This is a genomic window from Microcoleus sp. K1-B1 (assembly GCF_036704705.1).
Classification (GTDB): Bacteria; Cyanobacteriota; Cyanobacteriia; order Cyanobacteriales; family Microcoleaceae; genus Microcoleus.
Window position 1 is genome coordinate 1 of sequence record NZ_JAUBSH010000060.1, and the last position, 41562, is coordinate 41562.

Below are 41562 nucleotides of genomic sequence, written 5' to 3' on the forward strand. Positions count from 1 at the left end.
TTTTAAAGTCTTGTGGGGAGTAGGGGTTGGGCGTCCCGCCCGCCCTCAATCTACAATTTAAATGCGCGACAGCTTACTTTATTTCAAGCAATAGGATGGCTAAGCTAATCCGCATTTAAATTGCATAGTAAAATAAATCTTTCCCTTTGTGGGGAGTAGGGGTTGGGCAGGAAATCCCGCCCTCAACATACAAATTAAATGCACAACAGCTTATCTGCGATCGCACCTACCCTACAAATCAAAACTCTCTTCACCAATACTTCCGAGTTCCCCGCTACCCAGAAACTCTTCCTCCTCTACTTCCTCAATCCCAGAGTCGAAACTTTCTATCACAAACGGCAAACCAGCCGCCATCAAACCCCGTTGAATCAGTTCCGGCGTTTCCTCAAACAAAACAAATAGCGGATGAACAGCCTCAGCTTCATCGCTGTAAATATGTCTGTAGCGGTGTGGCATCACCCATTCGTAACCTTTATCCAGCCAAACCTGAGACTGCCGCCAGCGGCCAAGCAACTCAGAAAACTCTTCGCCCGGACGATGAATGAAAATCAAAATTTCCACTCCAATTTTAACTTTCCATTCAGGATCGCACATCAAAATCGCCAAATCGCAGGGCAAACAAACTGCCTGTCCGGGCGATATGCTAGTGCCACTGCTTCCCGCATACGAAACCCCGTCCCGCAAGCGCGCAATTGGCAAAGGAATTGTGATTAAACTCTCATGGGCGCGGCGGATACTCGGAATCATTTCCATGTAAACCCGATATTTTTTCAGCAGGGCGATCGCGGCAGAAGATTCGCTGTACTCTGCTAGTAAAGTCTCGTAATGTGATTGTTTAACAGACATTTTCAAACCAAAGAATAAGTAATTATTAATTGCTGCTAATTGCTAATCGATCGCTTCTCGTTACTAGGAATACCCCATTTGTGACAACTTAAGCTCAAGTTCCCCCCTTCGGAGAACTTGAGCTTGCCTCCAGGCCTTGCTGTGTAACGCGAACAGCGATTGAAGCATTTATGGCTATGGGCTACAAATGTCGGGAGAATGCTTACAGCCTTTTTATTTACAAGGTTTGAGCCATGTGCAGTCTCAAGATTAAGCCCGATACGATGCCTCTTTGTTATTTTATGCCGCTCGCCTGAACTTCATCTGAGCGAAAAAGGTAATCTTGTCTGTAAGGTGTGACTCTGACAGCAACAGGGGAAAACGACGTATTATAAATCCCGACCATATTCGCCATCGGAATGTACCAGTTCGCCTCAACTGAAGTGATCGCAGCCAGATTGCAATTCTTGCTCTCTCCCCTAGTCTATTCAAGAATCGAGCGTCTCTTCAGACCTTAGAGTCTCAATTTCCCAAGCTCAACAGCGCGATGCGGCAATCTTCATTGTCATAAAATTGATTATAAGTCAACATAAAACCTAAATTTTTACAAAAATCGGCTAATTTTAAAGACTTGTTAAAGCAATGAGGGGTTGTACCCCCCATAAGTTAGAGTCAGATCAGATATTATAGATGCACCCTGATGGCTTTCCCGTTCCACAAGAGCGGGATTTTTATTATTGGAAAGCCGGAGCGTTAAGTTTGACAATACCTGCTACAGATAAAATGACGTGGGGATGCCAAGATTAAAGATATAGCAGAGCTAAAGCTAAAACTAGGGCGCCGATCGATCAAACCTCACCCCTAACTCTGCGAAATAACCCAAAGGCGGTAGCATAGTTTGGGAAACGGCATCAACTGAAGATGAACTTAGCGCCAGCAACAGTCCTGCAACAGGGCAAATACAAAATTAACGCGACTTTAGGGATAGGAGGGTTCGGCATCACTTACCGAGCTATCCACACCCATTTAAACCAAACCGTCGTACTCAAAACCCTCAACGAAAGTCTGCGCCAACACCCAGAATCTGCCCAATTTCAGCAGCAGTTTATTGCCGAAGCCCAACGCCGATCGCGGTGTCAGCATCCCAACATAGTCAGGGTAATTGACTTTTTTGAAGAAGCCGGACAGTCTTTTATTGCAATGGACTACATTCCGGGTCAAACTCTCGCCCAAATAGTCGAAACCGATCAGCCGCTGCCAGAAGCCCAGGCCCTGCACTATATTCGGCAAATAGCCTCAGCCGTAAGTACAGTTCACGACAGCGGATTGCTGCACGGAGATATCAAGCCAGAAAATATTATCCGGCGAGCCGATTCTCACGTAGTAATGTTAATAGATTTCGGAATTCCCCGCGGCTTTACCGCCGGCACCAAACAAACCCACACCAACTTGCTCTCCCCCGGGTACGCGCCGATCGAACAATACCTCTATGACGGTAAATGTACACCGGCCACTGACATCTACGCGATCGCAGCCACCCTCTACTACTTACTCTCCGGCGTGGCGCCCGTAGCAGCACCCCTGCGCGATCGCATTCCCTTGACTGAGTTACGGCAATTTCAGCCCAACCTCAGCCCAGGAATCGAGCGAGCCATTCTTCAAGGACTCGAAATCGACCCCCACAACCGCCCTCAGACAGTCGAAAATTGGCTCACCATGCTGCAAGAAACAGAGCGAGTATCAGTAAAAAGAAAAGGCAAGCAAAGTCTAAGATTGCCCGCACCTCCCCCGCCGCAGTTGACTTTTGTGGCATTTGTCGTAACGGCTGCAATTGCAGGCTGGATGGGTTTTGACCTAGCATCGCACTACAACAGCACCAGTCTCAGTAATAGTCCCAAAATTGAATCCTTCCCATCTCTCGAAGATTTGCTCAAATCCCGCGATTTGTCAGGGCCGATGTTCGGGCAGCCATCTGTAGAAAGCAGCCCTCTCTACCCGATCGAACTCAACAAGCGTCCCAAACCCCCCTTAGACACCAGCAACATTCCCGAACAGATCGACGAGCCCTCAGAAACTAGCGCCGAACCTTCTGAGTCCCCAAGCCAGGAAACTCCCGCCCCAGAACCCGAAGCGGAACCTGAGTCATCGCCGACGCCCGAACCCGCAGAGGAGCCTTCTGAGTCCCCCATTCCAGAGCCTCAAACCGAAATCGAGCCATATCCCCAACCAGAAGCCGCACCGGTACCGGAAGTTGCGCCCCTGCCTGCAGAACCGCCCGCCGCACCCGCCCCGCCTGCCCCTGGGAGTGCTAGCGCTGAAACCCTGCCGCCGTCGGAATCCCCGTCGCCAGTAATAGCCTCGCCGATCGAGCGATCGCCTGAGCCTGCGATACCAAGCAGCAGTGGCAACAATTCAGAGAGTTCGATCGCACCTGATTCACCACCCCCTGTGGCAGAACCCACGATGCCTTTTCCCGAACCTGCGACAAATTAGTATGGTTTTTGTTGGTTCAAAGTGCGGACAAATACTTGTTTTATGAGTCAGCAAATATCCGCTCAGTAGTGGAGAAAATAAGGCCCTACCTAGCCAACGACTATCTTCCAAAAACTTCGGTCGAATCTGAAAATTCCAACAGTCGGCGTCTGAGTTTATCGAATATTTCCTATTCCCTCTGCAATCCAAATACCCCCAAAAAAATGCAGGACTGTTTTCTATTTTGATGTAAATTATGTTAGAATATGTGCGCGGCGCTGAGGTGGTGTGATGTCGCGTATTAATACTGCCAAGCTGCAAACATTTTGGTACAAAGCAACCCCAACCTCGAATTTGAGCCAGTGTCAGCGAGGCTTTTGGGCTGAGCTGTGGCGCGTTAGACTGTTCTAACTCTCAACAATCCCATCCCCGACAATGGGGTGCCAGTGTCAATTCCCCCAAACTTCCTTCCTTTGGGAGCAAGCATCATCGGGGACAAGCAAGTTATAATTTGTTGCGGAAGCGCACAGAGATTTTTTATGAGTAAACCCCCAGTTCATGCTTTTTTTGTAGGCAGAGCACTTGCCGAAGCACTGTACGAGCAATTAGAAAGCGCAGCAACCAACGCTTTCTCTGAACTCGGCAAATTTGACGCAGAACAAAGAGAACGCCTGCGGCAGTTCACAGATCGAGTTGTGGAACGGGCAAATAGAGCTTCGGAGGAGGCGATGCAGACCAGAACTGGCACTGCAAGCACCACCACCATTCAAGACATCCATCCCGCTGATTTGCAAGCGACTATTGACGAGCTGCGCGCCGAAGTGGCTCTGGTGCGATCGGAATTGCAGCGTTACCGCAGCAGTTTGCCCTAGCGCTCGATTCGACCACAACTATTATTTACTACGTGAGCGCATTGCTTTGCGCTCCTGCGCTCCTACTTCCAATCAAAGCAACAACATAAAATAAGCAAGTTGGGAACCCAAGTGTCTGCTCTCCTTGATGACTCTGTTAATCGCCACCGCTCCCCCAAGCACACTGGCGAAGCCGATGAGCCAAAAACTGCTAGTAAATCCTACAAAAGTAAAGCTTATCGCTGGAATCGCGAAAAATACTCCCGGCAGCGGCGCTTCTTCGACATTTGGGCCTTTGTCTTGCTCTGGCTGGCTTCGCTGTGGCTCGACAGCAAAAATTGGAGCTACTGGGGAGGCGTGACTGAAGAAAAGAAAGTTGCCAGACGGCGCTTTCAAGCTATCTGGGTTCGAGAAACACTCTTGGATTTGGGGCCCACTTTCATTAAAGTGGGGCAGTTATTTTCCACCCGCGCCGATTTGTTCCCTGCAGAGTTTGTCGAGGAACTTTCTAAGCTGCAAGATAAAGTCCCTGCTTTCAGCTACGAGCAGTTAGAGGTAATTGTCGAGCAAGATTTGGGCAAGACAGTTCAAGAACTCTACCGCAGCTTTGACCCGGTGCCCCTAGCTGCTGCCAGTCTGGGTCAGGTACACAAAGCTCAACTGCATTCGGGCCTGGAAGTGGTGGTCAAGGTACAGCGACCGGGACTGCGGAAGCTGTTCGAGATCGATTTGCAAATTCTTAAAGGAATTGCCCGCTACTTTCAAAACCATCCTAAGTGGGGCCGCGGCCGAGATTGGATGGGGATTTATGAGGAATGCTGTCGCATTCTGTGGCTGGAAATTGACTATCTCCATGAAGGCCGCAATGCTGATACTTTTCGCCGCAATTTTAGCAACTGTGACTGGGTGCGGGTGCCGAGGGTTTATTGGCGGTACGCGGCTCCGCGAGTGCTGACTTTGGAATACCTGCCGGGGATTAAAATCAGCCACTACGAAGCTTTGGAAGCGGCCGGTATCGATCGTAAATTAATCGCTCAGTTGGGGGCAAAAGCTTATTTGCGCCAGTTGCTCAACGACGGTTTTTTCCACGCTGACCCACACCCCGGCAACATCGCTGTTAGTGCTGACGGTTGTCTGATTTTCTATGATTTTGGCATGATGGGGCAAATCCAGTCGAACGTCCGCGAAGGACTGATGGAGACGCTCTACGGCATTGCTTCCAAGGATGGACAGCGGATTATGGATTCTCTGATCAATTTGGGAGCTTTGGTGCCTACGGGTGATATGAGTCCGGTGCGCCGCAGCATCCAGTATATGCTGGACAACTTCATGGACAAGCCTTTTGAAAATCAGTCTGTGAGCGCGATTACCGACGACCTTTACGATATTGCCTACAACCAACCTTTTCGCTTCCCAGCTACTTTTACTTTTGTAATGCGAGCTTTTTCCACCATCGAAGGGGTGGGCCGAGGTTTAGATCCCGAGTTCAACTTTATGGAGGTGGCACAACCTTTTGCCATGCAGCTTATGACTAATGGAAATGGCCATGATACAAGTAGCAGCATTTTTAACGAAATCGGCCGTCAGGCAGCTCAGGTGAGTTCGAGTGCTTTGGGTTTGCCCCGCCGGATTGAGGAGACTATTGACAAACTCGAACAGGGAGATTTGCGGATTCGCGTCCGTTCTGCCGAAACAGAGCGCTTGCTGCGCCGCATGAGCAGTGCTCAAATGGGCACGAATTATGCTTTGCTGATGAGTGCTTTTACTTTGTCGGCGACAATTTTGTTTGTTAGCAATCAAGTCTGGCCGGCGGTCGCTGTTGCCGTGCTGGCGGCGGGTGCAGGGTTTGCTATGCTGCGTTTGTTCAAGCGGATCGATCGTTTAGACAGGATGTCATAATTGTGCAATTTGCGATTTGAAATTTCAGGTTTGAGATTTCTCGCCAGCCAAAATTTGACATCGAATGTTAAGTTTTGGCTGGCTGACCACAGATTGCTGAAATTTACAACATTTAGGCCCTTTGAGGCTAAAAACCCGGTTGCTGCCTAGATTTCTCGCCAGCCAAACTTCTAATTTTGGGTAAAATCCAGTTTTTTTTTGCAGGTGCTGCTGAATTTACTGGATTTACCAAAATTTTAAGATGGGATTACCATCATACGATCTACAATATGAGGTCAAGGAAGTGCAATTTTTCCAAAACTCGCGATCGCGGGCTGCAGAATTTCAAGTTTGTTCGGGATTTAAGTTTTGGAATAAAAAATCGCACCCCATTAAATCAAGCTTTCAAGTTCGATGAGTCCAATCACCCAATCTATGAAACGCTCTTTCGCAGGTAAGACAGACACAGGGCTAGTTCGTTCCGTAAATCAGGATTCGTACTACATAGACTCTGACGGGCGATTTTTCATAGTGGCCGACGGAATGGGAGGACACGCCGGAGGTCAAGAAGCCAGCCGGATTGCGACTCAGGCGATTCAATCTTATTTGCTCGAACATTGGGAAGGGCCAGAGGATTCTCCGCTGTTGTTGGAAAAGGCTTTTTTAATTGCCAATCAAGCAATTTTGACGGATCAGCTCGACCACCCGGAGCGTGCTGATATGGGAACTACGGCTGTGGTTCTCATGTTTAGGGATGAGGGCCGACCCTGGTGCGCTAATATCGGGGACTCTCGCTTGTACCGACTGCACGGCTCTCGCTTGGAACAGATTACTGAAGACCAGACTTGGGTGGCTCAGGCTGTGAAAAGAAAGGCCCTAACTCCTGACCAAGCTCGCACTCATCCTTGGCGTCACGTTTTGTCCCAGTGTTTGGGCCGCGATGATTTGCGGGAGATAGATATTTTGCCGGTGGACGTGCAGCCTGGGGATCGCTTGCTGCTCTGCAGCGATGGCTTGACTGAAGAACTTTCCGATCCTTTGATAGCTTCGCCTCTGAAGTCGATTCGCGCCTGCGAGGGCGCTGCAAATGCTTTAATTCAAGCAGCTAAGGATAAAGGTGGACGCGATAATATTACTGTGGTGATCGTAACGATCGACCTCAAATAATATTCATAGCCCGATCGCACCCGACTATCTAAAATCGAAAAATCTAAAATCTAAAATCTAAAATTGAATGACCCGCGTTATCGGTTTGATCAGCGGCACGTCGGTGGATGGCATTGATGCTGCTTTGGTGGATGTGGTCGGTTCCCAAACAGACTTGCAAGTGCAATTGGTGGCCGGCAAGACTTTCCCTTATCCTGCTAATTTGCGATCGCAAATTCTCTCGGTTTGCAGTGGATCAGCTTTGTCAATGGCTGAACTAGCGGAATTAGATGATGCCATCGCCCAAGAATTTGCGACGGCGGCATTGACAATTCAAGCAGAATATGATAAAGCCGAATTAATCGGCTCTCACGGTCAAACCGTCTACCACCGACCTGCTGAGAAAGCCCAGAAAGACAGCGCCGGTGCATTAATGGGCTACAGCTTGCAACTCGGGCGGGGCGCGCTAATTGCGGAATTGACAGGAATTACTACTGTGAGTAACTTTCGATCGGCAGACATTGCTGCCGGGGGTCAAGGAGCACCCTTAGTGCCAATAGTTGATGCCTGCCTGCTGGCGGAACCCAACATCAGCCTCTGCATCCAAAATTTGGGCGGAATTGGCAATGTTACCTATCTTCCGGCCAGGGGAAAAGGGGGGAAAAATGACGAGTCTGAAATTTTCAGTCTTGGGGATGGCATATCGGGCTGGGATACAGGCCCAGCGAATTCCCTGTTAGATTTGGCAGTACAGCACTTCTCAGGCGGCACTAAGACGATCGATGAAGGTGGAGCTTGGGCGGCATCGGGCACTCCCTGTCAAGCTTTAGTCGAGGATTGGCTCGGCTCAGAGTTCTTCCGCCAAGCACCGCCGAAATCAACGGGGCGAGAGCTATTTGGTGTAGACTATTTTGACAGGTGTTTGGTCGAGGCCGAAGGTTACAACCTCAGTCCTGCTGACGTGCTGGCTACTCTGACAGAACTGACTGTTGCCTCGATCGTTCACAGTTACCAAACTTTTTTACCGGCTATGCCCGATCGAGTTTTACTATGCGGGGGCGGCAGCCACAATCTCTACTTAAAACGCCGATTGCAATCTCAATTGCATCCAGTGCAAGTGTTGACTACTTCTGAGGCAGGCTTAAATGTAGATTTTAAAGAGGCGATCGCTTTCGCGGTTTTAGCCGCATGGCGGGTTCGGGGCATTCCCGGCAATCTGCCTCAAGTTACTGGTGCCCGGACATCGGTACTTTTAGGAGAAATTAACTCTTGTTGGCACAGTTGGGCGTGATAGCATAGAGTCTGAGGGACAACGGCTGTGCGTTGTTGCACCAGCATTGTAGCCAGCAGGAAAAGCATAGGAACAGCACTGTGGCTCACACGTTTTTAATGGAATCTGGCCAATGGACGCTCGAAGGAAGCTGGATTGAGCGCAATGGCGTGCCAATTACGGTTAAGGGCAAAACTTTAGTGAGCTGGAACCGAACAGATTGGTTCAGTATGGTGACAAAGCTCGTATTTCCTGGAGGCGATCGCGAAGAGATTATTTTGCAGTACCGAGGACACCTCAACAGCGATGAACGGCAGTATACTTTTGTACTCCAACACAGTGAACTCGCCCGCGTCGAGGGGGAAGGTTGGATTGCTCCCCAGTCGATCGTCCAGCGTTACTGGGTATTGGGAGACGAACGCCAGCGGCGGACGGGTTTTGATACCCTTCACCGGGTTGATGACAACCGCTACTACCAATCTAGCGGCATCATGTCTGGTCATTACTTGACGAGTACAATGGAAGCAACTCTCGAACGTCAGGGGGAATAACTCTTTCTAGAGTCCACATTTGCCACTTCTAGGGTTTGATGTGAAAATTGAAGGTTTTGCTAGTCGGAGGTCGCGCTCAGATGTCCGACTAGCGCCATTGTTGTCAAACCTCATCCGCTGCAAATAAACAAAAATATATTGAATTGTTAAAAATTTTAAGTGGTTAAAAAATTAACACTTACTTATTATGAATAGTTGTGCAATTTTCGAGTTGAGGCGCGATAAATTATCTTTGCACTCTCCAGTGGTGTCGATCGACAAACTGCTGAGTTCGACTCCCCAATTCGAGTGAAATCCACAAAGAAACTGTCCAATTTTCCTCAAGTCTCGATACAGGTCTTCTAACTTCTGCCTTCGAGTGACGCCCCATCACCCCCAACTCCTTTCCGCCTGATGGAAGTGAGTAAGAGACGGAGGTCGCCGACTGCGACTCTTGGTTACTCAACACCTGGGTTAGGTTCTAAACCCCAGTGGTGTTTCAGAAAATGGCGGTACATGGTTTCTCGTAGCATCATTTGCTCGTAAAGCTTGACCAAAAACTCCTGAGCTTGTTCGCGGCTCATGTCACTTACCTGTGTTTTGAAGGAACACAGGCTAAATTGCTGTTCCAAAGACAATTCTGCTGGTTGGCTCATGACTTTGACTCCTCTGTAAGTAAAGGTGACTTAAAAGTGAACACCTGGATTAACCAGATTTGTATGTTGTTTCAGCGATCGACAGTTGGTTTCGGGATGCCCGATTGCCCATCTGGCTTTAGTCTATATTACAAAAGGTAACAATTATTTGACAAAATTACCATCTGCCATAAGAAATAGCTTACTTAGCGATAGAGATGGCGAGATGCCTGCAAAAGTTCCTTCCGCAGGCATATACAAGTGTATCTACTTGTCAAGAGAAAAAAGGCTCAGTACGAACCAAAAGAATTGAAGCCCTTTATACCAAATCCGGCGGAGATTCTCTCGGCGAGGAGGAGAAGGCGAGAGGAGAAGAGGGGGAGATGAGGAGAGGGGGAGAGCGGGAGAGGGGGAGATGGGGAGATGGGGAAAGGGGGAGATTGAAAGATGAGGAGATGAGGAGAGGGGGAGATGAGGAGAGGGGGAGATGAGGAAAGGGGGAGATGAGGAGAGCGGAAGAGCGGGAGAGCGGGAGATGAGGAGATTGGGAAAATTTCTATTTCTCTGTTCTCCCTTCTTCCTTCTCCCTTCTTCCGACTTCCATCGGACTGACATCCGTTACATCCGTTACATCTTGTACACTGCTCGTTGCCGAACCTTCTTCCTTCTGACTAATTCGAGGGCCCGCCATCCTGCGGTGGAGTGGCGATTCCGGGTCTGAAATTGGGAGCAGCGGGTGCAGGCGAAACAGGAGGAAGGCCCTGATTCGCCCCAAAGTTACTAGGCTGCTGTGGAGCGGGGAGAGGAGATTGAAACTGATTGGGATTGAACTGCTGCTGCCCGGGAGCGGGGAGAGGGGATTGAAACTGATTGGGGTTGAACTGTTGCTGCCCCGGAGGCACAGGAGACGGCAGGGGTTGACCGGAATTGCCGATCGCAGGTGCCGCAGGAATGCCAGAATTGGGAAGCGAGGTATTGGGCAATGGGGAGGGAGCCGAACTAGGAAGAGTTGCCAGGGCAACTCTATCGCCCCCTACCTCTCTCAATTTGTCTAAAACCTCGACAACTTTGGCATATCTCGCATTTTGAGGAGCGTACAGCACCATCAACCCCGCAGGGTTTTGGCTTTGGAAACTCTTTAAAACTCGATCGAGCTGTTGGTAATTAACAGGCAATTGGTCGATATAAGTTTGCCCGAAATCATCAATGCTGACAATCAGCATCTCTCGCATCTGCGTTTGTCCAGTCTTCGCTTTAGGCAAATCGACATTAATGGCTTGCTGGCGAGTCAGTTGCAAAGCCGCCAGGAGAAAAAACGTCAGAATGCAAAAGATCACGTCAATTAAAGGCACCAGTTCAATCCGAGCCTCTTCAGCAGGAGTATCTAGATTAATCTTCATCAGTTCTCAGGAGTTTTAATTATTAGAAGGTGAATCTTCAGCCGGATCGGAACCTTTCAATTTCGGCTCCCGATTCCGTTCTCCCGGTTCTTGAGAATTGAGAGAACGCCTGTTCAAACCATCGGAACCAAAAGAAGAATTGCTGTATTCTGCACCGGGTGCTCGACCCTTAGCATTAGCAGCAGGCCAGTATTGCCTGTAAAGCAATTCCAGTTCATTTCCCGCTTTGCGAAATATTTTTGCCTGGTTGAACAAAAAAGCTTGAAATATCCGATAAAACACCAAGGTAAAAATTGCTACTACCATCCCACTAGCAGTCGTGATCAGCGCCTCGCTAATCCCCAAAGTTACGCCAGTTGTTGCCGCCGTGCCGATGTCGCCCAGACGGATGGAACTGAGCGAGTTAATCAAGCCCAAAACAGTTCCCAGCAAGCCCAGCAAAGGCGCCAGGGCGATCGTAGCTTCTAAGATTTTGTCGCCGCGGCGCATCGAAGCCAACTCTTCATCGGCTGCTGCTTCCAGTGCGAGTCGAAATAAATCTGGTTCGGGATTGTAGAGCCGCAGAGGTGCAGAAAGAAATCGCCCGATCGGCTGTCGGTTAGCTTGTCTGGCAATCTCGTTAGCCGCCCCCCAATCGCTGCGAGCCGCTTCCAGAATGCGGTTCACTATCTGCTTTTCTTTGCTCAGGAGGCTGGCCCAAAACCACAAGCGCTCGATAATGGTACTCAAAGATAGAATCGATAACAGCAACAGGGGCCACATGGCGGGGCCGCCTTTTTGAAACAGTTCTTGAATATTCACAATATTTTTGCTCCTGCAGTACCCGCTAACTTTTGCTTCTGTTCTACTTTTTTTAACAAATCTAAGGCCATTTAATTTTAGCTATTAATGTACTCAGGACTTACCCACTCGCGACTAAAGAACGCCGGTTTTCCGAACGGGGCCTTGGGGTGCAACCAAGTATTTTCGTCGAGGAAACCCGGTTTCTGGGTAAGTCTTGGTACTGTTTTCTAGTGCCTACGGGCGATGGGCGGCGACTTCCTCACAATTCCTCTAAGTCTTGACACATATCTTGGAGTGACTGGTGTTGAAGGCGGCGGGAAGAGCGGCGATATTTTTTAGTTTGCAACTTCGGTTCGTAATGCTGCGTACCATCCGACTTGGTTTGCTGCTTCAAACTCGATTCGGCGCTGCTGGAGTTTTGCAGAGCTTGTTCGCGGACGATCGCCTCTTCGAGAAACTGCAAGTAATACTCGTAGCGCTCCCAAGAGCCCCGCACCACACAGTTAGGCTCGTCTCGGTGCGAACAGTCGCTAAACTGGCAGCTACCCAAAGCCAGCCTCTGGCGCGCTTCTGGGAAATATTCCGCTAACTCTGAGGGATCGCATTCGAGAGCCGGCTGATTAAAGCCCGGAGTATCGGCCAAAAGTCCGCCGCCGGGAAGTTCAAATAGTTCGACGTGGCGAGTCGTGTGGCGCCCGCGGCCGAGTTTGCCGGAAACAGCGTTCACTCGCAGATTCAGGGCCGGGATCAGTTGGTTGATTAAGCTGGACTTGCCAACCCCAGAAGGGCCACAAATTACCGTTATTTTTCCTTGCAGGTGGTCTAGAAGCAAGTTCGGCAACGGCCTATGTACGGGGTTTAACGAGTGTAACGGCTTCACCGAATTGGGGAATGGGGGGTCATCCTCAGAAATCAGTCGAGATGGCTCTCTTTTTTCCACTAAGTCATGGAAAGCTGGCTCCGAGGCAAAAATTTGATTTTGACCCTTAGCGGGGGTTTCCTGAACTCCTGCACCGCTGCGGACGCTAATAAACATTGGTTCGTAGCCCCAGCCTGAAAGCCGATCGCGCCACTGTTCTAACTCATCGGGCGTGACCAAATCGCATTTGTTCAGGCACAAACTCACCTCTAAACCTGTAGATTCGGCCTTGACTAAAAACCGAGTTAATGATGCGGGATCTAAGTCTGGTTCAGCAAGGGCAAAAACAAGGAGAATGCGATCGGCATTAGCTACAGGCGGGCGGTTGAGTTCTGTTTGGCGCGGGAAGACTTCAGAAATTGCACCCCGGCGGTCAGTCCAGTCCGGTTCGTCTACCACCACGCGATCGCCCACCATCACCTGTTGGCCAATTTTTTTCAGTCGAGTGCGACGAGTGCACAGGAGAATCGGAGAATCAGCAAGGGGAGCCTTTTTCCCGTCAATCGAGACTTCGGGATCTAACCTCACTTGGTAGAAGTTTGCCTGAACAGCAATTACAGTACCGACGATCGAGGGCGAATTCAGGCTCATCCTGCTTCCTTGTCTTCTGGGCGCTGCACTTTCATGGAAAAATAGCCCGACTCCGGCTGATCCGCGACAAATTGCGTTTCCAGAATCTGGTAGCCTTCCATTTTGAGACTATCGGGCACTTGTTCGATCGGCTCCCCAGCATCCAGCCACACCTCCAAAACAGCACCCGGTGCCATTTGCTCCAAGCGCAGTTTAGTGCGGACAAAATTCAGAGGACACGGAGTACCACGCAGATCGATTTTGGCATCTGGGGATTTGGGATTTTCAATTTTCGATGTTGAATTCATAATGTTTTTGGCAATCTCAAATCCTGAAAGCCTTAGTTTTTTAAACAAGTTGCCTGGAAACTGGAAAATCTCAAATTTTGTGTCCCATTGCACACAGACTATTATTCTTTCTGAAAAAAGTGAGCGCAATTGCGCTCACTTTTTTGAGCGCTGCTGAAACGCAATGCCCAGGAAGCGTCCCACCTGAGATTTTTGTGAGCAATTGCACACAATTTTTTGACAGATACTAAAACAAATTGCCGGGGAATCCTGAAATAGGAAAATTTGACACCCCTGGGTGTCAAAAATTGCTTATTTCTGAAACAAATTGCCCAGAAATCCTTCCAAGCCGCCTTTACCGGTACGATCGCCCTTCAGCTTAGCAAGCTGCATCAGCAATTCCCGTTCCTCAGCCGTCACCTTAGTTGGAATGTCAATAGACACCGTAATCAAATGATCGCCGCGACTTACTGGATTTCCCAACCGAGGCACCCCTTTTTTCTCCAAAGTCAAAACAGTATTTGCCTGAGTTCCGCTAGGAATCAACAATTCCGTCGGCCCGTCTACGGTTTCCACTTCCAACCGGCACCCTAAAATTGCTTGCAAATAACTAATCTTAACTTCCGAGCTAACGTTAGTGCCGTCCCGCTTAAATAGCGGGTCTTCATTCACCGCCAAGAACACGTAAAGATCCCCGGGCGGCCCGCCCAGTTTGCCGGCATCCCCTTCATTGGAAACGCGCAAGCGAGTACCGTTGTCAACCCCAGCCGGAATTGTGATTTTCAGCTTTTTCATCACTTCTTTCTGGCCCCGGCCGCCGCAAGTTTCGCACTTATCCTCAATCACTTGCCCGGTGCCGTTGCAAGTGGGGCAAACTGAAACTTGAGTAAAGCTGCCGAAAGGAGTGCGGGTAGCGCGTCGGACTTGACCACTGCCGGTACAAGTCGAGCAAGTTTGGGGTCTGGTTCCCGGTTTCGCGCCAGTCCCGGTGCAAGTTTCGCAGGTTTCTAAATGCTTGATGCGAAGTTCTTTTTCGCCACCAAACACTGCTTCCCGAAAATCCAGTCGCAAATCCAGGCGCAAATCGTCTCCGCGCACCGGCCCGCTGCGCCTGCGACCTTGCTGTTGTTGGCCGACACCTCCCTGAAAACCCTGAAAGAAGCTTTCAAAAATATCGGCAAAGCTGTCACCAAAGTCTTGGAACCCTGGTGCGCCTGCACCGCTGACTCCTGCTTCGCCGAAACGGTCGAAACGGGCGCGGGTTTCTGGTTCTGAGAGTACCTCGTAGGCGCGGTTAATTTCTTTAAACCGCTCCTCAGCACCGGATTCTTTGTTGACATCTGGATGGTACTTGCGAGCTAGGCGGCGGTAAGCACGCTTAATTTCTTCTTTGTCTGCGCTGCGAGAAACGCCTAATATTTCATAGTAATCACCGGCCATAGAGCTGCTTGCCTGGAGGTAAATAACAAAAAGTGTACGAAAAAGAAACGGGCGACCTTTCCTGAAATTACAGATTAAAAATCAAAAATTCTCATTGTTAATTTTTAACTTTTAATTTTTAGCTTTTCTGTTTTAAAGGAAAGGATTCATATCATCAACTTCTGGTTCGGGAACCTTCTGTTTTTGTTTTGACTGTGGACTTGGCTGTGGACTTGGCTGTGGACTTGGCTGTGGATTTGACTGTGGATTTGACTGTCGTTTTGACTGTCGCTCCGGCTTTGATTCCAGCTTTGGTTCCGGCTTTGGTTCCGGCTTTGGTTCTGGCTTTGGTTCCGGCTTTGGTTCCGGCTTTGGTTCCGGCGCCACCAGCAACTCTTCTTTCAGCAAAATGCTGTCGTCGTCAGCTTTAACCTCTTCTGGTTCTGATGATTCTACTTCTGACATCATCTCGCTTTCAACAACAGCTCCTGACGGGGCTACCCCGCTGCGGGCTTGGTCGTAGACTGCTGTCCCCAGCGAGTATAGCAGTTGCTTGAAAGATTCGATTGCGGGGGTGAGTTCCTCGATTGTGATGTCGGGGTTAGTCATCGCTGCCCGCAAGGCTGCTGCGGCTGTTTCCGCTTCGGCCTTGAGCTCGTCACTTAGCAGTTGCGCGTTGGTTTTTAAAGTTACACCACAATTATAGACGAGGGAGTCAGCTTGATTTTTGAGTTCGACGAGTAGAGCGCGCTTGATGTCCTCGTCGGCGTAAAGTTCGGCTTCTTGTCGCATCCGCTCGACTTCGGTTTCGCTCAATCCCCCTGTATTGGAAATTTGGATGCTTTGTTCTTTTCCGGTTCCCTTGTCTTCAGCAGCCACTTTGAGAATCCCGTTGGCATCGATTTCAAAGGTAACTTCGATTTGAGGTACGCCACGGGGGGCTGGGGGAATGCCTTTGAGCAGGAATTTGCCGAGACTTTTATTGTCTTTAACCAATGCTCGCTCGCCTTGGAGTACGTGAATTTCTACCGAGGTTTGCCCGTCTGCCGCCGTGCTGTACATTTGCGATCGGCTGGTGGGAATAGTTGTATTGCGCTCGATTACTTTGGTGAACACCCCGCCCAAGGTTTCGAGTCCCAGGGAGAGCGGCGTCACATCGAGCAGCAGCAAGTCTTTGACTTCTCCACCCAACACCCCGGCTTGAATTGCCGCGCCTACGGCTACAGCTTCGTCGGGATTGACGGATTTATCAGGAGAAACGCCCCCAAAATACTTACTAATTGCCTTTTGAACTGCCGGAATCCGGGTTGAGCCTCCCACTAAAATAATTCTGTCTATGTCTTTGGGGGTCAAACTTGCGTCTTTGAGGGCTTGAGTCACCGGATCGATCGTCGCTTGCACCAAATGAGCCACCAGTTTTTCAAACTGAGCTTTGGAGAGTTCCATTTCCAAATGCTTCGGCCCTTTCTCGTCAGAAGAGATGAAGGGCAAATTGATTGAGGTGGATTCCCGGTTGGAGAGTTCGATTTTTGCTTTTTCAGCAGCTTCTCGGAGGCGCTGCAAGGCCATTTTGTCTTGTGAGAGGTCACTGCCTTCTTGAGTGCGGAAAGCTTCTACCAGCCACTGTACAATGCAGTCGTCAAAGTCATCTCCTCCGAGATGGTTGTTACCGGAGGTAGCGTTGACTTCAAAAATTCCGTCTCCCAGTTGCAGGATCGAAACGTCGAAAGTACCGCCGCCCAGGTCAAAGACCAAGATTTTCTGTTCTATATTTTGCTTGTCCAGCCCGTAGGAAAGGGCTGCCGCTGTCGGTTCGTTGACGATCCGCAGGACTTCTAGACCCGCGATCGTACCGGCGTCTTTAGTAGCTTGCCGTTGGGCGTCTGTGAAGTAGGCTGGCACTGTAATCACGGCTTGGGTAACAGGTTGTCCCAAATAAGCTTCAGCATCTTGCTTGAGCTTTTGGAGTACCATTGCCGAGATTTCTTGGGGAGTGTGAACCTTGTTCCGAATTTGGACGTTAACGGTATCGTCTTTGCCTTTTATGCAGGTATAGGGAGTCCGCGCTCGTTCTTCTTCCGTGTCGTCCCACCGCCGTCCGATAAATCGTTTGATACTGTAGACAGTATTTACAGCATTAGTTACAGCTTGCCGCTTGGCTAGTTGACCTACTAAGCGATCGCCCGCCTTGCCGAATCCTACTATACTCGGAGTTGTGCGACCGCCCTCGGAATTGGCGATCACGACGGGTTTACCGCCCTCTAACACAGCTACGCAACTGTTAGTTGTGCCTAAGTCAATTCCAATAATTTTTCCCATAGCGCCTCATAAAACTTTGTGGGATGTTTGAAAACCTCCAACTACAGGTTGGGGGAGGAAAAACGACTCAGCTTGTTCAAACAAGCATCACCCGATCGGATTTGTAGGAAATAAACTTGATGTCCTCAAGCAATATCAACAAGCGGTAAAAACATTTTTCAGAGTTTTTGGAGAAACCGCTGACCTGCTTTTAGTCATCTTTTTTAATTAAGAAGTTGGTGAGTCTGCCACCTGGGAACCCCCGAACTCTATTCGGGGGTAAGTGACGTTGAGGAATGCAGTAGCTTGTATCCCGATTAACCTTCCGAACTATCGGGATTTTCATCTGAGGCTACCACAGATAGCCCAGCCGCTGCAACTTTCACTTTGGCGTGCCGCAATACGCGATCGCCCAGAATGTAGCCGCGTTCTAGTTCTTGGATAATTGTTCCTTCCTCGTGTTCGTCAGTAGGCTCGCTCAGCAGAGCTTCGTGGAGGTTGGGGTCAAACTGTTCACCTTCGGGGCGCATCGGAGAAACCCCGATTTGCTTGAGGCCGTCTACCATTTGCTTGTAAACGCTTTGGTAGCTTTTGTGAATGTTCATTTCGCCATCGGTTTGCGGCTTGATGTGCGATCGAGCGCGCTCGAAATTGTCAATTACCGGCAACAGGGGTTTGATCGTGAGACACCGTGCCTGTAAATCTAGCTCTTCTTTTTCCTTTTGGGTACGCCTGCGGAAGTTTTCAAAATCTGCTGCTAGGCGGAGATTTTGATTTTTCAGTTCTTCTAGTTGAGCTGATGCGGCTTGCAACTGAGTTTTTAAAGCCTCTTTTTCCTCGGTCACCTGCGCCAGTTCCTTCTTCCAAGGCTCCGCCCCGTCTGCAGTCGGGCTGTTGGTGGAACTGCCGGTGATGCTATCCCCGGATGCGTTTGCTGGGGTGCGATCGCCCTGAGCACTTTGATAAGCTCGAGCAAGTTCGAGTTCCCAATCCGCCGATTCGTTCGAGTTTCCTGATGCCGCCGGATTTTCGCTTGCCATTGGCGAACCCTCTGGGGTGGTTTCCCCAGTTGAGTTAGGATCTTGATCTTGCTGTTTTTCCTCGTCAATCATAAAAGCTGCGCGACAGAACCCTATCAATTCTAGCAGATACTGTTAACCCGGTAAATCTAGATGACTCGAATTTACTGTGTATGGCACAATGTGAAAAGAGGAAATCTCGCCATCTCTGGAGACATTGCTCAAAGCTTTCCATAAAATATTCAAAATCCAGTTTAGATATTTACGTATAATATGGCCGTAATGTTGCAAACAAAACGTTTGTTGGTTTCTCATTTTTAATTAACGCGATCGCATTTACAACAATTTATATAAATATATTTTGCGGTCAAGTATACTACAATAATTTCCAATTATGAGACTTTATGTTTCAATGTTTACTTAAAACTAGAGAAACTTAAAGTTATCATCGGTCACGCTGTTTTAGTCGCAAGCTGACACTGCCTTTTTTTACCATTTGCTGAGTTGGCCAAGTGGGGATAAAAAGGAATTTGTATTGAGGAACTAAGTAGTTAGCTTTGTGCTTGTGTAACTCAGATACTAGGTTGTTAATCTTGATGGGAATTGGGGCTGTGGTTTTTCAGATTCGATAACGCCGAAGTTTCTTGAAGTCTGGAATTTTTGCCAGTAAAATGATAGAGATTAGCGGGTATGGCGGCGATACTCATCTGTAGATTATATTGATATCTAATGGGCCTCTTTCCAACATTTCTGAACCGTCAAGCTTACATCACAAAGGTTCGGAAACCAGGATATAATCAAAGTAATATTTACTGACCCAAAACTAGAGTTGCTCAAAATTTGCCCAGGGGACTCATGCAGCCGACGATCGGGCAGTGACCGATCGCAGATAATTAATCAAAATATATTTCAAAAGGGCGATCGAGGCTTTCGTAAAAGCTATCATCACAGAACATAGCTCATCTTTAATTTAGTACAGCTAACCGCGCCACCACGGGCGCTGTAATTTGAGCAAACAATTTGGGAAAATAGAATTAGCCTGGGAGGGGGACAAACCCCGCCCCGCTTTTCTCTCCCGGTACGGGGAACCCCCAAGTGATGTGCCCTGACGCTATAACGAGAGTATCCCGCAAGTTAATCAGGTAAATAAGCAACTTAGCACTCAACGAACAAGATTTGATTGCAAGCACCCGCAAATCCCTCCAAGGTCTCGTCAATTTGTGGACGAAGCTTAGAGGGGACTGCGAGCTTAAACTTGAGAGATAGGGATTGAGCAAGAAAATGATAGCTGATCCATAAGCAAAGAATACGGGGGTTAAAACCCCGCGTTGGTTTTCCTCTCAGCACTTTTTGTGACTGAGTTTCCCACCTATTGAGTGTTTTTTATGACTAACACATCCCAGGGGTTTCGCTCCACATCGATAGTTGCTCTGAGCACTTTTACTCCTGCTCTCAACAAGATGATTCAGGCGGGTTACGTCAACGGCGACCAACTGAAGCAAGCTCAAATTGAAAGCCAGAAGTCGGGTAAGCGGTTGACGGAGGTATTAGAAGCACTTACCGGGCAACCGTTGCCCCCAGAATTGCTGCGGCTTTACAAGAAGCAGCAGATGTTTGAACGCAAGATAGTCTACGGCGTTGAAGCATTTGACCCGGAGATGAGCGAACTGTCTAATGAGCAACTGGGAGTTATGCTCGACGGGTTGAAGATTTCGATCGACATTTGTCACCAAGGTCGGTTTTTACCCGTAGCGAAGACTGAAACTGAGCCGGCGGCGGTTTTAGTGGCAATGGTAGATCCCGACAACCTCAACGCCATAGAAGATTTGCGGCGGATTTTACAGCCTCACGGCTTGGCTTTGCAGCGACGGGTGATTACGCCAGACGACTATCAGGACATTACTTCTGCTTATCAAGACGAACAAGTTAAGAGGGAAGCTAAAAAAGCTGAAATCGAAAAGCAGAGAAAGATGGATCTAGGGGAGGGAGATTTTGGCGAGCTCTCGCTAGAAGAGGAGAGTAGCGACCAAGAAGACCTCGCTAACACCTTGGACGATGCTGAGGCCGCTCCCGTAATTAAGGCCGTCAATATCATTTTGGCTAAAGCTTTGTCGGAAAAGGTGTCTGACATCCACGTAGAACCTCAAGAAGAGTTCATGCGGATTCGGATGCGGAAAGACGGGGTGCTGCAAGAGTATTTCCGGTTTCCCAAGCAGGTAGTCGCATCGATTACGGCTCGTTTCAAGATTATTGCCAACTTGGATATTGCCGAACGCCGACAAGCTCAAGACGGGCGCATCCGCCGGGTATTTGAGGGACGCACGGTGGATTTCCGGGTGAACAGCTTGCCTTCCCGGTACGGCGAAAAAATCGTGCTGCGGATTTTGGACAGTTCTAGCACTCAGTTGGGTTTGGGTTTGTTAATCTCCGACGAAGAAACTCTGGCTTTAGTGCGAGAGAGTGCTAGCCGTCCGTTCGGACTGATTTTGGTGACTGGGCCGACGGGTTCGGGCAAGTCAACTACTCTGTACTCAATTCTGGCGGAACGGAACGATCCGGGGGTTAATATCAGTACGGCGGAAGACCCGATCGAATATGCTTTGCCAGGAATTACCCAATGTCAAGTAATTCGGGAAAAAGACTTGACTTTTTCCAACATTCTGCGGGCATTTTTGCGGCAAGACCCTGACGTGATGCTGGTGGGAGAAACGCGGGACAAGGAAACGGCCAAAACAGCTCTGGAAGCTGCTTTGACGGGACACTTGGTGCTGACGACGCTGCACACTAACGACGCGGCGGGGGCAGTGGCGCGTTTGGCAGAAATGGGCGTAGAACCGTTCATGGTTTCGGCCGCCTTGTTGGGCGTGTTGGCTCAGCGTCTGATGCGGCGCGTTTGCGACAAATGCTGCATTCCTTACCAGCCTACTGCAGCAGAACTCGGCAAGTACGGTCTGTCGGCTTCTCAAGAAATTGATCTGACTGTTTACAAAGCCAACGTTGTACCCGTGGAGGAAAGGAAGGAACTCGCAGAACGCGAGGAACTTTGTCGGAAGTGCGGCGGCCTAGGCTACAAAGGACGGGTAGGGGTTTACGAGTTCCTGAAAAATACTGAGCGGCTTCAAACTCTGATCACTCAAGGAGCTCCCACAGAGCAAATTAAGGAAGCAGCAGTAGAAGAAGGGATGAAAACGCTGTTGGCTTACAGCTTGCAATTGGTGCGGGAAGGCGCGACTACTTTTGAAGAAGTCGAGCGTGTGACGTTTACAGATTCTGGGCTGGAGGCTGAAATGAAAGCCAAACGCAAGCAGGGACTTACCTGCAAGACTTGTCAGGCGGAATTGAAGCCGGAGATGCTGGATTGTCCGTACTGCTTGACGCCACGCTTTTTGGATTGATTCAGCAGTTAACTGTTGACTGTTAACTGAGCTAGATTGGTCAATAACTATCAATTTGATCGAGGAGAGGTATCTATGGGTCTGATGATTGAAGACGTACTGGAGTCCCTGGTAGAGCAAGGGGGTTCGGACATACACATCCAAGCGGGCGCGCCTATATTCTTCCGAGTCAGCGGGAAACTAACTCCTCAGACTCAATACGGCGACATTTTGTCTGCTGAGGAAGTGCAGATCCTAATTTTCCAAATGCTCAACAATATGCAGCGCAAGCAGTTGGAAATGGAGTGGGAACTCGACTGCGCTTACGGCGTTCGGGGATTGGCTCGGTTTCGCGTCAATGTCTACCGGGAGCGGGGTGCTTGGGCTGCTTGTATGCGGGCTCTGGCTTCTAAGATTCCTAACGCTGATGCTTTAGGCGTGCCGCAGATTTTGCGGGATCTGACGGAAAGACCCAGGGGTATGCTGTTGGTGACGGGACAAACGGGTTCCGGGAAAACTACTACGATGGCGGCGTTGTTGGATCTGGTCAACCGGACGCGGGCGGAACACATTCTAACAGTTGAAGATCCGATCGAATATGTGTTTCCTAATATCAAGAGTTTGTTTCACCAGCGCCAAAAGGGCGAAGATACTAAGAGCTTTGCTAATGCGCTGAAAGCTGCTTTGCGCGAAGATCCTGATGTAATTCTGGTGGGGGAAATGCGGGACTTGGAAACGATCGGTCTGGCAATTTCGGCGGCAGAAACGGGTCACATGGTTATGGGAACGCTGCACACTAATTCGGCTGCTGCAACGATCGATCGGATTTTGGACGTGTTCCCGCCCATTCAACAACCCCAAGTTCGCGCCCAGGTGTCTAACTCTTTGGTGGGAATTTGCAGCCAAAATTTGGTAATAAAAGTTGGGGGCGGCCGCTGCTGCGCTATGGAAATCATGGTAAATACTCCAGCTATGGCTAACTTGATCCGGGAGGGCAAAACTCCCATGATTTACTCCCAAATCCAAATGGGGGCAAAATTGGGTATGAGGACGATGGAAATGGCCCTCGCTGAACTTTACAAGAGCGGTAAAGTCACTTGGGAATCGGCAATGGCCAAGGCTTCTAAGGCTGACGAACTCGAACGCTTGATCGGCCCGGCACCGGTTGGTGGCGCCCCGGTAAAAGCTCATTAATTCCGTCAGCAGTCATTAGTTATTAGTTATTAGTTATTAGTTATTAGTTATTGGTTATTAGTAATAATCACCCAACGACTAATACCTAACAACTCTAGCAATCCTCGCATCATTGGTGAATTTCTTACTCTCTCCCCTTAGTAAGGGGAAGGAGTAAGAAAAATATGACTCCTGCAAGGATTGTTAGACGAACCAACAAGTAACAAGTAACAAATAACAAATAACAAATAACAACTAACAACTGACTACTGACTACTGACTACTTACTTTTAATAAATTTTCAGAGGTGAGCTGTGGCTACCAACGTTATCCGCGAAAAACCGAAAGGTGGCTTTGATTTCAGTAAGATTCAGGAGCAAATTGAATATAACCTTACCAGCCTTACTGTTAAGGATATGGCTATTTTTGCTCGTCAGTTTGCGGCTATGTTTAATGCAGGGGTGGCGATCGTTCGATGCCTTTCCGTGCTGCACGAGCAGTGTTCTAATGCTAAGCTGAAGCGAGCGCTCAGGAGCATGAATGCTGACGTGCAGGAGGGGATAAACTTGGCCGAGGCGATGGCTAAGTTTCCTGATGTTTTTGACCAACTGTTTATCAGTATGGTGGCGGCAGGAGAAGTCGGGGGGGTGCTAGATGAAACCCTAGACCGTCTGGCGGTGATGATGGAAAAAAATCACAAGACTGAATCCGAAATTAATTCGGCGATGTCTTATCCGAAGACTGTGTTGGGCATCGCGATCGTGATTTTTTTCGCAATGACAATATTCTTGCTACCAACTTTCGCTAAAATCTTTAAGGATATTGGTGCAGATTTGCCGACTTTTACGCTGATAATGTTGGGAATTAGTGCATTTTGTACGGCTTGGCCTCCGATCCAACAGATAACAGTTATTGGGGTGATTATAGCGCTCAAAATTGCCTTCGATCTGTACTACAAAACTCCCATAGGTCGCCTACAAATTGATAGGATTGCGATGAAGTTGCCGGTTTTTGGAGATTTGATCGAAAAATCTGCTGTGGCTAGGTTTTGCGTGATATTTGGGTCGCTGACGCGATCGGGCGTGCCGATTCTCAATTCTTTGGAAATTGTGCGAGATGTGGCGGGGAATCAGGCGATATCTAATGCGATCGAATATGCGAGACAGGAAATTCAAAGCGGCGGCATGATCAGTATTGCTTTGCAAGAACAAGCTGTTTTTCCGTCTTTGGCTATCCAAATGATGGCAATTGGGGAGGAGACAGGGGAACTTGACAAGATGCTGATGAAAGTTGGCGCTTTCTACGAAACGGAAGTGGAAGAAGCAGTAAAAGGACTTACCAGTATGCTAGAACCTCTGATGATTGTGGTCGTCGGTGGTATTGTAGGTTCGATTTTGCTGTCGATGTATCTGCCGATGTTCGCAGTGTTCCAGAAGCTGTAAAAAAGGGCTAATGAGTTATTAGTTATTAGTTAGTAACAATTAACGCATGACCAATGACTATTCTCAAGGTCTTCCCAGGCTCTGCCTGGGCAGACTTTTGGAGGAGGGCACATCCTCGATTAAAAGGAGAAAACAATTTGGAGGCAGAGCCTCCAAATCTTCCTTACCAGGATCTTCCCATTGGTGACAACTTACGAAAATGTCACCAAAGTCAAGTAAGATACGCAGACAGATTTAACTGCTGCTTAATCCTGGCTTTAGACTCCTGGGTAAACGCATCTTAATTTGAACCCAAAATATGCTACAGTTAAATCTGAATAAATTTCAATGTAGTTATTATAGTTTATGGGTGCTATCAATGGCAAAAGGTTTTACTCAAACTTTAAATCACAAACAAAACAAACATATTAATAGCCTTGGATGAATATATTAAATGCCTGTTTTTTAGAAAAAAATTTTTGCCAATTTGAATGCTCCCAGAATATAAAAAATCTTCAGAGAGATATTCAGGGTAATCCCATCTTAATTAAGGTATAATGGTGAGGGAAGTTTTTTAAACATTTGTAAGGATTCAGGTCAAAAAAAGTTCAGAGAACCCTAAAGAGAGGTGGTAAAGTAGTTAAATGAGCTTCCAAACAGAGTCAGCAGAACTGAAAATCGAGATAGTTAAGCAGTTCACCCATGAGGAACTGGTACAACTTGTGCTGGCACAACAGAAGCTCATCACCAAATTACAGGAAGAACTCGAAAAACTCAAACAGCAACAACCGAGTAATAGTAAAACATCATCAAAACCTCCATCTAGCGATTTATTACAAAAATCAGAGAAAGCTCCTGTGGAGAGTCCCCAAGAGTCAGAGTCTAGACCAAAACGAAAACCAGGAGGACAACCGGGACATCTGGGCAAAACCCGAAAAGGATTTGGACGAGTAGATAGATTTCAAATCAGCTTCCCTGACGAATGCTCGCATTGCGGTAGCAGAGAATTAAGTGACGCACTTGGTTATCGCCAGCAGCAAGTAGCCTGTTTAGTCGCCAAACCAATTGAAATAGTGGAATATCAATTCGCCAAATGTCAGTGCCTCGAATGTGGAGCAATGGTGAAAGGACCACAAGTACCGGGCATCGTACCAGGACAAGACCTGAGCATCGACCTACAAGCATTATTGGTCTGGTTAGGCAATTATGGACACCTATCCTATGAAAAGCAACAAGAATTCCTGCGGGAATTAGGTGGTATCGAGATTGGCATCGGCACATTACAAGCGACCAACGCACGGGTAGCTAATGCTGTAAAACCCGCCGTTTCCGACTTGTGGCAATGGGCAGCATCGCAAGCAGCAGTCCATGTGGATGAAACCCCCTGGTGCGTCAAGGGAGTCAAAGAATGGTTGTGGACTGCCACAGGTCAAAATTTTGGCCTGTTCCATGCAGCAGACACTCGCAGTCGTTCCGAATTAGAAACCATGCTGGGAAATGACTTTGCTGGAGTGCTGAGTTCTGATGATTTTAGCGTATATAACCGTGCGAAGGTGGGAGCGCAACAGAAATGCTTGGCACATCTGAGACGACACTTTAAGAAAGTTCAACAACTGAGTGATGGTAACAATGCAGCAGTCGCAGAAGCATTCTTGGCATTAATTGACGAGGCTTTTCGACAACATCGGCAATGGCGCGACGACCCTGAAAAGTTCGATTATCAAGCTTGGGCAACGGACTTTAAGACCCGACTAGCAGAATTATTAAATACTTGGCTGGGTCGTGTGGGTTATGCTGCGGGACTATTATTGCGCTCGTTGCGCGATAAAGCGGATCAATGGTGGTACTTTTTAGACCACCCATCGATTCCCCCTGACAATAATTTAGCGGAACGTTCACGGAGATTAGCGGTGACTAAACGTAAAGTATCTGGCGGTTCCCGAGCGATGTCTCGGTTTGAACAAACTGCTGATTTACTATCTGCAATACAGACTTGTCGGTTTCAAGGCAAAAGTGCGATGGCTTTTTTCCGAGATGCGATATTTGCCCATACTTGTGACTTTTTTATGCCTTCTCTAATTCCTCGATCTCAGACCTGAATCCTTACAAACATTTGACAGCATCATTCAAGCGCTGCTCGTAAACTAAGGAAGGAAAATTGAGTGTGATGCTGATAGCCAGCTAAGCACGTTCGCTGGGGTTCCACCTCGTTGATTTATCTCGATCACGTGCTCTTGCCTAGGGCGTGTTTTCAAACTATAACCACAACACAATGCAGGCGATCGCGATCGTGGCTGTATAATTGGCAGGCAGCTTCTCATATCGAATAGCGCTCCGACTCCATTGGTTGAGTCGCTTGATAGCACGTTCAACAATGTTCCGTTGCCGATAGATTTCACGGCAGCCTTTTTCCATCTGCCTGAGTGAGGGATACCTGCCGAGGGTTCATTCCCAGTTTAACTGCTTGTTGGTCGCCGATCTCGTCTCCACCCCAGCCCTGCCTCTGAATTCTACATCTTATGTCATTTGTCGAGTACAATTTATACCAAATTAGATCCAATTACCCTGCACTAATAACAAATAAATATGGTTCACTTTAACGTTGCCTTTCAACACTTTAATTCCTTCACCGACATTACTCTATCCCTGGCGAAAACTTTACACCAAATGGGAATTCCTATTTCGGTCGAACCTTCAACAATAGCCTCTCCTCTCAGCCGCCATTCCACAGCAGAAGAAAACGACCTGCTAAAGAAGTGGATGAACACCACTCCCTCAGATTTATTTCAGATCAAATGGTCTCATTACTGGAAACCTTATTTTTTAAAAGAACTCAACGGACATCTCAACTTAGAACTTTTTGCTATTAATTACGAATTCGCCAAAAATCATGATGATTATGATTACTGGATTTACGATGCTGTTAACACTTCATCCCACAAACTAGCCGTCAGCCAATATTCTAAAAACGTTTTAATAAAAGCTGGTTGTCCGGCGGCCAACGTATCAGTCATGCCTCTAGGTTTCAATCCTTTAATCTCGCAACTCTATTTTCCCAGACCGCAAAAAAACCAAAAAGATGTAAAATATATTCTGCATATGACCAATTCTTTTGATTTGTATAGATTTGGCACGGATCTTGCTATTCAAGCTTTTTATGAAGAGTTTAAAGATGATTCTAACGTAGAGTTGATTATCAAAGATGGTGGAAAAAATCCTGATGTTATAGTGGAACATCTCGTCAATATCGAAAAACAATTGGGCAAGTTCAAGTCAAAAGTTCAGGTAAAGCCTAAGTTTTGTACTAAAGCAGAACTAGCAGATTTATACTTGTCAGCCGATGCTTTTTTAGCTCCGTTTCGCGGCGAGGGTTTTGCGATTAAAATTTTGGATGCCTTTGCAGCAGGTTTGCCCGTTGCTATGACTATGTACGGCGGCCCGACTGAGTACGCCAATGCGGATAACTGCTATCCCATTGCTTACGATCTAGTTCCCGTCGGAAAGTGTTACGATACTGAGTATCTAAAAATCAGAAATGCTCCTCATTGGGCTGAGCCAAATGTTCAGTCTGTTCGCGAACAGTTGCGAAAAATTGTTGAAGACCCGATGCGTTTTCAGGTAGCTCAAAAAGCTAAAGAGACGGCGGATTTATTTAATTGGGAAGCTGCCGCTCAAAAATTGCTAGGATTAATGCGAAAGTTGTTTTAGGATCACAAATTATGGGACTCGAACGCAAAATGTTTAGGGGAATGTTTTCACCGGGGGAGGTGGTACGATTGAAACAGCCTTGTTTTACTCCCGGGCGATTGTTTGAGCCAGGAAAATATAACGCTGATGAGTTGCCGGATATCGCTTTTGATATGGGTTTGGTAGACCATTTGCCACGAGTCAAAGGCAACAGTTCAGAAAATCTCAATGCCCAGAACCCGCCAGATCAAAACCTTGAGGACTAAACTCCCGTTTGCAGTAAGGACTTCAGTCCTAAAAATCCCTGTTTGTAGTAAGGACTTTAGTGCTGAAAATTAAAATAAATAATCAAAGACTCAAGTCCTGACTGCAAAAAAGATAAAGCCAATTTAACCATTTTGCTCTATCTGGGCAATTAACTCTTTCAAAACTTGACTAGCTTTATCGTTCTCAATCTGACAAGTTCCGGCATTCTGGTGTCCACCGCCGCCATACCTTAACATTAACTCCCCAATATTAGTTTTAGAAGTTTTGTTAAAGATTGACTTGCCAACTGCGAAAACAGTATTTTGTTGTTTCAGTCCCCAAAGTACGTGAATCGATATATTGCACTGAGGGAACAAAGCATAAATTACAAAACGATTCCCCGCATAAATCACCTCTTCGTTACGCAAATCCAAAACAACTAAATTATTATAAACTTTGGCGCATCGCTGTATTTGCTCTTTAAATTTTTCTTCTTGCTCGAAGTAGAGGTCTACTCTTTCTTTTACATCAGTAAGCTGCAAAATCTCATCGATGGTATGATTTTTGCAGTAATCGATTAACTGCATCATTAACTGATAATTGGAAACCGTAAATTCTTTAAACCTTCCCAAGCCAGTTCGGGCGTCCATGATGAAGTTTAACAACACCCATTCTTGCGGATGCAGAACCTCTTCTTGGGCAAATTGAGCGGAATCGGATTTGTCAACTGCTGCCATCATAGCCTCAGAAATATCAGGAAACTTTGCTTGGCCTCCATAATATTTGTACAGTACCCTAGCTGCTGAAGCTGCATAGGGATCGATGATGTGGTTAATTTTGATTTTCTCGTGTCTAAGAGTTTCGCTGAAATGGTGATCGAAAGCTAGATGAACTCCATCAACATAAGGTAAGTTGGTGCTAATATCGTTATTTGTTATTTCGATTTTCCCATCCTGCATATCTTTAGGATGCACGAATTTAATCTCGTCGATCATATCGAGTTCTTTGAGCAAAACGGCACAGACAAGACCGTCAAAATCGCTGCGGGTGACTAATCTGTATTTTTTAGTGAGTGGCATATGCTTCTGTGATAGGGAGGAACTGATCACCAGCTAATATAACGTATTACCCGATCGCTTTCCAATATGAACGCAGACCCTTACGCTTGGATAGAGAAGACCCTGGACACAGTTCGCCGTGCCAATTGGTATCGATCGCCACAATCGATCGAAAGTTCCCCTGGGCCTGTGGTAAAGTTAGCAGGCCACAGCCTGATTAACTTTGCCAGCAACGATTATCTGGGACTTGCCGGCGATGACAGGTTAATTCAAGCTGCGATGGCTGCAACTAAGGAATTTGGTACGGGTGCGACGGGTTCGAGGTTGGTCAGCGGACACCGCGATTTGCACCGACAGCTAGAACAAGCTATTGCTAATTTAAAACAAACAGAAGATGCTTTAGTATTCAGTTCGGGATATTTGGCGAATCTAGGGGCGATCGCATCCGTTGTCGGCAAGCGCGATTTGATATTATCTGACAAGTACAACCATTCGAGCCTGAAAAACGGTGCCGCACTCAGCGGTGCAACTGCCTTAGAGTACGGTCACTGCAATCTTGAGGATTTAAAGGCCAAGCTAGAGCAAAATCGCGCCCGGTACCGCAAGTGTTTAATTATTACCGATAGCGTCTTTAGCATGGATGGGGACTTGTGTCCCCTACCGCAGTTGTTGGCTGTGGCCGAAACCTTTAACTGCATGGTATTAGTAGATGAAGCTCACGCTACAGGAGTTTTCGGTGCTAGCGGTGCCGGTTGTGCAGAACATTTCGGGTGTACGGGAACACCGCTGATTCAAGTGGGGACACTCAGCAAAGCTTTGGGAAGTTTAGGTGGTTACGTTGCGGGCTCTGCTGCTTTAATTGATTTTCTGCGTAACCGAGCTGCGAGTTGGATTTATACTACAGCATTGACGCCTGCTGACGCGGCGGCTGCTTTGGAAGCTGTGAGGATTGTACAGCAAGAACCAGGACGCCGAGTTCGGTTGCGACAAAATATCGAAACTTTCAAATATTGCGCGATTACCAATCACCAATTACCAATTAGCAATTCCCTCTCCCCCATTTTCAGTCTTCCGTTAAAAGATGCAGCCTCCGCTTTAACAGTAGGCAGCAAACTCAAGGAGATGGGTATTTTTGCTCCGGCGATTCGGCCTCCGACTGTAAGCGTGAGTCGAATTCGGATTTCGCTGATGGCAACTCACGAGCTCGCACACCTTCAGCAGTTGGTAGAGGCGCTGAAGCAAGTTTTGAGTTTTGAGTAAATGTTGGGTGGGCACCGCGCACCGCTTGACTAAATGTAAATGTTGGGCATCGGGCATCGGGCATTGGACATCGGCCTCATGACTAATGACTACTGACTAATGACTACTGACTTCTGATTGTCAAGATATCGCTATTGACTTATGACCAATCTTATACAGGAGTTTGGTCGATCGGTCAACAACTGTAAATTTTTTGTAAATTTAGATACTTTTTGGAATTTAGCGCTATATTAGAGAAGTAGCAGGTACACCAAATTTAATATAAGGAACGTCCACCATGAACACAAATCGTCAAAACGTAAAAAAAGTAGCAGAAACCCACCGCGCTAACATTCATAAGCAACTGATGCACCGCATAGAAGTAGCGAGATCCAGTGGCAATCAAGATTTGGTTCGGGTGCTTGAAGAGGAAATGAGACAGCTTTAAAGAAGCTGCAACTAGAATTTGCCGTAGTTTGGTTTAGAGGGTTGTGCGAGAAATGCAGAATTCCGGCAACCGCTACCTGTGAAGTTATGACTCCTCTCTTAGTTGGTAGGAAAAATCCCGGTTTCTTTAAGAAACCGGGATTTTTTATTGAGAAGGAAGAAGAAAGAAGGAACACTCCTGGACGCTTAAACTCTATCTGTAGAGTGCGCCTCGTCCCAAAAAGATTTGCCAAAAATAGAATGTTATGTCGGTAAGTTGAATCTGATATTTATGAATTTGCTGAGCAATGCGATTCATGCCTTGAATTGCTATGACCAAAAACGCACCTCGGAGCAAATTAAAAATGACCATAGTACGATTACGATTTGTACTTCTATGCTGAATTAGGATGGGGTAAGAATCGGTGTGAAAGACAATGGGCTGGGAATAACAAGGGAGGTAAGAACCCATCTATTTAGTCCTTTCTTTACAACTGAACCTGCGGGTCAAGACACTGGTTTGGGATTATCTGATTACCTATCAGATTGTGGTGGAGAAGCGCGGCGGAAATTTGAAGTGTTTATCACAGCCAACAGAACGGGGTGCATAATTTGTGATTGAGATTCCCATTAGGCCGAATAATCGGGTAGAGATGAAAGAAACTTAAAAGGAATTAAACAAAAAATTAGGGGAAAGCCTGGTAAAGTCTATAATCGCGATCGCACTTCCCCAATTTCTCTGTAATTTCTGAAGTCTCCCAAACACCGAACGACCTCGCTGAAGCCCTCAATAGTAGATTTTCAGTGGTTTGTCAACTTGTCAGTGTCCCGCACTGGTTAAGGTGAGGCGTGAGGGCGCGATCACGCCTTCACCATGTGCCAATTGCGTAAGTTTTGAACTAATAATTAATGACTAATGACTAATGATTACCTTCCTCCGACGACGACATTTTTAATCCGCAGATGGGGGCCGCCGACGCTTACCGGCAAACCGCTCTGGCCGCCTTTACCGCAACCGCCGTAGGCATAAACCGAGTCATTTCCTATAGACTCAATATCCTTTAACGTCTGAAATACATTGCCACTTAAAGTGACATCGCTGACCGGTTCGGCCAATTTTCCGTCGCGAATCATGAACCCTTGAGCCGCCGCAAAGGTAAACATTTCGCCGTTGGTTTGTCCTCCCAACATCCGCACTGCATAAACTCCTTCTTCAATGTCGGCAACCATTTCGTCAAAAGAATGTTCGCCAGACTCGATCGCAGTATTAGTCATCCGCACCAAAGGCATAAAAGTAGCACTCAAAGCCCGGGCATTTCCCGTCGGACTTTCGCCCATTTTTCCCGCAGTCTCGCGATTGTGCATCCGAGCCGCTAAAACTCCATTTTTAATTAAATGCTTGCACTGAGCCGGCACACCTTCGTCGTCATATTTCAAAGTTCCCGGCAATCCCGGTACAGTTGCGTCGTCAATTACATTCAATTGTTCGATCGCCACAGGCTTGCCCAAAGTCAACAATTCCTGCATTTTCGGGTTTTCGTAAATGCCGTCTGCTTCCGACAAATGCCCGAAAGCTTCGTGAATAAAAACCCCCGACAAATAAGGGTCTAAAATCACCGGATACTGACCGCCTTTCACCGATTTTGCCTCTAGTTGGCCAACAGCTCGAACGGCAGCACTCTTAACACGATCTTCAATATTTGTCAAGACATTGTAATCCGATCGCGAGTGAATCGACTCAAACCCTTGGCGGACGACACCGCCCTCGCCGCGGGCGATCGCTCCGAAACGCCCGGTCACGTCCAAGCGCTCTTGAGCGATACAAGTACCTTGAGAATTCACAAAATAAGTAATCCCAAATCTGTCGCTATAACCTGCCATTGTCGTCTGAATTCGCGGGTCATAATCTAACAGCAAGTGATTGTAAGATTCAAGCAATTTCCGCTTTTCGGCTAGAGTAATAGAGCGCGGGTCACGGCCCAATTCCACAGCTACATAATCTTGAATCGGGGTGACATCTGCTAGTAGAGTTTTTTCGCTGCCAACCAAACGAGACTGCACTACAGCTTCTTCAATGCGGTCTTTTAACTCATCTAAACCGTTAAAAGTTACAAAACTCCAGCCACCTTTGTGACAGGCGCGGATGCCGCCGGCGAGACTAAAACTGCGGTTGACAGCATCTAACTGAGGGCCGCGAAAACTAATCGCAGTTGACTCGCTTTGTTCGAGGCGAACTTCTAGATAATCCACGCGATCGCGGTAAGGTGCGATCGCTTCCATCAACTGTTCTTGCATCAAATTGCCCCTATGAATGATTAGCCGTAGCGCTGAAAAAAATTATTGCTAAACCTATTTTAGCTAATAACTCCCGTCTTTCGGGTGCGCGTTCCCCCACCGCTGTGGTGCGGGAGCATGGCGCGCCCTACCCGATCGAGGGCGAGTCAATCGATTTGAGATTTGAGATTGATCCGTCCTGAGCCTGCGAAGGAATGAATCCGGGGGCTTATGACCACATTACTTTCGGTCAGTCGATTTGAAATTTAAAACTTTGTCCATAGAATTAATGATGAGAGGCTTGTCGATCGCCAACCTTCGGCGGGCGTCCTAGAACACAAAAAACTCGCGCCCGCTTGCCAAAAGCCCGGTATGCCGAAAATCTTGCATTTGCCTAGAGAAATCAAACTAAACTAAATCTATCTAAAGATCTAAAAAATATACCTTAACCGCCGGCAGATGGAATACTTGAAGGTGAAAAAATTTCAAATTTCACCGTATTTAGCAGCAATTTCGGCATCAATAGCAATTTTGGTCGGAGTTAGCATTTTAGATCGCTCAGAACAGCGGCGGTTTTTTCACTACAACCGCGCTAGCACCCTCGATCGCCTCAGCACAGTCCGTTCTAAGCTGGAAGGCTCTTTGAATTCCCGCCTGTTTTTGATGCGGGGTTTAGGGGCTTACCTTTCCAACAACCCAAACATCACCGAAGCCGAGTTTACAGCGACGGCGAGAATTCTGGTGGCACACCAACCGGGCATTCGCGCCATAACTTTAGTTAAAGGCACGACGGTCGCTTACATTTACCCACGGGAGGGAAATGAAGCGGTGATCGGGGTTGACTTGACGACGCTACCTGAACAGCAGCAAATGGTCAAAGAGGTACTCCAAACCAGAAAAACTTTGCTTGCCGGGCCCGTGAAATTATTGGATGGGGACGAGACGTTCATCAGCCGATCGCCGATTTTTCTCACACCCTCCGGCGCCGAGCCTGAAACAGGAGTTTACTGGGGCTTGACAGGTCTGATCATCGACAAAAATTCTCTGATTGAGGAAGCAGGACTCAACGACTCCTCAGCGAACCTGCAATACGCTCTGCGGGGCAAAGACGGTTCGGGAGCATCCGGCCCAGTGTTTTTCGGTGACGGGTCAATTTTTCAGCAGAATCCCGTGCTGCTGGAAGTGACTTTGCCCAACGGTTCCTGGCAGTTGGCAGCAATTCCGGCGGGAGGATGGCCTGTGAATTCGCCGTTTCGGGGGTGGCTGATCTTTGGAGGCGACTTGCTGGCACTTTTGACCGGGGTCGCAGTTTTTAGCTGGGTCTACGGCCGTGCGAAACTGCGATCGAGCGAAGTTAAGTACCGGCAATTAGTTGAGAATGCTAACAGCATGATTGTGCAGTTAGACAGTGAAGGCAAAATTACTTTTTTTAACGAGTTTGCTGAAACTTTTTTCGGGTATTCAGAAGCAGAAATCATCGGCAAAAGTGCGATCGGCACAATTATACCGAAAACAGAGTTATTTGAAAGTGACCTCGCGACAAAGATTCGAGACTGTTTGGCACAGCCGCAAAAATACTTCCAAAACGAAAATGAAAACATCCGCAGAAATGGAGAAAGGGTGTGGATAGCGTGGACAAATAAACCTTTACTAGATGCGAAGGGAAATGTGGCAGGACTGCTTTGTATCGGGACGGATATTAGCGATCGCAAACAAGCTGAAATCGCCCTGCAAGCTTCTGAAGCAGAACTTCGAGCTTTGTTCGCTGCCATGAACGATGTAATTTTGGTGATTGATATTGAGGGACGCTACCTGAAAATTGCCCCGACAAATCCCGGACTTTTATACAAACCGTCGGCAGAACTTGTCGGCAAAAAAATCAGCGAAGTATTCGCTCCAGAAATTGCAGATTTTTGTCAGGAGCAAATTCGCACCGCCCTTGCTACAAATCAAACCTGTACTTTTGAATATAACCTGGAAATTGCCAGCGTACAAACGTGGTTTGCCGCTACCATTTCGCCAATGAAAGAAAACACGGTTCTGTTGGTGGCCCGCGACATTACGGAGCGCAAGCAAGCAGAAAATTGGTTAACCGGTCAAAAACAAATTTTAGAAATGATTGCTAAGGGCGCTCCTCTTGGCGATACTTTAAATACTTTAGTTGAAATTATCGAGCACCAATCTAGAGATGTCCTGGGGTCGATATTGCTTCTCGCTCCAGACGGCAAACATTTGCTGCACGGAGCAGCGCCCAGTTTGCCCGACAGTTACAATGCTGCTATTCATGGCATAGCCATCGGCCCGAATGTCGGTTCCTGCGGCACTGCTGCCTTTAGTCGCCAACAGGTGATAGTTACAGATATTGCCAGCGATCCTTTGTGGAAAAATTTTCGAGATTTAGCCTTGAGTTGTGGACTGAGAGCTTGCTTGTCTACTCCTATTTTCTCATCTCAGGGTCAAGTTTTGGGAACTTTTGGAATGTATTATTCTCAACCACGCAAGTCCCATTTTTTTGAGCTGCAATTGATAGAGGCGATCATAAACTTAGCAGGAATTGCGATCGAACGCAACCAGGCAGAAGAAAGTCTCAAACAGCTCAATCAAGAACTAGAAAATAGAGTCAAACATAGAACAGCTCAATTGATGCAAACTGAAGAACGCTGGCAGTTAGCACTCAAAGGCAACAATGACGGCATTTGGGACTGGAACTTGCAAACAGGTGAACTTTTTGTGTCAGAGCGCTTTAAGGAAATCACTGGTTACGAAGATAGTGAAATTAGCGATTACAATAAGAAATGGAAGACGAGTTTACATCCCGATGATTTAGTGATTTCTCAGCAACTTCTTCAAGAACACTTGGAGAGAAAAACGCCGCATTACATCACCGAATACCGATTGTGGTGCTACAACAGCGCCTACAAATGGATATTGAGTCGGGGACAAGCTTTGTGGGACGCATCTGGAAAAGCAGTCCGCATGGTTGGTTCAATTACTGACATTACGGAGCGCAAACAAGCAGAGGAAGCACTGCGGGAAAGCGAGGCAAGATTCAAAAAGCTGTCTGCTAATTTGCCGGGAATCATTTATCAATTTTTGTTGTGTCCCGATGGCTCTTTCAGTTTTCCTTACATAAGTGCTGCTTGCCGAGAACTTTTAGAGTTAGAACCAGAAGATGTTCTAAAAAATGCGGCATTAGTCACAGATTTGATTCATCCCGAAGACCGCCAAAATCACGACGAATCTGTTGCTATTTCTGCCCAAAGTTTGCAACCTTGGCAGTGGGAAGGACGGATGGTGCTACCTTCGGGCAATATTCGTTGGTTCCAGATAAATTCGCGTCCTGAAGCTAAGGAAAACGGCGATATTCTTTGGGACGGCATCGCCGTTGATGTTACGGATCGCAAACAAGCTGAGTTAGCTTTGCAAGAAAGCCAGCAGTTCATTCAAAAAGTAGCATCAGCTACTCCCGGTATTTTGTATCTCTACGACTTGGAAGAACAGCGAAATATCTACACTAATACTTCAATGCTCGCGCTTTTGGGCTATACCAGCGACGAAATTAAAGCGATGGATTCGTCACTCATGCCTCAGTTAATACACCCCGAAGATTTTCCTAAAATTGTGAAACATCACGCGAGCTTTGCAGGAATTGAAGATGGCGAAACTAAGGAAATTGAGTACCGGGTACGGGGAGCAGACGGTCAATTGTTGTGGCTGCAAAGTCGGGATACTATTTTTAGTAGGAATGCAGACGGTAAGGCTAAGGTAATAATTGGAGTTTCCCAGGATATTACGACTCGCAAGCAAGCAGAGGAAGGACTGCGACAAAGCGAGGCACGAGAAAGAGAAAAAGCGCGAGATTTAGAGTCAGCGCTGCGGTCATTGCGCTCTACTCAAACTCAGCTCATTCAAACTGAAAAAATGTCTTCTTTGGGGCAATTAGTTGCGGGGATTGCTCACGAGATTAATAATCCCGTTAACTTCATTCACGCTAATATTGATTATCTCAACCAGTATACAAAACAGTTGCTCGATCTGGTGAGTCTTTACGAACATGAGTATCCCGAACCTAATTCAAAAATTGTCGATCGCATTGAAGAGATTGATTTGGATTTCATGGCTGAGGATTTAAGAAAAGTTATGGGTTCGATGCAGGTAGGAAGCGAGCGCATCCGGCAAATTGTATTGTCCCTCAGAAATTTTTCGCGACTGGACGAATCGGCAATGAAGCCGGTGGATATTCACGCGGGAATTGAGAGCACTTTGTTAATTTTGCAGCACCGCTTGAAGAGTCGGGACAGTCGCCCGGAAATTGAAGTAATTAAGGAGTTTGGAAAACTGCCACTGGTGGAGTGCTATGCCAGCCAACTGAATCAAGTATTTATGAATATTATTGCTAATGCAATTGATGCTATTGAAGAACGATATCAAAAGTTATCGGTTCCACAATCAGAGACAAAGAGTGGCCGCATTACTATTTCCACTGGTGTAACCCCCCAGAACACTGTGAGGGTAGAAATTTCGGACAACGGTACGGGCATTCCCGATGGGATAGTCGATCGAATTTTTAACCCGTTTTTTACTACGAAAGCTGTGGGGAAAGGTACGGGTTTGGGAATGTCTATCGCCCACTCGATTGTGGTGGAAAAGCACAAGGGCAAGATTGACTGTATTTCGTCCATAGGATGCGGAACAACTTTTAAGATTGAGATGCCGATCGACAAAGTGTATAAATAGTAGGGTGCGCCAGTCGGTTTTAGATTTGAGATTTGAGATTTTAGATTGACTCTGCAGTGGTAGGGTGGGTTAGTGGATTTGAGATTTGAGATTTGAGATTTTAGATTGACTCCACCGTGGTAGGGTGGCTTAGCAATTCTTGATTTTCAGGGGCGGAGCGATAAGCTGACTCACCCTACAAATTAAAGACTAAAATAGACTGAAGCTGCTAACGAAGCGGTGCTGCATCAAACCTTTAATTGTATAAAAATTGACATGATGGGATTAATCCTGGAAGCCCTGCAAGCAATGGGACACAATGTCCGCTGGATGTCTTGGAATTTGTTTTTGGGTTTAGTACCGCTGGGCCTGAGTTTTTGGCTGTTCCGCAAACCTCGATCGCGCTGGCTGCTGTGGGGTACGGGCTTTCTCCTGGGCGCTACTTTTTTGTCCAGTACGCGCCCTGTTTTTGCCTATCTGAGGCACATAGTGCAAGATGTGGGCAAAACTTACGTTTTGGGGGCGATCGCGATTACGCTTGCACTGATGGCTTTAGACATCTGGGTACTGCGGCAGCGCGGAGTTCGCTCTCTCCGCTGGTGGGGCGGTTTTTTCTGGTTTATCGCATTTTTGCCGAATGCGCCCTACGTTTTAACTGATATCATTCACCTGATCGAGCAGATTAAAGAGGGGAACTCGGTATGGACTGTGACTCTAGCTTTGATCCCGCAGTATCTGGCGTTTATGCTGATCGGGTTTGGGGCTTACGTGCTGTCGGTGATGAATTTGGGTTACTATTTGAAGCAACAGGGTTTGAGTAGATTTATCCTGGCAACGGAGATAACTATACACGCACTTTCGGCGATCGGAATTTATTTAGGGCGATTTATCCGCTTCAACACTTGGGACATTCTGACTAACCCCGATGCGCTGGTTAACAGCGTAATGAACGATTTGATAGGCAAGCGTCCGGTTTTAGTAATGGCTGTAACTTTTGTAGTAATTGCTGTTTTGTATTGGGTAATGAAACAAGTAATTTTAGGAATTAGCCAGCGATTTTACAGCAGTAAATTGCAGTCGGACTTGGCCGGCGATAGTGCAACTTCTTCCAGCTAGAGCGATTTGAGATTTGAGATTAAAGAATTGATTCAACATATGAATTTAAGAGCTTGAACTAAGCTCCCAAATTTTTTCTTGCCACCAGTTAACTCGGAAAACCAGTTTCCGTCTGTGGGTGAGAGAATTTTTTTCGCGAAAGTCCGAAATAAATTACTGCTGCATTTTGTCACAAGACTTGATATGTTAGAACAGTCAAAGTAGTTTTGTAAACAGCAAAGATGAATCGATTTGACCGTCAGTTGTGGCAGAGATTTATTGCGATCGCCCAACCTTACTTTTATCCTTTAGAGCCTGGGGGTGGCAGAATCTTTTTAGGATTAGTAGCGCTGTTGTTGATATTTCTCTTCGCTGCGATGTTTGTGTTGGTCAGCGCTGTATGTTTGGGTATTCAAGTCTTTTTTCCAGAATTTGTCAATAGTATTGCAGCAGGCTTAGTTACTTTGTTGAAAGGAATTATTAATTCGCCCGCAATTGCGATCGTGGCTTTAATGTTAATTCTTCCTTTCAGCGCTTTTGTCTGGTTCAAAGACAGATTGACACCGCACTGGCAGCCCTGGGCTTTATTGACTTTGCTGCTGTTTTTGTCGCTGTCTGTCAGTGGTATGAATGTAATAATTAGTTACGTCGGTAACTTTTTTAACACAGCACTAGCTAAGAAAGACCAGCTCAATTACTGGAAGTATCTGTTTGTGTATGCAGGGGTTTTTATAGTCGGCACTCCCATTGTGGTAATTTACCGGTATACCGAAGATAAATTGGGTATCTACTGGCGGGAGTGGATGACTAATAAGTTCCTCGATAAGTATTTTCAGAATCGGGCTTATTACGAAATAAATTTACACAAGGAAATCGACAATCCAGACCAGCGAATTTCCGAAGATGTCCGCTCTTTTACCCGGACAAGTTTGTCATTTATGCTGATCATCCTGGGTTCAATAGTTAATATTATATCTTTTACTGGTATCCTGTGGTCTATCTCAAAACAACTTTCGATTTTTCTGATTATCTATGCTATTGTGGGCACGACAGCTACTCTAGTTTTTGGTCAAAGATTAGTACCTCTGAATTTCGAGCAACTTAAAAAAGAAGCAAATTTTCGCTACGGACTGGTTCACATTCGCGACAACGCCGAATCTATTGCTTTTTATGGAGGCGAGGAGCAAGAATCATTTCAAATAAAGCAGCGATTTGTGGAAGTATTCCGCAATTTTAATTTGCTAATTGGTTGGCAGCGGAACTTGGATTATTTCACAACTGGATACGGATATGCTGTTGTGATTATTCCGGCTTTGTTTCTAGCTCCAACTTATTTTGCAGATCAAAGTGGTACAATCGAGTTTGGAGATATCACTCAAGCTGGTTTTGCTTTCACTCAGGTTTTGCGCGCTTTTTCTGTGATTGTAACTCAGATTGAGCCGCTGAGTTCTTTTGCAGCTAGTATCAATCGTTTGACTGTATTTACAGATACTCTGGAAGCGAAAAAAGCGGTATCTCGTCCTGGAGGAACTGCTATAGATGTAGTAGTAGATTCTCAGTTGACACTGGAGCACGTTACTTTAGATACTCCGCAGCATCAAAAGACTTTAATTAAGGATTTGTCGGTAGCAGTGCAGCCCGGTGAAGGACTGTTAATTGTCGGACAAAGCGGTGCTGGAAAGAGTTCCTTGCTGCGGGCAATTGCGGGTTTGTGGGACGCGGGAACGGGGCGTTTAGCGCGACCGGAATTGGGGGAAATGCTATTTTTGCCGCAGCGTCCTTATATGATTTTGGGGAGTTTGCGATCGCAACTTTTGTATCCCAACACCAGCAGCGAGGTTGATGAGGCACAATTGCGCCGCGTTTTGGAATCAGTAAATTTAGCAGATTTGCCGGACAGATTGGGCGGTTTTGATGCGGATTTAGATTGGGGTGAGATTTTGTCGCTGGGAGAACAGCAACGTTTAGGTTTTGCGAGATTGTTATTGACGGAACCCAGATACGCTATTTTGGATGAGGCGACAAGTGCTTTGGATTTGAAGAACGAGCAACATTTATACGAGCAGTTGCAAGCCACTAAAACTACGTTTGTGAGTGTCGGCCACCGATTGAGTTTAGTGAAATATCACCAGCAGGTTTTGGAACTTCTGGGCGATGGGAGTTGGCGGCTGCTTTCTGCCCAAGAATACCGCGCTAGTGCGACAATTTTTGGCTGATACAGCGCTGCTTTCAAAAATTGTAAACTTACCCGGTTTTTGGTTAGCTGTGGGTTGTGGTGCGGTTGGATATTTATGGTTTGGTGCTATAAATTAAGCGCCGCGCCTCCACTCTACAAGAGGTTTTACAGCTAGGAAAATAACAACAATTAATGCCGATTAACTCCCCGTTCCTCATACCCTCTTAGATTAAAGAATTAAATAATTGAAGAATTGGGAATGACTGATTGTGTATTACTTGGGATCGGGAGCATCCCGGTTTTGTAAATAGCCGAATAAGTGTAAAATAGTTAAAATCAATAAAAGCGTCAAAAAAAGTCGAGAAAAAGAGCCAT

The 41562-nt window shown here is 47.1% G+C and carries 32 protein-coding genes; 19 read left to right on the forward strand and 13 right to left on the reverse strand.

All coding sequences use genetic code 11. The annotated features are described in order from the left end of the window. Positions 1 to 231 precede the first annotated feature (231 nt). Positions 232 to 846 (reverse strand): hypothetical protein, encoded by a 615-nt coding sequence (locus tag QUA83_RS20115; protein ID WP_333295352.1) that lies wholly within the window; start codon positions 844 to 846, stop codon positions 232 to 234. Positions 847 to 1746: 900 nt separating this feature from the next. Here QUA83_RS20115 and QUA83_RS20120 point away from each other — a divergent pair. The 6 genes from QUA83_RS20120 to QUA83_RS20145 all read left to right on the forward strand — a co-directional run bounded on the left by QUA83_RS20120 (position 1747) and on the right by QUA83_RS20145 (position 8993). Continuing rightward, positions 1747 to 3318, forward strand: coding sequence for a protein kinase domain-containing protein (locus tag QUA83_RS20120; protein ID WP_333295353.1), 1572 nt, complete (start codon positions 1747 to 1749; stop codon positions 3316 to 3318). 518 nt (positions 3319 to 3836) lie between these two features. Continuing rightward, on the forward strand, positions 3837 to 4169 hold the full coding sequence (locus QUA83_RS20125) for a DUF6825 family protein (protein ID WP_333295355.1): 333 nt from the start codon (positions 3837 to 3839) through the stop codon (positions 4167 to 4169). A 111-nt stretch (positions 4170 to 4280) separates the two neighbouring features. After that, positions 4281 to 6047 (forward strand): AarF/ABC1/UbiB kinase family protein, encoded by a 1767-nt coding sequence (locus QUA83_RS20130; RefSeq protein WP_333295357.1) that lies wholly within the window; start codon positions 4281 to 4283, stop codon positions 6045 to 6047. Between the two features lie 414 nt (positions 6048 to 6461). Next, positions 6462 to 7193 carry a PP2C family serine/threonine-protein phosphatase gene (locus QUA83_RS20135; protein WP_333064224.1) on the forward strand — a complete coding sequence of 244 codons (732 nt, stop codon included), beginning with the start codon at positions 6462 to 6464 and terminating at the stop codon, positions 7191 to 7193. Between the two features lie 67 nt (positions 7194 to 7260). Then, positions 7261 to 8463, forward strand: coding sequence for an anhydro-N-acetylmuramic acid kinase (locus QUA83_RS20140; RefSeq protein WP_333295359.1), 1203 nt, complete (start codon positions 7261 to 7263; stop codon positions 8461 to 8463). A gap of 98 nt (positions 8464 to 8561) precedes the next feature. Further along, positions 8562 to 8993: a hypothetical protein gene (locus QUA83_RS20145; protein ID WP_445251382.1), complete on the forward strand. Its 432-nt coding sequence runs from the start codon at positions 8562 to 8564 to the stop codon at positions 8991 to 8993. Positions 8994 to 9430: 437 nt separating this feature from the next. Here the strand turns inward: QUA83_RS20145 and QUA83_RS20150 are convergent, their stop codons facing one another. Next, entirely contained in the window at positions 9431 to 9628 is a 198-nt protein-coding gene (locus QUA83_RS20150; protein WP_006635253.1) for an NblA/ycf18 family protein, read from the reverse strand. Positions 9629 to 9825: 197 nt separating this feature from the next. Between QUA83_RS20150 and QUA83_RS20155 the strand changes: the two genes are divergently transcribed. Continuing rightward, positions 9826 to 10098, forward strand: a complete 273-nt coding sequence (locus QUA83_RS20155; RefSeq protein ID WP_333295360.1) for a hypothetical protein — start codon at positions 9826 to 9828, stop codon at positions 10096 to 10098. A gap of 180 nt (positions 10099 to 10278) precedes the next feature. Here QUA83_RS20155 and QUA83_RS20160 read toward each other — a convergent pair whose 3' ends face one another. The 7 genes from QUA83_RS20160 to grpE all read right to left on the reverse strand — a co-directional run bounded on the left by QUA83_RS20160 (position 10279) and on the right by grpE (position 18395). Beyond that, a complete protein-coding gene (locus tag QUA83_RS20160) occupies positions 10279 to 11007 on the reverse strand; it encodes a biopolymer transporter ExbD (protein WP_333295361.1) in 729 nt (242 codons plus the stop codon). Positions 11008 to 11022: 15 nt separating this feature from the next. Further along, on the reverse strand, positions 11023 to 11808 hold the full coding sequence (locus QUA83_RS20165; RefSeq protein ID WP_333295363.1) for a MotA/TolQ/ExbB proton channel family protein: 786 nt from the start codon (positions 11806 to 11808) through the stop codon (positions 11023 to 11025). Positions 11809 to 12049: 241 nt separating this feature from the next. Beyond that, complete coding sequence (rsgA, locus tag QUA83_RS20170; protein ID WP_333295364.1) at positions 12050 to 13300, reverse strand: ribosome small subunit-dependent GTPase A; 1251 nt, start codon at positions 13298 to 13300, stop codon at positions 12050 to 12052. Next, the gene (locus tag QUA83_RS20175; protein ID WP_333295365.1) at positions 13297 to 13587 is read right to left on the reverse strand and encodes a sulfurtransferase TusA family protein; all 291 of its coding nucleotides are present in this window, start codon (positions 13585 to 13587) and stop codon (positions 13297 to 13299) included. The genes rsgA and QUA83_RS20175 overlap by 4 nt, the downstream gene beginning before the upstream one ends. 291 nt (positions 13588 to 13878) lie before the next feature. Next, a complete protein-coding gene (gene dnaJ, locus QUA83_RS20180) occupies positions 13879 to 15006 on the reverse strand; it encodes a molecular chaperone DnaJ (protein WP_333042223.1) in 1128 nt (375 codons plus the stop codon). A 132-nt stretch (positions 15007 to 15138) separates the two neighbouring features. Beyond that, positions 15139 to 17304, reverse strand: coding sequence for a molecular chaperone DnaK (gene dnaK / locus QUA83_RS20185; protein ID WP_333295366.1), 2166 nt, complete (start codon positions 17302 to 17304; stop codon positions 15139 to 15141). Positions 17305 to 17600: 296 nt separating this feature from the next. Continuing rightward, positions 17601 to 18395, reverse strand: a complete 795-nt coding sequence (grpE, locus tag QUA83_RS20190; protein ID WP_333295367.1) for a nucleotide exchange factor GrpE — start codon at positions 18393 to 18395, stop codon at positions 17601 to 17603. A 1292-nt stretch (positions 18396 to 19687) separates the two neighbouring features. On the opposite strand from grpE, the gene QUA83_RS20195 reads away from it, so the two are divergent. From QUA83_RS20195 to tnpC, 4 genes are all read left to right on the forward strand, one after another. Continuing rightward, positions 19688 to 21697, forward strand: a complete 2010-nt coding sequence (locus tag QUA83_RS20195; protein WP_333295368.1) for a GspE/PulE family protein — start codon at positions 19688 to 19690, stop codon at positions 21695 to 21697. Positions 21698 to 21772: 75 nt separating this feature from the next. Continuing rightward, complete coding sequence (locus tag QUA83_RS20200; RefSeq protein WP_333076451.1) at positions 21773 to 22870, forward strand: type IV pilus twitching motility protein PilT; 1098 nt, start codon at positions 21773 to 21775, stop codon at positions 22868 to 22870. A 293-nt stretch (positions 22871 to 23163) separates the two neighbouring features. Further along, positions 23164 to 24291: a type II secretion system F family protein gene (locus tag QUA83_RS20205; RefSeq protein ID WP_333295369.1), complete on the forward strand. Its 1128-nt coding sequence runs from the start codon at positions 23164 to 23166 to the stop codon at positions 24289 to 24291. Between the two features lie 623 nt (positions 24292 to 24914). Then, on the forward strand, positions 24915 to 26369 hold the full coding sequence (gene tnpC / locus QUA83_RS20210; RefSeq protein WP_333295371.1) for an IS66 family transposase: 1455 nt from the start codon (positions 24915 to 24917) through the stop codon (positions 26367 to 26369). Positions 26370 to 26526: 157 nt separating this feature from the next. Here the strand turns inward: tnpC and QUA83_RS30625 are convergent, their stop codons facing one another. Continuing rightward, a complete protein-coding gene (locus tag QUA83_RS30625; protein WP_445301793.1) occupies positions 26527 to 26685 on the reverse strand; it encodes a transposase in 159 nt (52 codons plus the stop codon). Positions 26686 to 26856: 171 nt separating this feature from the next. Here QUA83_RS30625 and QUA83_RS20215 point away from each other — a divergent pair, with 171 nt between their 5' ends. Further along, positions 26857 to 27978, forward strand: coding sequence for a glycosyltransferase family 4 protein (locus QUA83_RS20215; RefSeq protein WP_333295372.1), 1122 nt, complete (start codon positions 26857 to 26859; stop codon positions 27976 to 27978). Between the two features lie 11 nt (positions 27979 to 27989). Next, entirely contained in the window at positions 27990 to 28223 is a 234-nt protein-coding gene (locus QUA83_RS20220; protein ID WP_333085107.1) for a hypothetical protein, read from the forward strand. Positions 28224 to 28346: 123 nt separating this feature from the next. Here the strand turns inward: QUA83_RS20220 and QUA83_RS20225 are convergent, their stop codons facing one another. After that, positions 28347 to 29282, reverse strand: coding sequence for an exopolyphosphatase (locus tag QUA83_RS20225; protein WP_333295374.1), 936 nt, complete (start codon positions 29280 to 29282; stop codon positions 28347 to 28349). Between the two features lie 66 nt (positions 29283 to 29348). Between QUA83_RS20225 and bioF the strand changes: the two genes are divergently transcribed. After that, a complete protein-coding gene (gene bioF / locus QUA83_RS20230; protein WP_333295375.1) occupies positions 29349 to 30521 on the forward strand; it encodes an 8-amino-7-oxononanoate synthase in 1173 nt (390 codons plus the stop codon). A gap of 277 nt (positions 30522 to 30798) precedes the next feature. Then, complete coding sequence (gene pirA, locus QUA83_RS20235) at positions 30799 to 30948, forward strand: arginine synthesis PII-interacting regulator PirA (RefSeq protein ID WP_172185012.1); 150 nt, start codon at positions 30799 to 30801, stop codon at positions 30946 to 30948. Positions 30949 to 31140: 192 nt separating this feature from the next. On the opposite strand, the gene QUA83_RS20240 is transcribed toward pirA, so the two are convergent. Continuing rightward, positions 31141 to 31299, reverse strand: coding sequence for a hypothetical protein (locus tag QUA83_RS20240; RefSeq protein WP_333295376.1), 159 nt, complete (start codon positions 31297 to 31299; stop codon positions 31141 to 31143). 54 nt (positions 31300 to 31353) lie between these two features. Between QUA83_RS20240 and QUA83_RS20245 the strand changes: the two genes are divergently transcribed. Beyond that, on the forward strand, positions 31354 to 31548 hold the full coding sequence (locus tag QUA83_RS20245; RefSeq protein WP_333295377.1) for a hypothetical protein: 195 nt from the start codon (positions 31354 to 31356) through the stop codon (positions 31546 to 31548). Positions 31549 to 31853: 305 nt separating this feature from the next. On the opposite strand, the gene QUA83_RS20250 is transcribed toward QUA83_RS20245, so the two are convergent. Further along, entirely contained in the window at positions 31854 to 33221 is a 1368-nt protein-coding gene (locus QUA83_RS20250; RefSeq protein WP_333295379.1) for a TldD/PmbA family protein, read from the reverse strand. Between the two features lie 453 nt (positions 33222 to 33674). Between QUA83_RS20250 and QUA83_RS20255 the strand changes: the two genes are divergently transcribed. The 3 genes from QUA83_RS20255 (at position 33675) to QUA83_RS20265 (ending at position 41227) form a co-directional block, all read left to right on the forward strand. Continuing rightward, positions 33675 to 37937, forward strand: coding sequence for a PAS domain S-box protein (locus QUA83_RS20255; RefSeq protein ID WP_333295381.1), 4263 nt, complete (start codon positions 33675 to 33677; stop codon positions 37935 to 37937). A 255-nt stretch (positions 37938 to 38192) separates the two neighbouring features. After that, complete coding sequence (locus QUA83_RS20260) at positions 38193 to 39032, forward strand: DUF1361 domain-containing protein (RefSeq protein ID WP_333295383.1); 840 nt, start codon at positions 38193 to 38195, stop codon at positions 39030 to 39032. Between the two features lie 221 nt (positions 39033 to 39253). Further along, a complete protein-coding gene (locus tag QUA83_RS20265; protein WP_333295385.1) occupies positions 39254 to 41227 on the forward strand; it encodes an ABC transporter ATP-binding protein/permease in 1974 nt (657 codons plus the stop codon). Positions 41228 to 41562: the final 335 nt, after the last annotated feature.

Coding starts and splice junctions, on each gene's coding strand:
- QUA83_RS20115 (WP_333295352.1), bottom strand. CDS start 846: ATGTCTGTTAAACAATCACATTACGAGACTTTACTAGCAGAGTACAGC.
- QUA83_RS20120 (WP_333295353.1), top strand. CDS start 1,747: ATGAACTTAGCGCCAGCAACAGTCCTGCAACAGGGCAAATACAAAATT.
- QUA83_RS20125 (WP_333295355.1), top strand. CDS start 3,837: ATGAGTAAACCCCCAGTTCATGCTTTTTTTGTAGGCAGAGCACTTGCC.
- QUA83_RS20135 (WP_333064224.1), top strand. CDS start 6,462: ATGAAACGCTCTTTCGCAGGTAAGACAGACACAGGGCTAGTTCGTTCC.
- QUA83_RS20140 (WP_333295359.1), top strand. CDS start 7,261: ATGACCCGCGTTATCGGTTTGATCAGCGGCACGTCGGTGGATGGCATT.
- QUA83_RS20145 (WP_445251382.1), top strand. CDS start 8,562: ATGGAATCTGGCCAATGGACGCTCGAAGGAAGCTGGATTGAGCGCAAT.
- QUA83_RS20150 (WP_006635253.1), bottom strand. CDS start 9,628: ATGAGCCAACCAGCAGAATTGTCTTTGGAACAGCAATTTAGCCTGTGT.
- QUA83_RS20155 (WP_333295360.1), top strand. CDS start 9,826: ATGGCGAGATGCCTGCAAAAGTTCCTTCCGCAGGCATATACAAGTGTA.
- QUA83_RS20160 (WP_333295361.1), bottom strand. CDS start 11,007: ATGAAGATTAATCTAGATACTCCTGCTGAAGAGGCTCGGATTGAACTG.
- rsgA (WP_333295364.1), bottom strand. CDS start 13,300: ATGAGCCTGAATTCGCCCTCGATCGTCGGTACTGTAATTGCTGTTCAG.
- QUA83_RS20175 (WP_333295365.1), bottom strand. CDS start 13,587: ATGAATTCAACATCGAAAATTGAAAATCCCAAATCCCCAGATGCCAAA.
- dnaJ (WP_333042223.1), bottom strand. CDS start 15,006: ATGGCCGGTGATTACTATGAAATATTAGGCGTTTCTCGCAGCGCAGAC.
- dnaK (WP_333295366.1), bottom strand. CDS start 17,304: ATGGGAAAAATTATTGGAATTGACTTAGGCACAACTAACAGTTGCGTA.
- grpE (WP_333295367.1), bottom strand. CDS start 18,395: ATGATTGACGAGGAAAAACAGCAAGATCAAGATCCTAACTCAACTGGG.
- QUA83_RS20195 (WP_333295368.1), top strand. CDS start 19,688: ATGACTAACACATCCCAGGGGTTTCGCTCCACATCGATAGTTGCTCTG.
- QUA83_RS20200 (WP_333076451.1), top strand. CDS start 21,773: ATGGGTCTGATGATTGAAGACGTACTGGAGTCCCTGGTAGAGCAAGGG.
- tnpC (WP_333295371.1), top strand. CDS start 24,915: ATGAGCTTCCAAACAGAGTCAGCAGAACTGAAAATCGAGATAGTTAAG.
- QUA83_RS30625 (WP_445301793.1), bottom strand. CDS start 26,685: ATGGAAAAAGGCTGCCGTGAAATCTATCGGCAACGGAACATTGTTGAA.
- QUA83_RS20215 (WP_333295372.1), top strand. CDS start 26,857: ATGGTTCACTTTAACGTTGCCTTTCAACACTTTAATTCCTTCACCGAC.
- QUA83_RS20220 (WP_333085107.1), top strand. CDS start 27,990: ATGGGACTCGAACGCAAAATGTTTAGGGGAATGTTTTCACCGGGGGAG.
- QUA83_RS20225 (WP_333295374.1), bottom strand. CDS start 29,282: ATGCCACTCACTAAAAAATACAGATTAGTCACCCGCAGCGATTTTGAC.
- bioF (WP_333295375.1), top strand. CDS start 29,349: ATGAACGCAGACCCTTACGCTTGGATAGAGAAGACCCTGGACACAGTT.
- pirA (WP_172185012.1), top strand. CDS start 30,799: ATGAACACAAATCGTCAAAACGTAAAAAAAGTAGCAGAAACCCACCGC.
- QUA83_RS20240 (WP_333295376.1), bottom strand. CDS start 31,299: ATGGTCATTTTTAATTTGCTCCGAGGTGCGTTTTTGGTCATAGCAATT.
- QUA83_RS20250 (WP_333295379.1), bottom strand. CDS start 33,221: ATGCAAGAACAGTTGATGGAAGCGATCGCACCTTACCGCGATCGCGTG.
- QUA83_RS20260 (WP_333295383.1), top strand. CDS start 38,193: ATGATGGGATTAATCCTGGAAGCCCTGCAAGCAATGGGACACAATGTC.
- QUA83_RS20265 (WP_333295385.1), top strand. CDS start 39,254: ATGAATCGATTTGACCGTCAGTTGTGGCAGAGATTTATTGCGATCGCC.